The sequence below is a fragment of the Chlamydiota bacterium genome (assembly GCA_016178055.1).
Taxonomy (GTDB): Bacteria; Auribacterota; JACPWU01; order JACPWU01; family JACPWU01; genus JACOUC01.
The window spans coordinates 1-50000 of sequence record JACOUC010000020.1; the positions used below are offsets into that span (position 1 = coordinate 1).

46 protein-coding genes, 1 tRNA gene and 1 pseudogene are annotated in these 50000 nt (G+C 41.2%); 11 read left to right on the top strand and 37 right to left on the bottom strand.

Translation table 11 applies throughout. The features are described 5' to 3' along the window. Positions 1-343: 343 nt before the first annotated feature. Positions 344-1618 (bottom strand): putative DNA binding domain-containing protein, encoded by a 1275-nt coding sequence (locus HYS07_02630; GenBank protein ID MBI1870069.1) that lies wholly within the window; start codon positions 1616-1618, stop codon positions 344-346. A gap of 121 nt (positions 1619-1739) precedes the next feature. Continuing rightward, positions 1740-2663 (bottom strand): TerC family protein, encoded by a 924-nt coding sequence (locus HYS07_02635; GenBank protein ID MBI1870070.1) that lies wholly within the window; start codon positions 2661-2663, stop codon positions 1740-1742. A 236-nt stretch (positions 2664-2899) separates the two neighbouring features. Between HYS07_02635 and HYS07_02640 the strand changes: the two genes are divergently transcribed. After that, positions 2900-3691: a hypothetical protein gene (locus HYS07_02640; GenBank protein ID MBI1870071.1), complete on the top strand. Its 792-nt coding sequence runs from the start codon at positions 2900-2902 to the stop codon at positions 3689-3691. Between the two features lie 23 nt (positions 3692-3714). On the opposite strand, the gene HYS07_02645 is transcribed toward HYS07_02640, so the two are convergent. The 3 genes from HYS07_02645 to HYS07_02655 form a co-directional block, all read right to left on the bottom strand. Beyond that, positions 3715-4335, bottom strand: coding sequence for a urate hydroxylase PuuD (locus HYS07_02645; GenBank protein ID MBI1870072.1), 621 nt, complete (start codon positions 4333-4335; stop codon positions 3715-3717). Positions 4336-4459: 124 nt separating this feature from the next. Next, positions 4460-5776 carry a CCA tRNA nucleotidyltransferase gene (locus HYS07_02650; protein MBI1870073.1) on the bottom strand — a complete coding sequence of 439 codons (1317 nt, stop codon included), beginning with the start codon at positions 5774-5776 and terminating at the stop codon, positions 4460-4462. A gap of 204 nt (positions 5777-5980) precedes the next feature. Then, entirely contained in the window at positions 5981-7588 is a 1608-nt protein-coding gene (locus HYS07_02655) for an AAA family ATPase (protein MBI1870074.1), read from the bottom strand. Between the two features lie 99 nt (positions 7589-7687). Between HYS07_02655 and HYS07_02660 the strand changes: the two genes are divergently transcribed. After that, entirely contained in the window at positions 7688-8377 is a 690-nt protein-coding gene (locus HYS07_02660; GenBank protein MBI1870075.1) for a hypothetical protein, read from the top strand. Here the strand turns inward: HYS07_02660 and hpnH are convergent. Continuing rightward, positions 8348-9373, bottom strand: a complete 1026-nt coding sequence (hpnH, locus tag HYS07_02665) for an adenosyl-hopene transferase HpnH (protein ID MBI1870076.1) — start codon at positions 9371-9373, stop codon at positions 8348-8350. The genes HYS07_02660 and hpnH overlap by 30 nt on opposite strands. A 242-nt stretch (positions 9374-9615) precedes the next feature. On the opposite strand from hpnH, the gene HYS07_02670 reads away from it, so the two are divergent. The 3 genes from HYS07_02670 (at position 9616) to HYS07_02680 (ending at position 13316) form a co-directional block, all read left to right on the top strand. Next, positions 9616-10173 (top strand): dCTP deaminase, encoded by a 558-nt coding sequence (locus HYS07_02670; protein MBI1870077.1) that lies wholly within the window; start codon positions 9616-9618, stop codon positions 10171-10173. A gap of 14 nt (positions 10174-10187) precedes the next feature. Then, positions 10188-11738, top strand: coding sequence for a hypothetical protein (locus tag HYS07_02675; GenBank protein MBI1870078.1), 1551 nt, complete (start codon positions 10188-10190; stop codon positions 11736-11738). A gap of 84 nt (positions 11739-11822) precedes the next feature. After that, the gene (locus tag HYS07_02680) at positions 11823-13316 is read left to right on the top strand and encodes a glycosyltransferase (protein MBI1870079.1); all 1494 of its coding nucleotides are present in this window, start codon (positions 11823-11825) and stop codon (positions 13314-13316) included. Positions 13317-13400: 84 nt separating this feature from the next. On the opposite strand, the gene HYS07_02685 is transcribed toward HYS07_02680, so the two are convergent. The 3 genes from HYS07_02685 to HYS07_02695 form a co-directional block, all read right to left on the bottom strand. After that, the gene (locus HYS07_02685) at positions 13401-13802 is read right to left on the bottom strand and encodes a VOC family protein (GenBank protein ID MBI1870080.1); all 402 of its coding nucleotides are present in this window, start codon (positions 13800-13802) and stop codon (positions 13401-13403) included. 5 nt (positions 13803-13807) lie between these two features. Next, a complete protein-coding gene (locus HYS07_02690; GenBank protein MBI1870081.1) occupies positions 13808-14716 on the bottom strand; it encodes a glycosyltransferase family 2 protein in 909 nt (302 codons plus the stop codon). A gap of 252 nt (positions 14717-14968) precedes the next feature. Beyond that, positions 14969-15847: a decaprenyl-phosphate phosphoribosyltransferase gene (locus tag HYS07_02695; GenBank protein ID MBI1870082.1), complete on the bottom strand. Its 879-nt coding sequence runs from the start codon at positions 15845-15847 to the stop codon at positions 14969-14971. A 46-nt stretch (positions 15848-15893) separates the two neighbouring features. On the opposite strand from HYS07_02695, the gene HYS07_02700 reads away from it, so the two are divergent. Then, entirely contained in the window at positions 15894-16712 is an 819-nt protein-coding gene (locus HYS07_02700) for a class I SAM-dependent methyltransferase (GenBank protein MBI1870083.1), read from the top strand. Between the two features lie 27 nt (positions 16713-16739). Here HYS07_02700 and HYS07_02705 read toward each other — a convergent pair whose 3' ends face one another. From HYS07_02705 to HYS07_02725, 5 genes are all read right to left on the bottom strand, one after another. Then, positions 16740-17636 (bottom strand): cation transporter, encoded by an 897-nt coding sequence (locus tag HYS07_02705; protein MBI1870084.1) that lies wholly within the window; start codon positions 17634-17636, stop codon positions 16740-16742. Positions 17637-17736: 100 nt separating this feature from the next. Beyond that, on the bottom strand, positions 17737-18291 hold the full coding sequence (locus HYS07_02710; GenBank protein ID MBI1870085.1) for a DJ-1/PfpI family protein: 555 nt from the start codon (positions 18289-18291) through the stop codon (positions 17737-17739). A gap of 232 nt (positions 18292-18523) precedes the next feature. Next, complete coding sequence (locus HYS07_02715) at positions 18524-19111, bottom strand: thioredoxin family protein (GenBank protein ID MBI1870086.1); 588 nt, start codon at positions 19109-19111, stop codon at positions 18524-18526. A gap of 56 nt (positions 19112-19167) precedes the next feature. Further along, the gene (gene ychF, locus HYS07_02720) at positions 19168-20262 is read right to left on the bottom strand and encodes a redox-regulated ATPase YchF (GenBank protein MBI1870087.1); all 1095 of its coding nucleotides are present in this window, start codon (positions 20260-20262) and stop codon (positions 19168-19170) included. A 39-nt stretch (positions 20263-20301) separates the two neighbouring features. Then, complete coding sequence (locus tag HYS07_02725; protein MBI1870088.1) at positions 20302-21231, bottom strand: exo-alpha-sialidase; 930 nt, start codon at positions 21229-21231, stop codon at positions 20302-20304. 202 nt (positions 21232-21433) lie between these two features. Between HYS07_02725 and HYS07_02730 the strand changes: the two genes are divergently transcribed. After that, positions 21434-21769, top strand: a complete 336-nt coding sequence (locus HYS07_02730; protein ID MBI1870089.1) for a hypothetical protein — start codon at positions 21434-21436, stop codon at positions 21767-21769. Positions 21770-21777: 8 nt separating this feature from the next. On the opposite strand, the gene HYS07_02735 is transcribed toward HYS07_02730, so the two are convergent. Further along, positions 21778-22128 carry a DUF393 domain-containing protein gene (locus tag HYS07_02735; GenBank protein MBI1870090.1) on the bottom strand — a complete coding sequence of 117 codons (351 nt, stop codon included), beginning with the start codon at positions 22126-22128 and terminating at the stop codon, positions 21778-21780. A gap of 259 nt (positions 22129-22387) precedes the next feature. On the opposite strand from HYS07_02735, the gene HYS07_02740 reads away from it, so the two are divergent. Next, entirely contained in the window at positions 22388-24919 is a 2532-nt protein-coding gene (locus HYS07_02740; GenBank protein ID MBI1870091.1) for a PAS domain-containing protein, read from the top strand. Between the two features lie 6 nt (positions 24920-24925). After that, a complete protein-coding gene (locus HYS07_02745) occupies positions 24926-25294 on the top strand; it encodes a response regulator (protein MBI1870092.1) in 369 nt (122 codons plus the stop codon). Between the two features lie 55 nt (positions 25295-25349). Here HYS07_02745 and HYS07_02750 read toward each other — a convergent pair. The 9 genes from HYS07_02750 to HYS07_02790 form a co-directional block, all read right to left on the bottom strand. After that, positions 25350-25435, bottom strand: a tRNA-Leu gene (locus HYS07_02750). 55 nt (positions 25436-25490) lie between these two features. After that, complete coding sequence (locus HYS07_02755) at positions 25491-27020, bottom strand: PucC family protein (protein MBI1870093.1); 1530 nt, start codon at positions 27018-27020, stop codon at positions 25491-25493. A gap of 22 nt (positions 27021-27042) precedes the next feature. Further along, complete coding sequence (gene secG, locus HYS07_02760) at positions 27043-27609, bottom strand: preprotein translocase subunit SecG (protein ID MBI1870094.1); 567 nt, start codon at positions 27607-27609, stop codon at positions 27043-27045. A gap of 34 nt (positions 27610-27643) precedes the next feature. After that, positions 27644-28399, bottom strand: coding sequence for a triose-phosphate isomerase (locus HYS07_02765; GenBank protein ID MBI1870095.1), 756 nt, complete (start codon positions 28397-28399; stop codon positions 27644-27646). Between the two features lie 16 nt (positions 28400-28415). Then, complete coding sequence (locus HYS07_02770) at positions 28416-29618, bottom strand: phosphoglycerate kinase (GenBank protein MBI1870096.1); 1203 nt, start codon at positions 29616-29618, stop codon at positions 28416-28418. Between the two features lie 177 nt (positions 29619-29795). Next, positions 29796-30884 (bottom strand): type I glyceraldehyde-3-phosphate dehydrogenase, encoded by a 1089-nt coding sequence (gap, locus tag HYS07_02775; protein ID MBI1870097.1) that lies wholly within the window; start codon positions 30882-30884, stop codon positions 29796-29798. Positions 30885-30991: 107 nt separating this feature from the next. Next, positions 30992-31357: a DUF5615 family PIN-like protein gene (locus tag HYS07_02780; protein ID MBI1870098.1), complete on the bottom strand. Its 366-nt coding sequence runs from the start codon at positions 31355-31357 to the stop codon at positions 30992-30994. A gap of 4 nt (positions 31358-31361) precedes the next feature. Continuing rightward, complete coding sequence (locus tag HYS07_02785; protein ID MBI1870099.1) at positions 31362-31595, bottom strand: DUF433 domain-containing protein; 234 nt, start codon at positions 31593-31595, stop codon at positions 31362-31364. 100 nt (positions 31596-31695) lie between these two features. Continuing rightward, on the bottom strand, positions 31696-32448 hold the full coding sequence (locus tag HYS07_02790; GenBank protein MBI1870100.1) for a ComF family protein: 753 nt from the start codon (positions 32446-32448) through the stop codon (positions 31696-31698). A 183-nt stretch (positions 32449-32631) separates the two neighbouring features. On the opposite strand from HYS07_02790, the gene HYS07_02795 reads away from it, so the two are divergent. Together HYS07_02795 and HYS07_02800 are read left to right on the top strand one after the other, a co-directional pair. Beyond that, entirely contained in the window at positions 32632-33723 is a 1092-nt protein-coding gene (locus tag HYS07_02795) for an LptF/LptG family permease (protein ID MBI1870101.1), read from the top strand. A 142-nt stretch (positions 33724-33865) separates the two neighbouring features. After that, complete coding sequence (locus tag HYS07_02800; protein MBI1870102.1) at positions 33866-34954, top strand: LptF/LptG family permease; 1089 nt, start codon at positions 33866-33868, stop codon at positions 34952-34954. 113 nt (positions 34955-35067) lie between these two features. On the opposite strand, the gene HYS07_02805 is transcribed toward HYS07_02800, so the two are convergent. The 13 genes and pseudogenes from HYS07_02805 to HYS07_02865 all read right to left on the bottom strand — a co-directional run. Further along, positions 35068-36339, bottom strand: coding sequence for an adenosylhomocysteinase (locus HYS07_02805; GenBank protein ID MBI1870103.1), 1272 nt, complete (start codon positions 36337-36339; stop codon positions 35068-35070). Between the two features lie 8 nt (positions 36340-36347). Further along, entirely contained in the window at positions 36348-38297 is a 1950-nt protein-coding gene (locus HYS07_02810) for a methionine adenosyltransferase (protein ID MBI1870104.1), read from the bottom strand. A gap of 126 nt (positions 38298-38423) precedes the next feature. Next, a pseudogene (locus HYS07_02815) lies at positions 38424-38796 on the bottom strand (type II toxin-antitoxin system PemK/MazF family toxin). Beyond that, positions 38781-38966, bottom strand: a complete 186-nt coding sequence (locus HYS07_02820) for a DUF2281 domain-containing protein (GenBank protein ID MBI1870105.1) — start codon at positions 38964-38966, stop codon at positions 38781-38783. Before HYS07_02820 ends, HYS07_02815 begins: the two are co-directional and overlap by 16 nt. 97 nt (positions 38967-39063) lie before the next feature. Then, complete coding sequence (gene ptsP / locus HYS07_02825) at positions 39064-40848, bottom strand: phosphoenolpyruvate--protein phosphotransferase (GenBank protein ID MBI1870106.1); 1785 nt, start codon at positions 40846-40848, stop codon at positions 39064-39066. Between the two features lie 45 nt (positions 40849-40893). Further along, positions 40894-41193, bottom strand: coding sequence for an HPr family phosphocarrier protein (locus HYS07_02830; protein MBI1870107.1), 300 nt, complete (start codon positions 41191-41193; stop codon positions 40894-40896). Between the two features lie 41 nt (positions 41194-41234). After that, positions 41235-42185: an HPr(Ser) kinase/phosphatase gene (gene hprK, locus HYS07_02835; GenBank protein ID MBI1870108.1), complete on the bottom strand. Its 951-nt coding sequence runs from the start codon at positions 42183-42185 to the stop codon at positions 41235-41237. 102 nt (positions 42186-42287) lie between these two features. Then, entirely contained in the window at positions 42288-42836 is a 549-nt protein-coding gene (gene raiA, locus HYS07_02840; GenBank protein MBI1870109.1) for a ribosome-associated translation inhibitor RaiA, read from the bottom strand. A 111-nt stretch (positions 42837-42947) separates the two neighbouring features. Then, positions 42948-43967 carry a Holliday junction branch migration DNA helicase RuvB gene (gene ruvB / locus HYS07_02845; protein MBI1870110.1) on the bottom strand — a complete coding sequence of 340 codons (1020 nt, stop codon included), beginning with the start codon at positions 43965-43967 and terminating at the stop codon, positions 42948-42950. Between the two features lie 104 nt (positions 43968-44071). After that, on the bottom strand, positions 44072-44677 hold the full coding sequence (gene ruvA / locus HYS07_02850) for a Holliday junction branch migration protein RuvA (protein ID MBI1870111.1): 606 nt from the start codon (positions 44675-44677) through the stop codon (positions 44072-44074). Between the two features lie 72 nt (positions 44678-44749). Continuing rightward, positions 44750-45256, bottom strand: coding sequence for a crossover junction endodeoxyribonuclease RuvC (gene ruvC / locus HYS07_02855; protein MBI1870112.1), 507 nt, complete (start codon positions 45254-45256; stop codon positions 44750-44752). A 136-nt stretch (positions 45257-45392) separates the two neighbouring features. Further along, the gene (locus HYS07_02860) at positions 45393-46145 is read right to left on the bottom strand and encodes a YebC/PmpR family DNA-binding transcriptional regulator (protein MBI1870113.1); all 753 of its coding nucleotides are present in this window, start codon (positions 46143-46145) and stop codon (positions 45393-45395) included. A gap of 327 nt (positions 46146-46472) precedes the next feature. Continuing rightward, positions 46473-50000: hypothetical protein (locus HYS07_02865; protein MBI1870114.1), on the bottom strand; the 3528-nt coding region annotated here is incomplete at its 5' end.

A 50000-nucleotide genomic window follows, 5' to 3' on the forward strand; every position in this document is an offset into this window, starting at 1 on the left:
TGTCGAATGATAGGGCGAGTCCTCTATCGCCCAAATTCACTTTATAGCGCCATGAATCATTCCAGAGGTTCGCCCTGATATTCATCAGGGCGCCCTGTCGAATGATAGGGCGAGTCCTCTATCGCCCAAATTCACTTTATAGCACCATGAATCATTCCAGAGGTTCGCCATGATATTCATCAGGGCGCCCTGTCGAATGATAGGGCGAGTCCTCTATCGCCCAAATTCACTTTATAGCGCCATGAATCATTCCAGAGGTTCGCCATGATATTCATCAGGGCGCCCTGTCGAATGATAGGGCGAGTCCTCTATCGCCCAGGTTTCTGCTAAAAAGTTGGAAAAATCACTTTTTGACATATCGCACATAACGTCCTTCTCTTTGAGGAATGATGACCCCTGCTTCTATAAGGTTCTTGATGTCAAGGCGGGCCATTCTTTCACTGATAGAGAATTGTTTGGCATAGTCCAACGTCGAGAAAGGGAAAAAGGTGTTTGACAGTCCGATCAACTTTCTTTGCCGTTCTCCCAATTTCTGGGAAAGAAGATCAAAATTGGGTCTTGGAAGGGTTGCAATGAAAAAGGGTCCTTCTTCAGCAATCTTGAGTGAAGGAAGATTCAAATGTTCCAATGTTTTTTGGACCCTCAATAATCCTGTTCCTGCCCGTTCGATGTAATTCGCATGAAAAAAGACATCTGCAATCATGGGATTTCTCCGATAACTTTTTCCCCAGAGTTGATCGAGTGTGATTCTTTTGCTGATAGGTCCCGGATTTGAAAATTCGATCCATGTTGGGAAAATCTTAATAACCACATCTGAAGAGGTCTCAAAATAATCACGGTGAATAATGGCATTGACAAGGAGTTCTCTCAAAACAAATTCTGGAATTTCTAAAACATCCTTTCTCTCTAAGGATTGAATTTCCGGTTTTGATTTTAAATGATCCTTGAGAAACTGAAAGGCAATTTCTATTTGTTGAAAAAGAGTTCCTTTAAGAATCTTTTGTTCTCGAATGGTAGACAGATCTTCAAGAACAATCAATGTCACTGTGGCCTGAGGGAACATCTTTTGAGGATTGGCCCCAAAGAGTAAGATGCCCGCATGCGTTAAATAATGGTTTTGATTTTGTCTTTGGAGACACGAAATATTTTCAAGAAGTTGGAGATTATCCAAATCCATTTCTAGACGTGCCTTTTGCCGAAACCATTCTACCTGCCTTGTCGCGAGGATGCTCTCAGCTTTTTCCTTTACATACAATTGCCTATCAAACATGATTTTTGTTTCTTGAACGGCAAAAGCAAAAATCTCGTCCCGGGTCAATTTCTGAGAGCTGGCACCAATTCTGAGATAAAAACCATCAGACGCACGAACCGGTTTATTCAAACTTTCTGATACTTCAACAGCAACGATGTCTTCGATGGGGCGAATTGTAATGTCTATAGGAGGGTCACAATTTCTTGCAGTACTTTGCAGTTGTGATTTAAGACGATGGGTTAAGGATAGAGGATGAATTGTTCCCTTATCGGATATTCCAAGATAAATTGTTCCACCACTGGCATTGGCAAAGGCCGAGAGATCCTTCTCGAGATGATGGGATAAGCCCTCTTTAAATTCGACCAAATACCCTTCTCCCTCCAGAATACACTCTTGTCTTGAATTTTGTTCGATGTTTTCACAGAGGAAATCATACCGGCAATATCGGCAATTATCAATGAAATAATTACCGATGTTATTGCCTGTTTTAACGTCCCCTTTTCTCTTTAAAAATCAACGAGGCCAGGACAGAAACCGCCAGGACGAGCGCAATCAAAGCCAGTGTAACACCTGTTGGAATTTCAAAAATGCGAGAGATCATCAATTTGATTCCGACAAAGGTCAGAATGACACAAATCCCGATTTTCAAGAATCGGAAAAGATCCATCACCCCCACTAGCATGAAATAAAGTGCCCTTAAACCCAAAATGGCAAAAATATTAGAGCTATATACAATAAAAAGATCGCGAGAAATTCCAATCACGGCAGGAACGGAATCCAGGGCAAAGATTAAGTCACTGGTCTCAATTAAAATGAGAACGATAAAAAGAGGCGTTGCAAACCATTTTCCACTCTCTTTGATAAAAAACCTTTGACCCGAGGATTGAGTACTGACGGGCATAAAGAGGCGAAAGAAACGCACCACCCAATTTCGATCTGGCTCAAATTCGCTCTCTTCATCAAAGAGAATTTTAAGTGCTGCAAAAATCAAAAGACCCCCAAACACATAAATCATCCAATGAAAAAGATTAAACAGCGTAACCCCAGTTGCGACAAAAAAGGCCCTCATCACAATGGCCCCCAAAATTCCCCATTTTAAAACGCGAGGCTGATGAAGAGACCTTACGCGAAAATGAGAAAAAATCATCACGAAAACAAAAAGATTATCGACGGAAAGAGATTCTTCAACAACATAACCGGTTAGAAATTCAAGCGCCTTACCTGAACCTTTGAGGTAAAAAACAACCCCGTCAAAAACAAGGGCGAGAGCTACCCAGATCAATACCCAAAAACCTGCCTCTCGAATGGAGATCTCGCGGGCGCGGCGATTAGCAATGAATAAATCCACGGTCAAAGCCGCACACACAAGAGCCCCAAAAAGGACCCAAAGAAAAAGATCTACGTTAGGCACATCTTTACCCCTTTACGAAGCTTTCTGAATCGTCTTTTCAATACTACTTTCTAAATCCCCTGCACGACTCTCCCTTTCAAAAAAGAAGAGCGAGAAAAGTACTAATATCCTGATTATGATTCTTTTCACGACATCTTCCTTTTTGGAAACCAGCCCTCTCATTATATGAAATATCACATCCTAAACCCAGGAATTTCAATTGAATTTATGAGGGTATGATAGGATAATTTCCTCTTGTGAAAACATTAATAAAAACTATTTATATTTTTTTCATCCTCTCATCTTTGGTCCTCCAGGGATGCGGAAAAAAAGAAAATAAAAACACTTCTTCCTCACCCATACCTCCAAACAGCACACCTGCCCTTTCTGTGGATCCTCAAAAAACGGGGATGATAAAGGGAAAAGTCTTATTTAAGGGAGAAGCACCCACTCCTCAAGAACTGCCTATTAGAGGGAATCCAGAATGTAGCGTTTTTCACCCCGGTAAAGTCTACGCCCAAGAACTTCTCGTTCAAAATGGACGGATCGAGAACGTTTTTATTTATGTCAAAGAAGGATTAGAAAACTATTCATTTGAAACTCCAAAAACTTCTATAAAGATGGATCAATCCAAATGCCTTTATGTACCGCATGTCCTTGGGGTACAAGTCAATCAACCTGTTCTGTTGGTGAACAGTGATCCTACCCTTCATAATGTTCATTCTTATTCTAAAAATAATCCTTCTTGGAATTTAGGGATGCCGTTTGAAGGGATGGAAATCACAAAAACATTTTCGTCTCCTGAAGTGATGATCTCGCTTAAGTGTGATGTCCATCCCTGGATGACAGGTTATCTCGGAGTGGTTTCTCACCCCTATTTTGTAGTCACAGAAGCTGAAGGAACCTTTGAACTTAAAAATCTTCCACCCGGAAAATATGTGATCGAGGCCTGGCATGAAAAATTAGGAACTCAAGATCAATCCATTGAAATAACTCCCGATGAAGAAAAAGAGCTCGAATTTACATTCGAGCTCTTAGATAAAAAATAAAGCTATAAAACGGTTGTGTCTCGTTAGAAGTTAGACCCCGCTTTAGCCGATAACTTAACCAAATGCCAGGCAATGGCAAATCCAATCCCTAGAACAATCGGAACTCCCCAGAGACTGAAAGAAGGGAAATGGCTTGCTGCCCCCATTCCAAAAAGCATGGGAATGGATAAATAAGTATTTGTTCTAGAAGCCAGATAAGCCTTTTTGACAATCCCTGCCATTTCTGGAGGAGATTGACCGTCCTTGACCCATCGGATAATCTTCTTTTGAGCCGGCCAAATAATGAACCAAACATTAAACCACATGATTGTGCCCAAAAGTCCGCCAAATGAAATCCACTTTCCCCATGTTGAAGTGAAAAGACCCCCTGTCCCTGTAAGCCCCGCATCCGTAGCAATGAAAATTTTCCAGATAATATAAAGCACCCCCGAAATAAATGTAAACATGGCGCCCCACCTGAACCAAAAAAGAGCGCGTGGGGCCAATTGAGGGACAACTTTTTTCTTGGTCTCCCCATCCATTGTTTTAGTAAAAGGAACATTCACAAAATTAAAAAAATAAAGATGTCCAATCCAGGTAATTCCAGCAATAAAATGAATCCATCTTAAAAGAAGTAAAATATGGGTATGTGCTTCGGCCGGCATAGAACTTCTCCCCCTTTAGTCTGATTGGTTGAATATAAATCTAAATACAAAGACACGTTTTTCACAAAAATGATTTGTTAAAATTTTCTCACATCATGAGAAAAAATCAACAAGAATTTCCCAATCAAAAAATGGGAAGGGGATATTTTTCTTTGACCCATACCTTTGCTTCATCCGAAGTCCTTAAAGTTTTTTCCAAGCATGCATCTTCGACGGCGGTTAGAATTTCCTTAAAAAGAGGGCCTGGAGGATAACCCATTTGAATGAGATCATGCCCTGTAAGAATAGGTTGGGGACGAGGAACTTCTTTTTTTAATTCTTCATATTTTTCTTTGAGAAAGTGCCAATTTTCTAAAATTCCATGGCTGGCGAGACAATCAATGCGATGGAGTTCCAACTCAGCCACAAAGGTAGGACGGGACATGAAACGTTTGAGTTTGGCTTCCCTCATTTCCTTGACATCTTTAAAGGTCATATGATTTTGAACACAAGACGTAATATTCTCAATTTCCTGATTTGAAAACCTGAGTCGTTTGAGGATACATTCGGACATCTGAGCTCCTACATTTTGATGATTATTAAACCGGATCCGGTCCGACACCGTTTGGGTCGGAGGCTTTCCAATATCATGCAGAAGCGCCCCCAAAGCTAATATTTTATCTACCCCACTTAATTGATCGAGAAGCATTTTAGTGTGAACATAAACATCGCCTTCGGGATGAAATTCTGGAGGCTGTTCAACCCCTTTCATCGCCTCCACTTCTGGAAGAATCACTTTAAGAAACCCTGAGCGATCCAAAAGCTCGAGCCCCTTGCCCGGATGATCCCCCGTAAAAATTTTGACGAGTTCATCTCGAATTCTTTCTGGACTCACAACCTGAATTTCTGGAACGAGCTTGACCAAAGCTTGCCATGTTTCAGAATCAATTTCAAAATCAAGATGGGAAGCAAAACGAATCGCTCTGAGAAGCCTCAACTTATCCTCAGAAAATCGTTGGTAGGGGTTTCCAATGGTTCGAATCCTCTTTTTTTGAATGTCTTCAATCCCTTCCACATAGTCAATGGTCTTTTCTAAAAGAGGATCGTAAAGAAGACCATTCACCGTAAAATCACGCCGCAAAACATCCTCTCGGCTAGAAGTAAACTCAACCGAAGTGGGTCGGCGACCATCTTCATATCCCCCTTCTCTCCTAAAAGTCGCCACTTCAAACTGAAGGGTATCGCAAAGAACAAGAACCACACCAAATTGAATACCAACCGGAACAGTCCGTGGAAAGATTTTAATCACATCTTCAGGGAGGGCATTGGTCGCAATATCATAATCATGAGGAATTTTACCCATCACTTTATCGCGGACACATCCCCCCGCAAAAAGGGCTTCATAACCATGCTCATGAAGTATTCTAACAATTTCTATGGCAAAATTTTTTTTGGAATCCATATGTAATCAGCAAGGGACTAGGTCAAAGTCTTAATAGTTGTAATTAATTTAAAATCCAAAAATCAAAATGCAAAATGACATATCAAAATTCAAAATATTCTAGCCCCCTTGCAAGGGAAGTATTTTAAATTTTGGTTTGTCATTTTGATTTTTGCCGCCTGTGGCGAGCCACGCCCTTGAGCGGGATGTCTGATTTTTGGATTTTCACAGCTGTTTCTTGTTCTTTCTTTTTCTCACATCATACGAATCTCTAATCCATTGATCTAAAATCAGTTGAGATTGATTCAAGACCTCTCCTGTAATTTGAAACAAATCTCTCCCCGAATTTTGGCGGATGAGAGCTAAACCATATTCATAGTTTTTCAAACGGTCCCGGCAAAGCTGGGCCACTGAAAGAGAATTTCCTTCTGGGCTCGTTTCGGGTGCTCGAAAGATTTCTGCAATTCTATTTTGGGCCCCTTCATCAAAACGAATTTTGATACCGTTTTTCTCCTCAAAATCTTTTTCAAAGGCCTGTATCTGAAGAACAATGAATTCATGATCAATATAACTGGGATCTTGAATCATTCTCTGAAGCTCTTCCTGGGGATGATCAATCACAACTGGGGTAATCACAAACCGTCGGATCGAGGTCGAAGGAAGTTCATATTTATAATTTCGTAACGCCTTTTCACAAATCGTAAAAAGCCCCCGAGCCCCCGTTTTTTCTTGAGAAGCTTTGCGAGCCACCGCCCTTAAAGCCTCATCGGAGAAAATAGCCTCAATCCCATAAGACTTAAAATCGCTCACGTACTGCTTGATGACCGAATCTTCCGACCTCTTTAGAATTTGGTAAAGATCTTCTTCTAAGAGGTCCTCTAAAACAACACGGACTGGAAGTCTTGCAATAAATTCAGGGTCAAAACCAAATTTAATAAAATCATGGGTTTTGGCATGCTTCTGAAATTCTCCCTCAAAAAGAGGAGGTTTACCCTGATCTGAAAAACCAATGGAGCGTATTTCCAGACGTTTTTTCACAATTTCAGATAGGCCATCAAAGGCTCCACTCACAATGAATAGAATGTGTCGAGTGCCCAGCATCTTGCGTTCAATTTTCCCTTTGGATTGAAACTCCATCACAGCTTGAAGTTGACTGGTTAAATCGGTCGAGGATTTCAGAGAAACCTCTGTTTCCTCCATTAATTTCAAGAGCCCCCGTTGAACTCCCTGCCCACTCACATCACGACCGATTAAATTCGACGGAGCCGCAATTTTATCCACCTCATCCAAATAAACAATTCCATATTGGGCAAGTTCCAAATTCCCATCCGCCTTGTGAACCAAATCCCGAACCAAATCCTCAACATCACCTCCCACATAGCCTGTTTCACTAAACTTCGTTGCATCGGCTTTAATAAAAGGAACTCCGATCAATTGGGCAATCGTCTTAACCAAATAGGTTTTTCCAACACCGGTAGGCCCCATCAGTAATACATTCTGTTTTGCATAAGCCCCACAAGTGGATTTTCCAAGGCAACTGGCCACATGGTGATAATGATCACAAACTGCGATCGCCAGAACCTTTTTTGCTTCATCTTGCTGAATGACAAAACGATCCAAATAGGCCTTGACCTCTTTGGGTTTAAGATCAAATTTAATTTCGACAGGAGCCTTTTTTTCTTGGGGGACCTCCTCTTGAGTTTTTGCAGCCTCAGGCTGAGGGAAGACAAAACCCAAACCTTTTGTCCCTAGACGTTCCTTTAAAAGCTTAGAAAATTCCTTTTGAAACTCCTCAAAACTGTGTGTCTTTTCTGTATTTTCCTTTTCCTCCATGTTGGAACCTCTCCCTTCCATTTAATGACCATTATAACATCCGAACCTTTATTGAATAGTGAATTTTGATCCTTCTGGCCCCCATGTTATATTATAGATATGAGTACGGTTTCATCTATTTTAAAGGTACTACAGGGGAAGAGGTTAGGGCTTTTTTTTAGAAAAAATTTTTTATTGTTTTTGATCATCCTAGGAACTCTAGGAATGATTTATTTTGGTAAAAATTTTTTCAAAGAAAAAAATCTAGCACTCCCTAGAATTTTACAAGCTTCCCAAACATTAGAAACAAGCCAAATCCAAAATTTTAACATTGAAAACAGCCTCAAGCCCGCTCATCTTATCTCTGAGAGGGCTCAGTCCATTCAATCAAAATCTGAAAGACTTTCTTTTGAACCTTATAAAACATTTGAATCTTCATCCCTTCCTCCGCCCAACAATACCGCATTACGATTTCCTCGCATCAACGGAGATGACTCGAATGTTCCTTCCTTTGACTCCCCGGAATATCTTGCCTTTTTTAAACCTATCTCACAGCCCCCTTTTATGGGAGTAGAAACAAATGAAAATTCTTTCTCTTCGGCTTTGGGTGGATTTTCATCTACAGAAACTGAAAGAGGAAATTCACACTTCGAACAGGAAAAATTTTGGAAAATGACGATGATTTCAAATACTTCAGAATTGAACCTGTCTTATGGAGCCCTGGTGGGTGGGTGTAGTCTCTTGATCCTCACTCATTTCAAATCACAGAGATACGTATCTTTACCGAAGCCCCAAAACGCCCAAGAGTGATCGAATGGTTTTAGACACACGGGTCATCGAGTCATTGACAGCAGTTGCCTCATAACCCGAATGGACCATGCAATCAACACATTTAGGGTTGCCACTCTTACAGCCATAGCGGGACCACTGAGTCTCGTTCATCAACTCTTGAAAAGTTTGGACATGACCTTCCTCGGCCATCAAATAACAAGGGCGCTGCCATCCTAAAACACTGTAATTTGGATTTCCCCAAGGAGTACAGTCATAATCATGTTTCCCGGTCAAAAATTCCAAATAAAGAGGTGAATGATTAAACTTCCAGCTTCTTTTTCCCCTACCGTTTTCCCCCAAAATCTTAGAAAAAAGAACCTTCGTCTTATTTCGCTTTAAGAAATGTTCTTGATCCGGGGCCTTTTCATAAGCATACCCAGGAGAGACCATCATTCCATCCACACCCGATTCGGTTAATTTATCAAATAAGTTAATCATCTCTTGAGGGTCTGTTCCATCAAACACAGTCGTATTCGTCGTTAAACGAAAGCCCGCTTTTTTAGCCGCTTCAATAGCGTTCATGGCTTGTTTAAAAACACCTCGCCGGTCTACAGCCTTGTCGTGAAGCTCTTCAAGCCCATCCATATGAATACTCAGGGTCAAATAAGCAGAGGGTTTAAATTTATGTAAATTTCTTTCAAGGAGAATGGCATTGGTACAAAGGTAAACAAATTTTTTCCGAGCAATGAGACCGTTAATAATTTCATCAATTTGGGGATGAAGAAGGGGTTCTCCCCCCGCCACAGAAACGACAGGAACCTTACATTCTTCAACCGCCTTAAAACACTGTTCAGGGGTTAAGTTTTTTCTCAAAATCTCAGTTGGATATTGAATTTTTCCACATCCGGGACAAGCCAAATTACATCTAAAAAGGGGTTCAAGCATCAAAACCAAAGGATAACGCTTGCTCCCTTTTAAGCGCTGCCTGGTTACATAAGCCCCCACCTTAAAAATCTGTTTTAATGGAACACCCACAAGTCCTCCTCTATGAGCTAAATCATCGTATGACTTTAATGGAAGTAACATCCATTAGTCAATCCTAGAATTAATTTCACCAAAAATTAAAATTGTGATAGAGTGGCCTGGTTTGCTATAGAAAGTGCTGTTATCATCAAAATGACAAATTAAAATTCAAAGACTTATTCGCTTGAGAGGTTCTTTATCAATTTCTACCACAATTTTGATTTTTGACTTTTGAATTTTGATATTAAAAAATTATGTCTATTAAATCTGACCGCTGGATCAAAAAAATGGCTCTCGCTCACGGGATGATTGATCCCTTTGAGGAGGAACAAATCCGTCAAGGCGTTGTCTCTTATGGACTCTCGTCCTATGGATATGACCTTCGCATTTCTAATCATTTTAAGGTCTTTCACCCTCCCCTGGAGACAGTACTCGATCCTAAAAATGTACCGACTGAATATTTTAAGGAAATCATGGATGATGTTTGCGTGATTCCACCCAATAGCCTCGTTTTAGGACGCACCCTCGAGCGGTTTAAAATTCCTCGCAATATTTTGACACTATGTGTGGGAAAATCTACTTATGCCCGATGCGGAATCATGGTGAATGTCACCCCTTTTGAACCGGAATGGGAAGGGTATCCGACCCTTCAAATCACCAATATCAGCGGTCTTCCAGTTAAAATTTATGCGAATGAGGGAATTGCCCAAATTATTTTTTTTCAAAGCGATGAAGAATGTCTCGTTTCATATCAAGATAAAAAAGGAAAGTATCAAAACCAAGCAAAGGAAATTACCTTACCCAGAATTTAGGAGAAATCTAAAAAATGGAAACGCTCGCATCTCCCTTTACCAAAATTTTTAAGCGTGATGGCTCGATCGTCGATTTTAATCTTGACCGCATCGTCGACGCCATCTTTAATGCAGCTAAAGCCGTTGGAGGGAAAGACTACAATCTTGCCGTCGAATTGGCCCATCAAGTTCTTGGACAACTTCAAACACAGGGAGATTCACAAAGAGTCCCTACGGTTGAAGAAATTCAGGATAGGATTGAGAAAACCCTCATCGAAAGAGGACATGCCCAAACGGCCAAGGCCTTCATTCTCTATCGCCAAAAGAGGAAAGAAGTTCGAGAGATCCGCTCCTCTTTTCTAGCAATCGAACAAACGGTCGATCAATATCTTGAAGGCGAAGTTTCAACATCGCACCCCATGACTTTTAAAGGGTTGCAAGAATATTGTGCTCAAAACATTTTAAGCCATTATGCCCTCAATAAAATTTATCCCCCTCAAATCAGTGAAGCCCATCGGGATGGGATGATTTATATTCATGGACTCGGGAAGGCGTTAGCCGGAAACTCTATTCTCCTGAATCAATTGAAGGGGGATCTTGAACCTTTTTCTTCCCATATAAAAAGAATTCAACACCTTCAATCCGAATGGTCAGATCGGATCATCCTAGAAGATTTTGATGAAATGGAAGATTTCGATGAAATAATAGAAACGGAACCCGGGCTTCTTCATTTTGATCCAAGCGAAGAAAATTCTGTTAAAACTTTTCTCTTTCTCAAAAAAATAGACTTCATTTCAGAACTACTTAAGAAAAAAGACCCTTTTAAAAATTTAGGCATGATTTTTAAGGGGGAAAAAGCATTAGAAAAAAACACATCTTTTCCTCTGGTGATCACTCCCTTTAAGGACATCCATCAAACTTCTATCATGCTTGGAATCCTACCCGCTTCAACCATTCATGATTCTCTAAGAATGAATCTAGGAGTCGTGAGCCTTAATTTGAAACGCATCGCTCAAGAATCCCCCTTCAAAAATATTTTTTTAGATCAAGTCGACTATTATCTTACAGCTGCCAAAAATGCACTCCAAATCAAGAAGAAAATCTTTGACCAAAATTTTAATCATGGCCTATTTCCTCAAACCAAAAACGTAATTGAAGCAAGGTCCAAAGGATTTTTGAGTATAGGTTTAGGAGGCCTTTTTCAGGCCGCCCACATCCTTTCCCATGGACATACGACAGAATCTGTTTTGAACTTGGCTTGGGAAATTTATCATTTCACATTAGAAAAGCTAAAGTCTTTTGAAGAAGAGACGCTTCAACCCTTTGGACTCGACTTTATTTCGGGTCGATTTTGTCCATTCTATGAAGAAGAACCTGAAACCCTGCATGAAGAAGCACTCGAAAATACACAATTTCAAAGCTTACTACCCTGGATGACGTTCAAAGAATCTGATCAAGAAACGCTTCAGTCTCTTTCTAAAATTGAGGATTTCTTTTTTTGGGTGTTACCTGCAATGAAAATCCAAAAATCAAACATCAAAAATCAAAATGACAATGTAAAATTCAAAATATCTCCCTTGCAATAGCACTAGAAATTTTGGATTTTAATATGTCATTTTGCATTTTGATTTTTAATTTTTAAATTAAAGAGGCTTGTTTGAGGAAAAAATATGGATTTTGTAAAAGCTGCTTTTGTCATTCTTTATTTTGGAATTCTTTTCATTCTTTCCATTTACGGATGCCACCGTTACTATCTCGTCTATCTTTACTATCGATACAAAAAAAACATTCCTCGGCCTAAAGATCATTTTAAGACACTCCCCCTCGTAACGGTTCAGCTTCCCATTTATAATGAAATGTATGTTGTAGAGAGATTGTTTGAAGCCGTTTCTAAACTCGACTATCCGAAAGAGCTCCTGGAAATTCAGGTCTTAGATGACTCAACCGATGAAACACAAAGAATCGCACAGTCGTTCACTCAAACCCTTCAAAAAAATGGTTTAAATATCCAGTACCTGCACCGTCATCATCGTGAAGGGTTTAAAGCAGGGGCCCTTGAAAAAGGATTAGAAAAAGCCCATGGGGAATTTATTTACATTTTTGATGCAGATTTTATTCCTCCATCTAACTTTATTCAAAAAACAATCCATTTTTTTACGGATTCTAGCATTGGAATGGTACAGGCCCGATGGACTTATTTGAATCGAAACGATTCTCTCCTCACAGAAATTCAGTCTATACTTCTCGACGGGCATTTTGTCATCGAGCATACGGCTCGAAACCGCTCAGGAAAATTTTTTAATTTTAATGGAACGGCTGGAGGCTGGAGAAGGAAAGCCATCACCGATGGAGGAGGATGGCAACATGATACCCTCACGGAGGACTTAGACCTCTCTTATCGATCACAATTACAGGGATGGAAATTTGTTTATCTACAAGAACTGGGCACCCCTTCGGAACTCCCTGTTGACATGAACGCCTTTAAATCTCAACAACATCGCTGGGTCAAAGGTTCCGTTCAGTCAGGGAAAAAGCTCCTAAAAAAGATTTGGAAAAGCTCGTTCCCTTTAGGAATAAAATTAGAGGCTACTTTTCATCTTACCAACAATCTTTCTTATCCCCTCATGATTATTCTGTCGCTTTTACTCTTGCCAGCCATGTTGATCCAACTTGAAGAAGGATGGAAGTATAAAGTTTTAATTGATGCCCCACTTTTCATTGCTTCATTTTTATCCATCAGTATTTTCTACATCTCGTCCCAAAAAGAAATTGATGCTCAATGGTTCAAAAAATTGAAATATATTCCTCTCGTTAGTGCAGTAGGGATTGGACTTTCTATCAACAATGCCAAAGCAGTCTTAGAAGCCCTCTTTTCACATGAAAGCCCCTTTCAAAGAACCCCTAAATATGGAGCTCATACTTCTCAGGATTCTTTGAAAACAAAAAAATACAGAGGAAAGAAAAATAAATTTTCATGGGTTGAACTTATTTTAGGACTTTACTTTAGCCTTCTAGCCACTATCTCATTGGAAACGCATCGCTTTGCAATGACCCCATTCCTCATGCTTTTTCAAATAGGATATCTTTACACCTGGAGCTTAAGCATCTTTCAGGAACGCCAAAAACCTCTTCAACTTCTGCTGTCTAAACCTATAGAAGCTTGAGAATAGTCCACAGTCGACAGTCTATAGTCGACAGTTTTAAGGGAACCATTTATTTTCTATGGACTGTTGACCGTTGACTATGGACTAGTTTTTTATATTTGGATGATAAAGGATCTGAATCAAATTTCCATCTGGATCCTTAAAATAAATGGAGCGGGCGCCATCTCGATGGGTTTTGGGCTCTTGAGTTAAAGAAATCCCCATTTTTTTTAAGTGGACCGACCACTGGTCTACCTCCTCTGGATCTTTCACTAAAAGACCCAAATGATCCAAAGGACTTTCTAGGGATACATTTCCTAAAGAAACTGTCTCGTGAAGGGCAAGATTATCTCGGCCTGAAGTTAAATATAGATTATGCGCATCCGGCCGCCATTCCAGCTTAAATCCAAGCACCTGAGTGTAAAAGGCCTCCGAACTTTTAAGGTTTTTGACCTTGAGTGCAATGTGCCGAAGTCCTAAGAGGGGAGGAAAAGATTGAGGGGTCATCATTTTTACACTTCTTCTTTAATCACATAAATCGATTTTTTTTGAGATTCATGATAGGTCCGAATCTGAATCTCTGCCAAAAGACCCATGGTCACAAATTGAATTCCAATAAAAATGAGAAAAACTGATAAAAGAAGAAGGGGTCTTCCTCCAATCGCCTGATGCAAAATGAGTCGAATAAAAAATAAATACAGGGATAAGGCTAGTCCCATTCCCCCGGACAAAACCCCGACCAGACCAAAAATTTGAATAGGTTTAGTAGAATAACTTAGCAAAAATTTGACCGTGATAAGATCAAGAAAAACCCTGAGTGTCCGAGAAATCCCATATTTTGACTTTCCGCGTTTGCGTGCTTGATGATTAACCTTCACCTCAGTTACACTCACTCCCATCCAGCTTGCAATCGCTGGAATAAAACGATGCATTTCACCATAGAGGTCTAGATTTTTAGCGACTTCAGATCGAAAAGCTTTTAACGTACAACCGTAATCATGAAGTTTGACTTTCGTGGTTAGGGAGATCAATCCATTGGCCAACATTGAAGGAAGTCTGCGACTTAGAAATGGATCTTTCCTTGGAGAACGCCAGCCACTCACAATGTCATAACCTTCGTCCAAACTTGACAAGAGTTTTCCAATATCCTTAGGGTCATTTTGTAAATCTCCATCTAGAGTGACAATAATACTGCCGCGGGCTGCATCAAACCCTGCCTTTAAACCCGCCGTCTGCCCAAAATTCTTTCGCAAGCGGATCAGTCGAATCCGAGCATCTTTGCCGCGAGCCTCTTTCAAAATCTCCCACGTCCGATCCGTACTCCCATCATCCACGAGAATGATTTCAAAAGAGCGTCCCAATATCTCCATGGCCTCCACCACTCTAGGAATAAGTTCAGGAGTATTTTCCTCTTCATTCATTAAGGGAATCACAATAGAAATTTCTAATTTTGAAGACACGTGTTTATCCTTTCTGAAAACCAGATTTTAACATAGCTCTTTTAGGTTGTCACTGATCTGGAAATAAGCTACAAATCTAATTTAGAATTTAAAAGTCAAAATGAAAAATGACATACTAAAATCCAAAATTCCTAATGCTATTGTAAGGGAGACATTTTAAATTTTACATTGTCATTTTGATTTTGAATGTTTGATATTTGATTTTACTTACCCTCAATCATAAATAATCCAAAAACAAGCGACCAGCCACACCAAAACATTCATTTGAAGAGCAAAATCCTTCAGAAAAACACGGGCTGGATTGTCCCCGCCTCCTCGCTGATGAAGAAGATAAAGATAACGAAAAATACCATAAATCACAAAAGGCAATGTATAAATCAAATGCGTCGTCCCAAATTTTTGAACAACCTCAGGGGAAACGGTATAAAGGGCGTAGGAAACAACCGTAGCCCCGGTTACCACAGAAATCAGAGCATCTAAAAAAGGAAGTGGATAATGGGAAAGAACAGGACGAACTTTATCTCCTTGATGCTCTAAAATAAGGCCTTCCTCCCTTCGTTTTCCCAAGCCTAAAAAAAGAGTTAGCAAAAATGTGCATAGTAAAAGCCAGGGAGAGAGTTCTACATGAATCACCACAGCCCCTGCAACTGCCCTTAAGACAAAACCACACGCAATCGAAAGGACATCCAAAAGAACAACATGTTTCAGTCCCAAAGAATAAATGGTTTGAAGAAGAAAATAAGAAAAACAAACCCAAAACAAATCTTTGCTGAGTGCAAACGCTGCGGTTAAAGAAGAAAAAACTAAAACCGCTGCAAGGCCCAGAGCAAAACCCATGGGAACCCGTCCCGCAGCAAGAGGCCTTAAACACTTGGTAGGGTGAAGACGATCCTCACTTAAATCAAAAAAATCATTTAAAATATAAACGGAGCTTGAGAGCAAACAAAAAACAAAGAAAGCTTCAATCACTCTCAAAGTAAAAGAAAAATCCCAAAAGTGTTTCGAAAAAATAAGTGAGGCTAGAACCAAGAGATTCTTAACCCATTGTTCAGGCCGAAGAAGAGTCAAAATATTTTTATAGGATATTTTCATTTTTTAATACACTCTCGCCCCACATGTTGCTAGACTTTTTTCCAAAATGCAAAATAAAAATAGAAGACACTCAACTCCTGATCAAAAACCCTCTAAAATAGGTCAAAATACTCATTGGAATCAGGTTTCTAAATCGTATGACCGCCAGGTCGGAAAGGAAGGATCTGAATACCACCAAGAAATTTTAATTCCCGGCACACTCAACCTTCTAGAGCCCAAGAGAGGAGAAAAAATCCTCGATCTAGGATGCGGACAGGGGGTATTTTGTCGAGCCCTCTCACGATTGGCCCTGGAAATAGAAATGACTGGAATTGATGCTGCTCGGAATTTGATTGAACGAGCCAAAACCTACCCCCAAGAACACCATCGGATGGGCTACCATGTGATGGAGGCCTCACACCTTAAAGGTATTCCAAACGAAAAATTTGATGCGATTGTTTCCATCCTGGCCCTTCAAAATATGAATCCCATCGAATCGGTCATTCAAGAAATCACTCGCGTTGCCAAGAAGAAAGCCCGCATGGTCTTGATTCTAAACCATCCCTGCTTTCGAATTCCAAGGCAAAGCAGCTGGGGATTTGACGAGTCCAATAAAATTCAATACCGACGGATTGATCGTTATATGAGCCCCTTAGAAATCCCTATCAAAATGCATCCTGGATCTAACCCAGATTTGATCACTTTGTCTTTTCATCGTCCCCTCTCCTATTATATTCAAGCCCTCTATGCCTATCGTTGGGCACTCACCTATATGGAAGAATGGAGTTCACATAAAGAGAGTGAGCCGGGCGCTCGTTCTCGAGCTGAAAATAGAGCTCGCCAAGAAATTCCGCTCTTTCTTGCAATCCGAGCTGAAAGAATTTAATATCCTTGTCCTCAACAACCCACTTCACTATTTCCCATGTTCAGGATCTTCATGAATGGTCACATCTGCATTTCGAAACCGCCCTTGAATTTTTTGGACCAGGGACTCTGTAATTTCATGTACATTCTCAAAACTCTGATCCCGCTTCAAAACCAAATGAAAATCAACAAAGCTTTTCTCCCCCACCTTTCGAGTCCTCAATTCATGATACCCTAAAACATGTGGATCATGATGCCGTATCATTCGATCAAGTTCATCAACCATGCGTTTAGGGAGCGATCGATCCACCAGCTCATTGGCCGCCTGTAAAAGAATTTGAAAGGAAAGAAAAGCAATATACCCTGCAACTAAAATCCCCCCCAAAATATCCCACGCAAACCATCCCGTCCATTTGACCAGAAGAATGGAAACAAAGATCATAATATAGGAAAGAATATCCATCAGATAATGGGTTTTTTCAGCCTTCATGATCAGCGACCCTGTTTTTTTCTCAATACGACCCATGATAAAGGTAATCATCAAATTGACTGAGGCCGAAATTCCAATGATCGAGAGAGCAAAATTCGAATGGGTTAAAAAAATCCTCGATCGAACATGCTGAAAAGATTCCCAAAAAATAAAGAAAGAAAAGAAAAGAAAAAGGACTCCTTGAGTATAAGAAGCCAAACTCTCAATCTTCTCGTGTCCGTAGGCATGATCACTGTCCGGAGGCTGAGAGGCTAATTTCACGGATAAATAATTGACAGAAGAAATTCCCATATCCATGAGAGAATCAAGTGCGGAAGCAAGGAGAGATGCCGAAGCGCAGAAAAAACCTGCAAATCCCTTTAGAAAAACCAAAAAAATGGACAGGAAAATGGCCCACCCTAAACTTTGGGTTTTTTCTTTAACATTGGAAGGGGATTCAGAAATATTTTCGAGCATATTTATCCTTCACAGACAATGAATTGATAATTTAGGAATTTATTTATTTTACCTTTATTGTCAATTCTCAATTGTCAATTATCAATTTACTAATTATTAATTAGCATTTTACTAGCAAATCTTTTTTGAGATCATTCGCCTTATCCTTACCCACCAGTTGTTCAACCAAACAAAGTGAGAATTCTAGTGCCGAACCAGGACCCCGACTGGTCACAACCTTTCCATCCCTGACCACACGCTCTTCCAAAAACGTTACTGAAGAAGGGAATTTGTCTTCATATCCTGGATAGCACGTCGCTCTTTTCCCATTTAAAATACCTGTTGGAGCCACTGCAAGCGGAGGCGCAGCGCAAATCGCCCCCAGCCATTTTTTTTCTTGATCCACCTTTTTAATCATTTCAGCTACTTTTTTCGAGGACCCTAAATTTTGGGCCCCTGGCATTCCACCCGGCAAAATCAAAAGATCTGGAACTTCACTCACTTCATCCAAAGTCACATCTGCCTGAATTTTAATCCCATGAGACCCTGCAACCGTTTTCCCGGAAAGCCCTGCGACAATCACCTCTAAGCCCGCCCTGCGTAAAACATCCATCGGTGTCACCGCCTCAATTTCTTCAAAACCTTCTGCCAAGACAACCAGAACCTTTTTAGACATAGGAACCTCCTTAAAATCCAAAAATCAAATAGCAGTCATGAAAATGAGACGTTGTTACTGGCTATTCCCCTCCTTTGTACCCCAAAGGGGAGGAACTCAATTTTCATCCACTTGGGTGGACTGAAAGTTCATGATGACAAAGATCAAAATGACAATGTAAAACTTAAAATGTCTTCCTTGCAATAGCGCTAGAAATTTTTGAATTTTGATATGTCATTTTGCATTTTGATTTTTAATTTTTGATTTCACTTTTCGCATACGCCGCCATCTTCCACTTTATGTTACATCCCATACTCGGTTTTTGAATACTCGAAACTGGTTTCCCAGCCAAAACTGAATCCATGGCCGCTCGAAGATCATGTCCGTTAATCGGCTGACCATTTTCTGGGCGACTGTCATCCAGTTGCCCCCGATAAACGAGTTTTCTTTCGGCATCAAAAAGGAAAAAATCCGGTGTACATGCTGCTGAATAACCCCTGGCCACCTCTTGAGTCTCGTCATAGCAAAAAGGAAAAGAAAACTTAAGATCCATCGCCATTTTCTTCAAATACCCTGGGCCATCGTCTGGATACTTCAGTGCATCATTGGAACTAATGGCAACGATTCCAATATTCTTTTTCGCATAATCCTGTCCCAATTTTGCAAGTTCATATTTTACATGCTGAACATAAGGACAGTGATTGCAAATAAACATCACGAGAAGCGCCTTCTTCTCCTCAAAATTTTTAAGTGAAATGATTTTTCCTGAAGCAACCTCCGTCAAAGAAAAATCAGGGGCCTCGACCCCCAAGGGAATCATTCTTGATGGTGTTAAAGCCATATGCCTCCTTAAAAACAGTTTAAAGTTTAATGTTTAAAGTTTAAGGAAAAAAATGCTTACACATTAAATCTAAATAGCATCACATCCCCATCTGCTACCACATAGTCCTTCCCTTCCATGCGCACCAAACCTTTCTCCTTTGCACTGACGGTAGATCCCAGCCGTATCAAATCGTCGTATTTTACAACTTCAGCACAAATAAATCCTCTTTCAAAATCGGAGTGAATTACCCCAGCCGCTTGAGGTGCCTTAGCCCCCTTTAAAATCGTCCAGGCTCTAACCTCTTTTTCTCCTGCTGTAAAATAAGTAATGAGACTCAGCAATTGATAGGCCGTTCGAATCAAAGTATAAAGTCCAGGCTCTTCAAGATTAAGCGCCTTTAAAAACTCCTTTTGCTCCTCTTCGGCAAGATCATTCAGTTCGGATTCTACCTTTCCAGAAATGACGACGACCTCGGCCCCTTCTTTCTTAGCCCATTCTTTCAAGATTTTTGCATAAGGACCTCCCTCCGGTAAATCCCCTTCTGCAACATTCGCACAATAAAGAACCGACTTCAGGGTAACAAGTCCCAAATCTTTAAGGCCTTTTTTCTCATCCTCAGAGAAATCAAGTCGACGCAGGGGTTTGCCATCTTCTAACGCCTTTTTCACTTTTTCATAAATGGGCATGAGTTCGCGCGATAGCTTATCTCCCGATCGTGCCAACTTTTCTGTCTTATCATAACGTTTGGTCACCGTATCTAAATCCTTTAAACAAAGCTCAGTATCAATAATTTCAATATCTCTCAAAGGGTCCACAGAACCCGACACATGAATCACATCCGAATCATCAAAACATCGCACCACATGAAGAATCGCTTCCACCTCACGAATGTGACCTAAAAATTGATTACCCAAACCCTCCCCTTCAGAAGCCCCCTTAACCAGCCCGGCAATATCATAAAACTCAACCGTATTGGGAGTTGTTTTTTGAGGATGATAAAGTTTACTCAAGGCAACGAGCCTTGGATCTGGAACCGGAACAACCCCTACATTAGGATCAATGGTACAAAAAGGATAATTTAAGGCCGGAACCTTGGCCTTGGTTAAGGCATTAAAAATGGTCGACTTCCCAACATTAGGTAACCCTACAATCCCACACCGAATTCCCATAGAATTTCTTCCTTAGCATCAATGTTTGAAAAGGCTCTCTCAAATACAAAATAAAAATATTGATCGCAGCGGCGAAGATCTGACCCTTTTATAAAACATTTTATACGTCCCATCTGGAAGAAGAATCACAGAGGGATCGCCCATCACCTCACCCTCTTTAGAACTCAAGCAAACGCCCTCCTCCTGCCAATGCAAAAAATCCGTCGTAAACTGACTCTCAATTCCTCGACCCGACTTATAAGTCCGATAACCTCCATTCACCGCAATGGTTTTCGATACAGCTCCAGATCGACTGATCATTTTACCATCCCACACAAATTTAACTCCATCAGAGCTTGAAGCACTCAAAAGATCTCTTCCTTGGGAAAGAAACATCTTCCAACCATCCTCTATTTTAATCACATCCGGATCCGTAACGTTTGGAGCTGAAAGACACAGTTCTTCCCCTTTGAAATGAATCCCATCATCCGAAAGAGCACAACAGATTAAATGATCTTTCTCAACAGGCTTTCCCAAAATTTCAAAGCCCTCTCCAAGCCTATTCCCGAAAGGAGGCCCCATCGGACCTCGACCAAAATTCCCATAATAATAAAGTCTGATTTTTCCATCCTTGATTAAAACGGGGCAAGGATCTACAGCATCCATTCTCGCTTTATCCTCAATCATCACCTTCTCTTTCTTCCATGTCTTTCCAAAATCAGAGCTGATTGCTACAGCAAGATCATGGCCTTGCGATGCATCCATAAAATAAAGAAAAATGACCCCCTCTTTCGTAATCACAGCATCTGGGACAGAGGCATGATCAAAAAGAACTTTTCCATCGGGGGTCCAGTGAATAGAATCATAACTCGTCGCACTCAAGACTTGATGACGATAAATCCCCTTTCCTAGCTCTTGAGCAGAAGGACCTTCTCCCCAAGCTGAGCATAGACTAGAAAACAAAATCATAAATCCTATCTTCTGAAACATAAAACTCCTTTTTTTAAATCAAATTTTAAAGCTGAAAAATAAAAATTATGGTATAGAAATAACTGAACTATGGAAACAAGTCCATCGTCCACGGTTGACAGTCCATAGAAAAAATACTTCCTTCAAATCTGCCGACCGTTGACCGTCGACTGTGGAATCATTTTCATCCAATGGTGTGGGCAAACGTTTATGGTGACAACTCATGGAACCTAAAAAGCTTCAGCTCATCAAGTGCCCTGGATGCGGACAAAAAACCCCTCTGAAGATTGAAAAAATCTTTGATGACCATTTCAATCTCACAGGAGAAAAAAAATCCTGTTCGTTTTGCCACTTTGAATTTCAAGAAGGAGAACTTCCTGTCATTCAGCCAAAAACTCAAAAAATCTTTGATACAAATGCTGAAAGACACATCTGTAAAAACTGTAAAAACTATGTTGTCAATCCTTGGACCCAAAAATGCGCGATCTGGAACAAGGATGTTACGGGAACGGACAGCTGTGAGAAATTTGAACAAAAAAAGGAGCTCGGTCTCTCCTAGCTTATTCCTCAGTTCTTTCTCTTATCCCTCACATTCACGATCCATCGATAAAAAGATCTTAACAGAAATTTCTTTCCGGGGAAATGAAGCAAAATCCATTGAGGGAATCGCCCACCCGGTAAAGCCCCAATCACAAAAGGAATGGCTTCATCTCCGCTCAAAACTTCTTGGGTTGGAAGAACCAAATGAAAACGATCCTCAAAAGCCTCTGGTGCCATTCTCCGAGCGAAATCCTTTGCAAGAGGATCATCCATCGGAAGAAACACAATGGCATTCTTCCGATCCAATTGCTTAACAAATCTCATCAAGTTGACACAAAGCTCACAATTCCAATCGTAGATCAAATAATAAGGATCCACTCGCTTTTCCCCTCTTTCAAGTCCATCTTAAAAGTCTATCCTAATTTGAATCGTCTAAAAATCAAAAACCAAAATGCAAAAATCAAAATGACACATCATAATTCAAAAATTTTAGCCATTCTTAAACGCTTTCTAAATGTCACGTTTTGTTCTTCATTGTGAATTTTTAATCTTTTCTTTAAAAGCCCTACCCGCTACAATGGTCTTGTATACTATTTTCTAAATCTACGTTCGAAAAAGAGGAAGCGCTTGCCTTAATGTGAAAAACAAAAAATTGAAGCGCAAAAGCACAAAATTTTATCCTCTCAAAATTGATTTCAACACTGTCGTTACCAAGCTTACTGATGGTATTGTTATCCTTAATAAGAAGGGCATCGTTCAATTTGTTAATCCTGCCGCTCAATCTCTTTTGGGTAAAACTTCCAAAGAACTTCTCGATAAACCTTTTCCCTATAAGACTCAACTTGGAAAAATTTCTGAATTTGAAATCGTTCATTCTCGAAAGAAAAAACTCATTGAAATAAACATCAAAAAAATGGATTTTAAAGGCCGATCCTTTCTCCTGGCCTCCCTTCGAGACATTTCTCACCGACAATACTCACAAAAATTGCATACAGAAATAGAGGAGAGAAAAAAAACAGAAGAGGCTCTCAAAGAAAGCCAGGCCCTTTTCCAAAGCTTTATGAATCACAGCCCTACCATTTCAGCAATGAAAGATGAGAAAGGGCGTTATATTTATGTCAATGAACCCCTTGAAAAACTTTTTCAAACGACCTTCTCTCATCTAAAAGGGAAAACTGATTTTGACTGGCTTTCGGAACCGACGGCCCGTCGTCTTTGGGAAAATGATATGCGTGTCCTTTCTTCAGGGAAGATGCTTGAAGCCATTGAAATGGTTCCAACGCCTGATGGGGTTCCTCATTATTGGCTCGTTTTGAAATTTCCCTTTTTGCATCCGACTGGCAAGCACTTTGTGGGCGCTGTCGGCATTGATATTACAGAGAAGAAACACGCTGAGGAAGAAATTAAAATTTTGGCGAAATTCCCCAGCGAAGATCCCTATCCCATTTTTCGTATTTCTAAAGAAGGGACCATTCTTTACGCAAATAACTCTGCCCTTCCTCTTCTCCAAAGTTGGAAGCGCAAAATAGGAGAAAATGCCCCAGACCATTTAAGAAAATGGGTCGCGGAGACATTGGAGACTGGGCTCAAAAAACACGTTGAGGTTGATCATGAACATCAAATTTTTTCTTTTGTTTTTGCACCCATCATCGATGCAGGGTATGTGAATATCTACGCCCAGGATATTACTGAGCGTAAACGTCTAGAACACCTTAAAGAAGAATTTGTAAGTACGGTCTCGCATGAACTACGAACCCCCCTTGCCATTTTAAAAGAAGGGATCTCTCAAGTGTGGGAGGGTCTTCATGGAGATCTTTCACAGGAACAAAAAAAAATTTTAGCCATGGCCCTCAAAGGCGTTGATCGATTATCCAATATCATCAATGATCTTTTAGATATTTCAAAAATTGAAGCCGGCCGAGTCATTCTTAAAAAACGACTGATCGATCTAACCGATCTCGTCCGTGAAATCATTTCAATTTTTCAAGTCGAAATTAAGAATAGGAAACTTGCTTTAAAAAGTCAATTCCCTGAAAAACCCGTGTATGTTTATGCGGACCGAGGAAAAATTTTTCAAGTCCTCACCAACCTTGTCGGCAATGCCCTTAAATTTACAGAAAAAGGATTCATTGAAATTTGCGTAGAAAATAGTCAAGAAGCGGTCATCTGCTCCGTTTCAGATACAGGACGAAGCATTTCTCCAAAAGATCTTTCAAAAGTATTTGAAAAATTTCAGCAGTTCAGCCGTACCGCAGGTCCTGGGGAAAGAGGAACCGGCCTGGGGCTTTCAATCTGTAAAGGGCTTGTGGAGAGCCATGGAGGGAAAATCTGGGTTGAAAGTAAACTCGGGAGAGGATCTCGTTTCACCTTCACTCTTCCCCACCACACATCAAAAGCGATTTTTAGAGAATATATTTCAAATGGAATCAAAGAGGCTTTAAGAGAAAAAAGCTTTGTATCTATTATTATTTTTGAAATCAAAAATTTTGATGATTTAAAAGAAAAATTAGGAATTGATAAAGTTTCTTCTCTCTCCCAGGAACTTGGCGACCTCATTGAACAAAGTTTTTGGAGACGGGCTGACATCGCGATCCGTCAAACACGGACCATTCTTATTGTGCTCCCCGCGACAGGCAAACAAGACTCCTTTCTTACGGCTGCAAGAATTCAAAGACTCATTACGGATTCCTTAAACCAACAAGGGCTTCAAGACATCGTTGAAATTGCAGGTTCGGTTGCAAGTTTTCCAGAGGATGGAGAAACGGCCGAGGCCCTGATTGAATTTGCTGAAAAACGCCTCCAAAGAGTCAAAAAGGTACTCATTATCGATGATGATGATCAAATAGTGACACTTTTGACTCAACGCCTTAGTGCTCAAAACCAATTTGAATGTCTGATCGCACGCGATGGGATGGAGGCTCTTAAAAAAGCAACCGAATCGTTTCCTGATCTCATCATCTGTGATGTTAAACTTCCAAAAATGAATGGCTACGAAGTGATTGGTCGCTTAAAAGAAGACGTTAAAACACGTGATATTCCTATTATCATTTTAACGGCCTATCAATCAGAAATGAATAAAATCGACGCTGTTTTACCAGGAAGCATCCCCATCCTCAGCAAAACAGAAGGCTTTGATAAACTCATGCAAATCCTTCGCAAAATGATTTAGAAAACTATGGGAAAAAAAATTCTGATTGTTGATGACGAATTAGATTATGCCTTCATGGTTCAAGGAAGACTTGAACATAATGGATACGATGTCTTTATCGCAGAAGATGGCGAAGAAGCATTAAAGAAGGCCACTAGAGAAAAGCCGGACGTGATCCTTCTTGATATTCTGATGCCCATCATGGATGGTTATACCACACTTAAAAAGCTTAAATCACAAAATGAGACGAAAGACATCCCTGTCATCATGTTTTCTGCAAAAGGGCAACCTGAAGACCTAGCCCAAGCAAAAACTTTCAGGGCATTCGATTACATCATCAAACCCTTCGACCCTCCCGAACTCCTAGGGAAAATCGAAAAAGCGATGAAAAAGTAATTTCGAAAAACGGCCGTTTTCTTTTTAAATCCAAAATCCACAATCTAAAATGCATTGCTGGGAGGGGGATTTGAACCCCCATACCCTGTAACGGGCGCTAGCCCCTCAAGCTAGTGTGTCTGCCAGTTCCACCATCCCAGCAAAAAACAGTAGGGAGTAAGTAGTATAAAGTAGGTAGAAAACTTCTTACTGCTTTTCACAGGTGTACTTGAATTCCTTTACGCAAAAACTCCCGTCTCGTCAACCAAATAAATGGAGTCGCAATTATAGTAAAAAACGCACTCATATAAACAAAAATTTGCAAAATTAAAACCATGGAATTATGGGAGCGAGAAATATTCAAGGAAGAATATTCAAAAAACCTCATAAATCCCTGCATCCAGGACGCACTCAAGAGTTGATAGAGCGCCCCTCCTGTTATATCCTCAAGGGCATGGGTGAAGTTAGAAACAGACATCAGAAGGGCATAGGTAAATCCGGCGTTCGATCGAGAGGCTGCTTCCCCAGCCAAAGTGAGAGGGATTAAAAATGCGGGAATAGAGGCAAAGCCCAAAGTCGTATCGGTGAACAAAGCCCACCAATGATATCGATTCCAATTGGACGCCCCTTCTAAGAATTTATAGAAGAGGGCCCCTATGCTACTTCCTTTAAACTGAGACCCCCACGATAAAATCTTTTCCCAGGAGAAAGGGATGGTCAAAGAAAGCGGGTGATCCACCGGCAAATAAAAATAATAGCCCGAAAGCAAAGAAATCACCGCAATCACAACCATTCCATAGAGATATTGATCCCACCTCACTCGAGAAAAATGGCGGGCAAACCAGCGGTAGACAAAAATAGAAAGGAGCCAGACGAGACTACTCACCGCATTCAAAATTCCAAAGATCGTCGGAGTAAAATGAAGCTCTTTGGCCATGTAAGTTTTTCCAGCATAACTGATGGAAGGGCTAAAGTTCCAAGCGACAATAAAAAGGATTAGAAAAAGAAGATGCCGCTCTTTTTGGCGAAAATTTTTAAACGCCTGAGTCATTGAATGAAATCTGTTCGGCCATTGAAATAGATGATTTTTAAAGCTCTTCACTCCCCTTTTTAAAAAGGGTTTTGTCTTTCGAATACGTTCTTCATCCAGGTTGGTCATTCCAATGATTGCCGTGAAGAGAGGAAAACAAGCGGTACTTGCAAAAACAATCCAATAGGGCAAAATATTTTGTTCAACTTTTTCTTGAAACCAGCCGCTCGTAACAGCCACAAAGACACTGGCTAGGCTCAACATCAGCCATTGAAAATTGACAAAGGATCCAACCAATTTTAATTTTTGTCCGTGCTCAACCATCAACGCATCGACCACCACATCGACAAAGGCGTAGGACAATTGTGCCACATTGATTAAAATGATATAGGGAAGCACCCAGGTCCACTGAAGATAAGTTAAGAGCGCTATCCCTAACCAAGAAAAAAGAGCCAGGACGGCCATGACTCCAAAATAGGATTTTCTGCGATAACCTAGAATAGGAACTCGGTCAGAAATGAATCCCCAAAGAGGTTTGATATACCAGGCTAAATGATTTAATCCTTGAAAAAATTGACCTGCAACAGGTCCCAATTTCAGAATATTCATCATGTAATAAAAGATGGAAAGCTGAGGAAGGCCGTTCATTCCTTGGGCAAAATAGACAACACCAAAAACACGTTTAAGCCTCTTTACTTCAAGATCATTGGAGGACATTTAAGAGTTTTCCTAATGGACTTTAAGATGCACTAGAATCAACTTGAGATTTTTCTTGAATTTTTTTTTGGGAAGAAGATGGAAGTAGAGTCGATTCAGTCTTAGGTTCAACTGCACTTGGTGAAGCAGTTGAAGAAGATGCTGAAGCCGTCGAAGTTACTTCGGGTGATTTTTGCGGTGTAGATAGTGTACGAGAAATCTTGTTTAAAAGACCTTTTAATTCTTCCTTAGACTTTCCAACAACTCCTTCAAGGACTTTATTCTCACCTGAAGTGTTTTGACTTCCAGAAGGAGGCGGCAACCCTTTTTGAAGGGCTTCCATGGGGAGTTTCAGAGGTGACTTTTTAAGAACAGAGGAACTATGTCTGGCTGTTAAAAAGGCCAATGAAAGGCTCGTGAGCATAAAAATAACAGCCATGACTGAAGTCGCCTTTTTCAAAAAATCGCTGGCTTCAGCGCCTAAGGCTGTCTCAACAGCGGCCGCACCAAAAGTAGAAGCAAGACCCGCTCCTTTCCCCGCCTGCAAAAGGACCAAGGCGATAAGACCCAGGCAACAAATCACATGAATCATCATTACAAAAATCATCATGGCTAAAAAATTCCTCAAATTTCAATGGCGGTAATTATATCTTAAAATTAACAATTCTGGCAAAGGATGTTACATCAAGGCTCGCTCCACCAACCAAAGCCCCATCAATATTGGGCTCTCGCATCAACTCGTCGATATTTTTAAGTGTAACACTTCCGCCATACTGAATGCGAATTTTATCTGCAATATCGCTCCCAAAAAACTCTTTCACAATTTTTCGAATATGGGCATGGACCTCTTCGGCCTGTTGAGGCGTTGCATTTCGTCCTGTTCCAATGGCCCAAACAGGTTCGTAAGCCACCACACATTTTGAAATTTCTTGCTTTTCAAGACCTTTTAAACCTTGTGTCACCTGAGTACGGATCAAATCAAACGTGAGGTTCTTTTCCCGTTCTTCCAAAGTTTCTCCAACACAAACAATGGGCAAAAGTCCATCGCTCAAGGCTTTTTTCACCTTTCGATGAACCATCTCATCTGTTTCACCCAAAATCTTTCTGCGTTCTGAATGGCCAATAATACAATAAGAAGCCCCTGCATCCTTAATCATCGATCCTGAAATTTCGCCTGTAAAAGCGCCATTGGCCTCCCAAAAAATATTCTGAGAACCCAACTCAATGTTTGATCCCTTTAAAATTTCTCCGACAGAAGCTAACGCAGTAAAGGGAGGACAAATGAGGCATATACGGTCCGTCAATTTTGCCAATTCTTTTTTAAGCTTTTCTGAAAACTCAAGGGCTTCCCTTAAAGTTTTGTTCATCTTCCAGTTTCCAGCAATAATCGGAATACGCATCTTAACCCTTTAAACGTTAAACCTTTAAACTTTGAACTTCCGTCAAGGCAGCAATCCCAGGAAGCTCTTTGCCTTCTAAAAACTCCAAAGAAGCGCCTCCCCCTGTCGAAACATGAGTCATTTTATCTGCTAGACCCAATTGAGCCAAGGCGGCGACGGAATCCCCTCCTCCAACAATGGTCGTTGCACTACGATTGTCAGCCAAAGCTTGAGCAATCGCCTCTGTTCCGCGTGCAAATCGGCTCAATTCAAAAACCCCCATGGGACCATTCCAAAGAACAGTTTTTGCCCCTTGAATTTTTTTAGAATAAAGACTGATGGTCTCAGGACCAATATCCGCACCCAGCCAGCCTGGGGCAATTCCCCCTCGAACAACCAGGGTGTTCGATCCTTCCTCTAATCGATCCGTCACCACATGATCAGCGGGGATCAAAAGCTCTTTTTTCTTTGATTGAGCTTTTAATAAAAGCTGTTTTGCTAATCCAACCTTTTCTTTTTCAACCAGGGAGTTTCCAGTGGAGAGACCCTGGGCCAATAAAAAGGTATAGGCCATGGCCCCACCCACTAAAAGCGTATCGACTTTTTCCAAAAGATTTTCAATGACACTGATTTTGTCCGAAACCTTCGCCCCGCCTAAAATCGCCACAAACGGTTTTTGAGGGTGATTCACCGCATCTCCTAAATATTGAATTTCTTTTCTCAAGAGATACCCTGAAGCTGACTGAGCAATAAACTTCGTAATTCCATACATCGAGGCATGAGGACGATGAGCGGTACCAAAGGCATCATCAATATAAATTTCACCTAAGCGAGCCAGGGAACGAGCAAAATTTTCATCACCCTTTTCCTCTTCAGGATGAAATCTTAAGTTTTCAAGCAAAAGAACCTCACCCGATTTCATCCCTTGGACAAGCGTTTCAACATCGAGGCCGACACAGTCCGGAGCCATTTTTACTTCGCGTCCTAATAATTCAGCGAGACGGATTGCCGCCGGTTTCAAACTCATGGAGGGTTCCACCTTACCTTTGGGTCGGCCCAGATGGCTCATGAGGACTGCCTTCCCCTGATGATCGATCACATAGCGAATCGTGGGTAAGGCCTCCCGAATCCGGGTATCATCCGTAATGGAAAGAGCTTTATCTAAAGGAACATTAAAGTCTACGCGAATTAAAACACGCTTCTCCTTTAAATCCAAATCTTCAATAAAAAGTTTTGACATATCACTTCCTCAAAAACTACAATTTAATGGATAATTAGCAATTGAAAATGGATAACAGTCATATGCACTTGATTCCACTCGATGCAAGCACTACGGCAAAATTTGTAGTCGCCCCATTTATGGGGCCGTGCATGAGACTGCCCGATGAATCAGGCGACTACAAAAGCTTATTCTTTATTATCCCTTCATCGCCATCGCAGGCACATCATTCTTCGCCATATACTTCACAAGATCAACCACGCGATTCGAATAGCCCCATTCATTATCATACCAGGAAACAATTTTGAAGAAGCGCTTCTCTCCTTGAAGATTATTCTGAACCGTGGCCAATGAATCATAAATGGAAGAATGACTGTCATGAATGAAATCGGTTGAAACCAATTCTTCCTCTGTAACGGCTAGATATCCTTTTAAGTAGCTTTCAGAAGCCTTTTTCAGAAGGCGATCAATTTCTTCAATGGAGGTATCTTTCGAAGCCCGAAAGGTCAGATCCACGACAGAAACATCGATGGTTGGAACACGAAAAGCCATCCCTGTTAATTTTCCCTTGACCGCAGGCAACGCTTCACCGACCGCTTTAGCTGCACCCGTCGTCGATGGAATAATATTGATCGCTGCCGCACGACCGCCTCGCCAGTCCTTTTTAGAAGGGCCGTCCACAGTCTTTTGTGTTGCCGTATAAGAATGAATGGTCGTCATGAGTCCCGTTTCAATTCCAATCCCTTCCTTCAAAAGCACATAAACCAAAGGAGCGAGGCAATTGGTCGTACAAGAAGCGTTGGAAACGATATTGTGGTTTGCAGATTGATATTCCTTTTCATTTACTCCCATCACAAGGGTCTTCACATCGCCTTTAGCTGGAGCGGAAATAATGACTTTCTTCGCACCGGCCGTCAAATGTCCCTTGGCCTTTTCAGAATCGGTAAAAAGTCCTGTGGACTCAATCACATAATCAACCCCCAATGCCTTCCAGGGTAGTCCCGAAGGATCTTTGGTTGCCATCACACATTTTATTTTATGACCGTTCACGATCAAAATATCATTTTCCTCTTTAGAGGAATCACTCTTGGCTGTATCGACTGAATGCTTAAATTTGCCGTGCACAGAATCATATTTCATCTGATAGGCAAAATAATCTGCATCCGTCGATATATCCACCACCGCAACGACATCAATATCTTTTCCTAAAAGGCCCTGATCACAAATGGCCTGAAATACCATCCGCCCAATTCTTCCAAACCCATTAATTCCAATTCGTATAGCCATATTTTAAGCTCCTTTCTAAATCAGCGCATGATTTTACCCAATGAGGCGAGGGTGTCAAGGCTAAATTGGTCTTTATATTTCAATTCCCTTAGTGAATGGGGTATCGTTTAATGGAGAGGTAGTTTTCGTAAGCGCACTCGAATATCATCAACAATAACAATAGAATTTTGAAGATCTTCAACCTTAAGAGTTTTGAGTAACCTTGTCAGAAAAATATTTACTTTTTCTACGGTTGCATGTTCGATCCTAAGAAGGATAATGCTGGGGGTAATTGCTAAGGAATGAGCCAAGATGGAGCCAAAGTCAAAATCCGTGGAAATAACGATCTGGTTTTGCGATCGAGCCATCTGTACGATTTCCTCATCAGTTGCTCTTTCTTTGCCTATAGAGAGTAAATGAACTGCCTCATGACCCAGTGAATTCAGAAAATTTGCAGTCTTTGGAGAAAGGGGCATATCAACAAGAAATTTCATTCATTCAACCTGTCATAGAGGTCAAGGGAAAGGATTCATCTCTACTCAGCCAGGCAGCATATTCAAGAGATTGTTTAATATCCTCCATTTCGAGGTAGGGGTAGTCACTCAGTATCTCGGGAAAGGATTTACCAGCTCCAATGAGATCAAGAATCTGATAAACAGGCATCCGCATACCCCGAATACAGGGCTGTCCATGGAGAACCTTTGGATCCATTGTTATCCGGTTAAACATCATAACCACCTCTCTCTAAATGATTACCTTAGATTAAGGACGCTGTCAATAGAGAACCCCAAAAAACCGTCGCTCGTTAAAAAGAAAATTAATGAGCGAAGAATCAAATACTCCTCGCCAACACCCATACTGTGACTGAACTCGCTCCAGCCTCTTTTAGTACCCGAGAGCATTCTTCGATGGTGGCTCCTGTGGTCAAAACATCATCGACCAGAAGAACTCTCTTTCCCTCAATCCTTTTTATATTTTTACATTTAAAACTGCCTTGAATATTGAGAAGCCGATCCTTTCTATCTTGAAGTGTCTGTCCTCCTGAATATTTAGCACGAATCAAAACCCCTTTTAAAAGAGGCCTTTGAATCTTATCTCTAATGGCCTCCCCCAAAATACAAGCCTGATTAAATCCCCTTTCCCTCATTTTCAAAGGATGCAAGGGCACCGGAAGGATGATATCCACATTTTCTTTAGAAAAAGGTATTTTCTCCTTGGCAAGAAACATCCTTTGAAAAGTTGACACAAGATATTCTGCTTTAGCAAATTTTAACAAGCGCAAGAGCTCCTTCAAAAGCCCCTCATAAATGGCGATGGCATAACACGCCTCATAAGAAAAATGGGATCGAGAACAAGGAGAGCAAATTTTCCTCTCTAGCCCAGGAAAGGGTTTTGCGCAAATGTGACAGGCAGGCTCGGGAATCCATCCTATCAAATCAAAGCACCCATCACAAAGATAAGTTCGATTCTCATGCGACATCACTTCTAAGCAATGCTCACAATGCCGTGGAAATAAAAGATCTGCGAGAACCCAACCCAACATTCGTAGATTCATTTGAAATTGATGAATGGAAAATATCCGCATGCAAAATCCTACTATGGAAATCCAAAAATCAAATATCAAAAATCAAAATGACAAATCAAAATTTAAAATGTCTCCCTTGCGATAGTATTATAAATTTTGGATTTTAGGTTGTCATTTTGCATTTTGATTTTTGAATTTTAAATTGTATCATAAGTCAAAAATTTGGAAACATTTGGAAACATCATGAAAATACTTCATGCTTATATCATCAGGGAGTTTCTGGCCAATTTTTTCCTAGGAACTTCGATTTTTGTCTCTGTCCTCTTTATGGGACATGTCTTCAAGATTGCCAATCTGGTTCTTCAGGGGGTTCCCTTAAAGGAAATTGCCTACTTGTTCTTTTTACTAACTCCCTATTTTCTATCTGCCTGTATTCCCATGGCCCTCTTAAGCTCTCTCCTTCTTATTTTTGGACGCCTCTCTCAAGACAATGAACTCTTGGCGATAAAAGCTTCTGGAATTTCCATTTTTAGAGTCTCTTATCCCCTTTGGATCATTGGAATTCTTTTGACAGGAATTTGCTTCAAACTGCATAATGAAATCATCCCCTATTCCCATTTTGCGGCTCGAAAACTCATTGTGCAAATGGGCATTAAAAATCCAACGGCCTATCTGGAGGCAGGGCAATTTGTAGAAGCCTTTCCAAATTATATTATTTATATCCGAGAACGACACGACAACCTCCTTAAAAAAGTTGTCATCTATGAGACAACTGAAGAAGGTAAGATCAAAACCATTACAGCCCAAGAAGGAGGCATTTCCTACGCCCCGGAAACCAGCACCATTCTCCTTGAATTACATAACGGAACCATTCAACAACCCACTGGAAAGGATTTCAAAGATTTTTTTAATCTCCAATTTGGAAATTACGTCCTTAAACTTAATGCGGAAAATATTTTTAAAAACCCATCTGATCTGGACAAAAAACATAAAGACATGTCCATTTCTGAAATCGCAAAAAAAATCAAGGAATATAAGTCTAAGGGAATTAATCCCACCCCACTTCGAACCGAAATTCAAAAGAAAATTTCCATATCCTTTTCTTGCCTTGCTTTTACTTTGATTGGAATCCCCCTAGGAATTCGTGCTCATCGAAGTGAAAAAACGGTCGGAATAGCGTTGAGTCTCCTCCTCGTTTTTCTTTATTATTTATTCATTATTTTAGGCAAAGCTCTGGATGAAAAACCTGCCCTGCATCCGGAACTCTTAATGTGGGTTCCTAACGTTTTACTCAGTGCCATTGGAATTTATTCTTTTAAGAAAGCATCACGATGATCCCACCACCTCTGGTCGGCTCCTTTGGGAGCCGATAGAGATTATTACAACTTGGCTTTGAAGTAGAAATAGGAAGTGGTAATAAGATGTTAAAAATAAGAGAAGGGCAAGCCTGCCTTTGGCAGGCTCCAGAGGTGGTGGGATGAAAATCATCGATCGTTATATTTTACGCGAATTCATTCTTCCATTTTTTTATTGTTTCCTTGCATTCTTCATCCTTTATTTCATTGCTGATCTTTTCGAGCACATGGATGTTTTTCTAAAAACACATACCCCTTGGAAACAAATTCTGTTTTATTATATTTTTCTGACCCCAACCATTTACACGGAAATTTCTCCTTTTTGTCTCGCTCTTTCACTCATTTATGTCTTAGGAAATTTTGCTCGGCACCACGAAATTGTGGGAATGAGGGCGTCCGGAATTTCCTCAAAAAGAATAGCGTTCCCCTTTCTCCTCTTAGGTCTTTTCTTAAGCACAACTTTTTTCTACCTGAATGAATCCTGGCTCCCCAAGGCCCGTCTTCGAATGGAGACGTTTAAGAAAACATTTATTGATAAGGAGGATGCTTCACAAGACTCTAAAATTTACAATAATCTGACTTACGGAAACATGAAAGAAAATTACATTTTTTATATGCGAGAACTCGACTTAAAAACAAACACCGCTCTTGATTTACAAATCCACTATTTAAACCCCAGCAGCGGTTCCCTTGAAAAACTCATTCGGGCCCAAGAAGGACGTTGGCTTGACCAGGAATGGTGGCTCTTTAATGGAACGATTGTCCGATACGACGCATCCGGAGACATTAAGGAAGATCCTGAAATTTTTCTTAAGAGAAAGGCGAGTATTTTTGAATCTCCTCTTGAACTTATTCTAGAAGAAAAAGCAAATGAACAAATGAACTATTTTGAATTTAAAAATTACTTGCTCAAGAAATATGGGAAAAAAATCCCTCGCCCTCAAAAGACAGAACTTTACTCAAAAATTTCAAAACCATGGATTTATTTTGTTCTTGTTCTTTTAGTGGTCCCCATAGGACTCGAGATCACACGGGGAGGAGCCCTTACAGTACTAGGGAAAACCCTACTTTTTACATTTGCCTATTACAGCGTCCAATTCTTCTTACTAGCCCTTGGAAAACAAGGCTATTTAGATCCAGGCCTGGCCTGCGGCCTCACACCTGGATTTTTTGGGCTGTGGGGAGCGGTAAAAATAATAAGACTACGCTAAAAAATTTCGGATTGCGGAATTCGGATTGCGGATTTTAGGAATAAATTTAGTAAAAACAATGCTTTTTGTTTTTCACTCCGCAATCCCCAATCCGCAATCCGAATTTATCTTTGCTACGTTCCTTCTTGCCAGCTTGAAAGATATTTCTTTTGCTCTTCCGTCAGCTCATCAATTTTAAGCCCCATGGTCTGAAGCTTCAAACGGGAGACCCACTCATCAATCTCTTTAGGAACATCATAGACCTTCGTTTTAAGCTCCTTCGCATGTTTCACCGCATACTCACACGTCAGGGCTTGAACAGAAAAACTCATATCCATGACAGAGGCGGGATGCCCCTCTGCTGTAGAAAGATTCACTAATCTTCCTTGAGCTAATAAAAAAAGTCGCCGGCCACCTGGTAAAACATATTCATCAATAAAGTCGCGGATATCATGATTCACTTTAACGGACAATTTTTCAAGGGCAGGAATATCAATTTCCACATTAAAATGTCCCGAGTTACAGATAATCGCTCCATCTTTCATCTTCGCAAAATGTTCTTTTCTCAGAACATGAATATCTCCCGTCAAGGTACAAAAAATATCTCCGATTTGAGCGGCTTCTTCCATCGTCATGACCAAAAATCCATCCATCGCAGCCTCAAGAGCTCGAATGGGATTAACTTCAGTCACAATCACATTGGCTCCCATGCCTCGGGCTCTCATGGCAAACCCTTTTCCACACCATCCATAACCCGCTGTGACAACACTTCTTCCAGCTATAAGCACATTGGTAGCTCGAATAATTCCATCCAACGTAGACTGACCCGTTCCATAGCGATTATCAAAAAAATGTTTGGTATCTGCATCATTGACCGCCACCACAGGAATTTTAAGGGCTCCAGCTTTTTCCATCGCCCTTAAACGAATGACTCCCGTCGTTGTTTCTTCCATACTCGCCATGACCTGAGAAATGAGTTCCTGATGAGAGGAATGGATTTCAGAGACTAAATCAGCTCCATCATCCATTGTCACGACTGGACGATGACGCAGAGCATTTGTCATATGTTCATAATAGGTTTCTCGCGATTCACCTTTAATGGCATAGACAGGAATTTGATGATCTGAAACTAAACTTGCAGCAACATCATCTTGAGTACTCAAAGGATTTGAAGCACATAAAACTAAATCAGCCCCACCGGCCTGAAGCGTTCGAACCAGATTCGCTGTTTCTGCAGTCACATGAAGGCAAGCTGACATGCGTAATCCCTTTAAGGGCTTTTCCTTGAGAAAACGTTCTCGAATGAGCCTTAAAACAGGCATATCCTTTTCAGCCCAGTCAATACGCTTTTTCCCACGGGGTGCAAGCGCTAAATCTTTGACATCATAACGTGAAAGGTCTGTCATACTAAAACTCATCCCACCACCTCTAGCGTTTCTCGAGAAGCAATCCCGGATTCTTGACGTAAAATTTGAGCCTTATCTGTTTTCTCCCACGTGTAGCCTGGACCTGATCGGCCAAAATGCCCAAACCGAGCCGTTTCTTTATAAATCGGTCTCCTCAAATTGAGACTATCGATAATCCCTTTTGGGGTCAATTTAAAATGCTTGCGAATGAGTTTTACAATTTCGCTTTCTGAAATAGCCTCCGTCCCAAAGCAGTCTACGAAAATAGAAACGGGCTCTGCCACACCAATGGCATAGGCCAATTGGACTTCGCAGCGATCGGCAAGACCTGCAGCGACTACATTTTTTGCGACATAGCGAGCTGCATACTGGGCACTGCGATCCACTTTCGTTGGGTCCTTTCCAGAAAAACATCCACCTCCATGGCGCCCCATCCCTCCATAAGTATCCACAATGATCTTTCTTCCGGTAAGACCCGTATCACCCTGAGGCCCCCCCACCACAAAACGTCCTGTGGGATTCACATGAAAAATAGTTTTGGAATCTAATAGATGAGCTGGAACCGCTTCTTTAATCACTTTTTCAATGACATCTTTTTGAATGGTTTCATGAGTAATGTCAGGGTTGTGCTGAGTCGAAATAACAATGGTATGAACACGAAGAGGTTCCCCTCCTTCATATTCGACGGTCACCTGACTCTTCGCATCCGGCCTCAGATAAGGGAGAACATTTTTTTGGCGTAAAAGCGTTAGCCGCTCAATTAAGCGCCAGGAAAGCATCATGGGTAAAGGCATAAGCTCGGAAGTCTCACGACAGGCATAGCCAAACATCATGCCCTGATCTCCCGCCCCCATCTCTTTGTGGAGACCTTCTCCCTCATTCACCCCTTGGGCAATATCCGAAGACTGACGATCGATAAAAGCCAAGACTTCACAGGTTTTATAATCAAAACCAGCAGCCTCGTCCGAATAACCAATTTCTTTTACGGTTCGACGAACCACTTCCTCGACGGGAATACTTGCCTTGGCGGTGACTTGACCTGCAACAATAGCCCTTCCAGTTGCCAAAAGCGTTTCGACCGCTACACGAGCCATGGGATCTTTTTCTAAGTAGGCATCCAATATTGCGTCTGAAATTTGATCAGCCATTTTATCAGGATGCCCCATGGATACGGCTTCAGAGGTAAATAATTTTTTCTCACCCATTTTCTTTTTTCTCCTTAAAAGACGTTTTTGATAAAGTTTATTTGCTTTCTCGTAGCTTTCAAGATCCCCGATATCAAACCACAATCCCTGAATGACAAAACCAAAAATGGATTCATGCTTTAAAAACCATTCCATCAAATGGCCCGGCGCATCTTTATTTCCACCCTCTTGGATAAAACGGCGAATTTTGGTCAAATCGGACCGAGTATAACCGTAAACTCCTGTCGAAATCAAGGAATTAGGAGGATTTTTAGGTTTTTCCAAAAATTTCAAAATTCGCCCCTCTGGGTCAAGTTCAATCACCCCATATTGCGAAGCTAGCTTGATATCTCCTAAGTCATAGCAGGCAAGACTGGTCCCCTTTTCTTTAAAGAATGTGACAAAATCTTTGAGATTAAATTCAAAGAGATTATCTCCTGCCAAAATCAAAATATCATCATCTATCTTTTCAGAATCGATTACAAAGGAAATATCACCAATAGCCCCCAAGCGAGTCTCATTGGTTTCAGTGCCATCATTCAGTATTTTGCAAAAAGGCTCGAGACCTAAAGATTGAACCCATTCGCAAAATTGCGGATAAAATTTTGCATTGGTAACGACATACACTTGATCAATCTCAGAAACAGCTTGAATGGAGGACAAAATATAATCAATGATGGGTCGATCCCCAACAGGCAAAAGCGGTTTTGCTCGGTGGGCAGTCAAGGGATAAAGACGTTTGGCATATCCTGCAGCTAGGATAATGGCTTTCATCCCACTACCTGTCTATGGCCCAAAAGGGCCAATCCTTTTTAAGTTCGCTATCTGATTACTTTCCATATCCTATGATGTTCCCCCATAGAAAATCCTCCTTCGAAGGATAGACAGGTGGTGGGATCATTAGATGTGACATTCACCAAGTACTGTATCGGACACAATCAGTCTCGGATAATACTCACAATTTTTTTCCACAACAATCTTAAATATTTCCTGTTTTAATCGACCAATCTTGTATAACACGATGTGTTGATCTGCTGTAAACAAACGATTGGGACGAATATTACTGGACTGTTTCAACAACCCTTCTTCAAAGTGCTTATCTTCAATAGAAATAGCTAATTGATCTCGAAATAGTTTTACTTGTAATTTGACAAAGAATAAGATCATCCCCTTCCAGATCGCGAATGACCAAAGCAGGTCTACGTTTTGATCGTGTTAAATCCGAAAAAGGGAAGGGAATAACAACAACATCACCTCTTACAAATCTTGCCAAGCTTTATCCTCCTCAGGGCAAAGCCAATCTTTTTCTAGCGCAGATTCAGACATAACAAACGCTTCTGTCTTTTCTTTTAATCTCAAATAGTGAACAAAGTCCACCACTTCCCTTAAAAAAGGTTCCTTCAACCCTAAAATTTCATTGATTAAAATCTGACGCCTATCCATGGAGCTATGGTACTAAAAATCCTTACCTTCGTTCAATTCTTTTCGAATCAAGACTCATCCCAAATTCACACCCAATCAATCAACAGGGATGGGATCATTATCTTTTCCTTTTCAAGGTCTTACGCCGTTTCGCCCGCTCTTGATGAAGCATAATGAGTTCGGGGGCGACTTCATTCAGCAATTTCATCGCTCTTCGTTCAATTTCCTCAGCAGAATTCATCTCCAAAGCATCCTTGGCGAGTTGTTCCACCAAAGAAAAACGGACTGAACGAATGGTTTTTTTAATTTCTGGAACTGCAGAGGGGCTCGAACTAAATTCATCCAGACCCATTCCCAAAAGAATGAGGGCCATGGCGGGATCTCCTGCCATTTCTCCACACATCCCGACCCAAATCCCTTCAGCATGAGCCGCATCAATCACATTTTGAATTAACCTTAAAACCGCTGGATGAGCCGGTTGATAAAGATGCGCAATCTTTTCATTCACCCGATCTACAGCCAATGAATACTGAATCAGGTCATTGGTCCCAATGCTAAAAAAATCGGCATGTTTGGCCAAAATATCTGAGGTCAAAGCGGCTGAGGGAATCTCGATCATGGCCCCCACTTCCATATCTGCATTGAAAGGAATCCCCTCTTTCCTTAATTCATTTTTCACTTGTTCCAACACGTGATTGGCCTGTTTTAGCTCATCGACTCCTGAGATCATGGGATACATTAACTTTATATTCTTGCATACACTGGCCCGCAAAATGGCCCTTAACTGAACCTTAAATATATCCAGCCGTTCTAAGCAAAATCGAATCGCCCTCCAGCCCAAAAAGGGATTCATCTCTTTAGGAATCTCAAGATGAGAAAGAAATTTATCCCCTCCCAAATCTAGACTTCGAATAATCACATCATGCGGAGCCACTTTTCTTGCAACCTCTTGATAGGCTTTAAAATGTTCTTCTTCTGTTGGAAGATCTGTGCGATTCATATAAAAAAATTCTGTTCGATAGAGGCCCACTCCTTGGGCCCCATGTTCAACCACCGAATGAATATCCTCTGGCATTTCAATATTGGCCGCCAAAGCCACCTCATGGCCATCGACTGTCCGAGCGGGAAGATTTTTTAAAGCAGCGAGTTTAGATTCAAAGATAAAAACCTTCTCCTGCTCATGCTGATAAGTAACCAAGGTCGACCTAGATGGATGAACAATCACCGTTCCCCGATTCCCATCCAAAATAATCATTTCCCCTGTCGATAACCTTGAACTAATATCGTGAAGTCCGACCACGGCGGGGATCTCAAGCGAACGAGCCATAATCGCTGTGTGACTGGTCTTACTCCCAATGTCAGTCGCAAAACCAATAACGCGTTCCTGATGCATCAAGGCGGTATCGGAAGGGGATAAATCATAGGCCACGACAATCATTTCTTCGGGAAGATGAATCAAATCTTCACGTTTTTTCCCCGTCAGATTATGAAGAACCCGACGTCCTACATCACGAACATCACTGGATCTTTCTTTGAGATATTCATCATTGATCTGAGAAAAAATATCCGAATATTTTCGAATCACCTGTTGAAAAATATGTTCGACATTGAGCCGCTCCTTCTCCAAACGCTTGATCACTTCTTCAATCAAGGTTCGATCTTCGAGCACCATCAAATGGGCATCAAAAATCTGCGCATGCTCTACCCCCAACTTCTCTTCAATCTGCTTTTGAATATTAAGAATTTCTTTACGGGTAGCGCCTAAAGCCTCCTCAAATCGAGCTATTTCTTTTGACAATTCATGAGGCTCAAGAGAACGCTGCATGATCACTTCTTCGGAGCTGTCGAATATAAAAACCTTCCCAATCACAATGCCTGGGGAAACGGCAATTCCTCGATAGATTTTCTCTTTGGTTGTCTTCATGATTGTCTCTTTGCTTGACCCATTTTATGCTTCGCAAAATTTTTTACTAAAAAGATCCGCCAGGGCTCCTATCGCCGAACCTGCATCAGCCCCCTGTGCGATTAATTTTAATTTTGTCCCTTTAGAGGCCGCAAGCATCATCACCCCCATAATACTTTTCCCATTCACCCTCTCTCCATCTTTTTCTAAAAAAATCTCAGATTTAAAACCGTTAGCCACTTTAACAAACATCGCTGCCGGACGGGCATGGAGACCCAATTCATTTTGAACAATGAGATCTTTGATTGCCTCTTGTTTGACAGAATCCCCTTTTTGATTCACCATAGACCCTTACTTAGGGGTCAAATCTCTTGTTGCCTAATCCTTCAAGTCTTGACCCCACTCCCTTTTTTCATTTGCTCAATTAACTCTTGGTTCAAGTCACGGCTGGCGTGGTAGCCCATTCTTCTCAACCTCTGATTCAAAGCAGCCACTTCCACCAATAAAGACAAATCACGTCCCGGTCTTACCGGAATCAAAACATGAGGTAAATCAACATCAAAAAACCGATAAAAATTGTCATCCATTCCTAAACGATCATATTCTTTATCGGGTTTCCAATCTTCTAAACTGACCACCAGTTCAACCTCTTTTTCCTGCATAACACAACCTGCACCAAAAAGAGTTTGGATATTAATAATCCCAAGGCCTCTGACTTCCAGGTGATGTCTCAAAAGAGGATCACCCGTTCCAACCAAACGCCCCCCCGCCGTATAACGAACACGGACCACGTCGTCTGAAATCAGACGATGCCCTCTTTCAATCAGGCCCAATGCACACTCACTTTTTCCAACCCCACTCTCCCCTCGAATTAAAACACCAATCCCGTAGACTTCGACCAAATCTGCACTCACCGTTAAAACTGCGGCAAAGACATTTTCCAGAAAAAGAGTGGCTTGGTTAACAAGAACCATAGTGACCAGAGGGGACCTGAAAACAGGGATTTCCCTTTTTTCCGCCTCTTCTAATAATTCTTGAGGAGGAAGCATTCTCCGAGAAACGATACAACAGGGTACATTCTTCTCTAAAAGCTGGATGATTCTTGCCCGTCTTAATTTGGGGTCCATATTCTTTAAATAAATGAGCTCGACTTTCCCAAGAACTTGGACCCGCGAACGAGCAAAATAATCAAAGTAACCTGCTAAGGCAAGACCGGGTCGATTGACTTCAGCAACCTTAATGATCCGTTTGAGTCCTCGAGTCCCTGCCACCAAACGCAAGCGCAACAAATCCTTCGTCTTTTGAAAGAATTCTTCAACAGCTAACCCTTTCCCCAAAATGAACTCCTCTCAGACAAAAACACAAGTTCAAAGTTTAATGTTTAAAGTTCAAAGACTCAAGGAGTCAAAGATTCAGAGAAAACTGCTATTTTTAAACTTTTAAACCTTCTTTTTAGCAGTTTCAATCAAACCGAAATTGCCATCTTTCCTTTTATAAATAACATTGATTCCGTCTGTTTCAGGATTGAAAAATGTTAAAAATATATCCTCTGAGAGTTTTAACTGGTCCATCGCCTCATCAGGATACATGGGCTTAGGGGCAAATTTCTTCGTACGAACCAAACGAACGGATGTTTCTACTTCTTCCTCATTTTCTACAGGGGATTCCCCATCAGAGGAGGGAATATCTCTTTCTCTGGTTCGGTGATACTGAAGCTTTTCTTTATACTTTTTTAATTGTCTCTCGATTTTATCCAATACCTTATCAATAGAGGCCATCACATCTTCTGTTTTCTCTGCTGCTCTAATTCGCACACGATTGAGCAAAATCACCACCTCCACTTTATGCTGATAGCGCTCAAGATCAAAAATAACATGAACCCCGTTCACCTTCGGAATATTCTTGATGAAACGCTCAAGTTTTTCACTCAGATAGCTCTTAGCAGCTTCAGGAATTTCACGATGTCGACCGGTAAATGTAATTTCCAAGCTTCACCTCCCTTTCAGATTGATGCTATAGAAAAAAAATGAGGCCGTCAATAAATTCAATCTCATAAAGTTTTATATTTTTCCTTCTTACTCTTTCCTTTTTAATTGCTTTTAAAGCAGTTCTTCTTGTTCCATCCTTGGTTTCTTAATATTAAAATGTTCATACGCCAAAGAGGTTGCCTTTCTCCCACTGGGAGTTCTCTTAATATACCCCTGCTGAATTAAATAAGGCTCGTACACCTCTTCTAAAGTATCCACTTCTTCAGAAAGAGCCGCAGAGAGGGTATTGACTCCGACAGGTCCCCCCTCAAACTTGAGAGCGATGGTCTCGATGATACGCTTATCCATCTCGTCCAAACCCTTTTCGTCCACCTCCAGCATCTTTAAAGCCCGATCGGCCACCTCACGTGTCACCCTTCCATCCACCTTTACTTGAGCATAGTCCCTCACCCGCCGTAAAAGGCAATTGGCAATTCTGGGCGTTCCCCTCGATCGATTGGCAATTTCTAAGGCCCCTTCTTCCTCAATCAAAATTCGAAGAATCTTAGCTGACCTCAAAATAATGGCCTTCAATTCTTGAGGCGCATAATAATCTAAACGGGTGGTCATTCCAAATCTTGACCGAAGAGGAGAGGTTAGAAGACCGCTGCGTGTCGTTGCACCCACCAAAGTAAATTTTTTTAAATCAAGTCGGACTGATCTGGCATTGGGCCCTTTGTCGATCATAATATCCAAGGCAAAATCTTCCATGGCCGGATAAAGATATTCTTCCACCATATGGTTCAATCGATGAATCTCATCAATAAATAAAACATCCCCTTCTTCCAAATTGGTGAGAAGACCTGCCAAATCGCCTGGCCGCTCAATCACAGGCCCCGAGGTCGTTTTAATATTTGCACCCATTTCCTGAGCAATAATATTGGCCAAAGTCGTTTTTCCTAAACCTGGCGGTCCTGAAAAAAGAATATGTTCTAAGGGTTCTTTGCGACTGCAAGCAGCCTGAATAAAAACACGAAGCCTTTCCTTCAGCTTCTCTTGACCAACAAATTCATCCATCAAAGTCGGTCGAAGCGAAACATAAAACTGAGGATCTTCATTCAGACTTGTTGAAAAAATTCTCTCTTGGCTCATATTTCCTACCCTACCTACTTTTTATGTACTTTTGTAGGGGTCCGATTGATAGGACCCGTTCCTTTATGGCGGGTCGCATGAATGCGCCCCCTCCATAGCTGGGCCTAAGCACTATTTAATATTTTAATCGAATCCCGAATCAGTTCTTCAATCTTTTCTTTCGGGTCTTTCTTCATCACACTTTCAACCGCCTCCTTGACCCTCGGTCGCGTGAACCCAAGTGAAACCAGGGCCAACAGGGCATCCCTCATCAAATTGGCTCTTTCATCTGAAAGACCTTCTTTTCCCAACTCAAGAGGCAAACGCACATTTTGAACTTTATCTTTCAATTCTAAAATCAATCGACTCGCCGTTTTTTTTCCAATTCCAGGAATACTCGACAAAAGTTTTTCATCTTCATTCTGAATGCAATTTTTTAAATCCTTGAGGCCCATTCCCCCCATAATGGCCAGTGCCGATTTAGGGCCGATGCCATTGACCCCCAACAAAATTTTAAAAACCTCTTTCTCTTCTTCATATTGGAAACCATACAAAACTTGAAGATCTTCACGAACATGAAAATAAGTATAAAGCGTTAGAAACTCTTGAGAAGAGGGAAGAGAAATGAGTATTCTCGAAGGAACATGCACTTCATAACCCACGCCGTTCACATCGAGCACGACTGTTGAATCTACAATCTTAATCAATTTTCCAGATAAGTATGAGTACATAGGTAAAAATTCCAAATCTCAAATTCCAAATCTCAAACAAATTCAAAATTCTAAACTAAAAAATTCCGAACTTTATTGTTTGGAATTTGATGCTTGGTGCTTGGTCATTGCCTTTAAATGATGCGCATGGCAAATGGCCACGGCCAGAGCATCCGTGATATCCTCAGGCCCTTTAAAATCTTTGAGACGTAAAAGAGACAAGACCATTTTGCTCACTTGAGACTTATGGGCTGAACCAAACCCGACGACCGCCTGCTTCACCCGCCGAGGTTCATATTCATAAACCGGTAACTGATGTTGCGCCAAGGCAAGAATAGCAACGCCTCTGGCTTCTCCTAGTTTAAAAGCAGTTCGAGGATTTTTAAAGTAGAAAAGTGTTTCGACTGCAGCTTCATTGGGGGAAGAACGAACAATAACGACTTTAAGGCCTTCAAAAATTTTGGAAAAACGCAAAGGGAGAGGAGTTTTGGAAGAATTAGCAATGTATCCGCAATCAATGAGTTTAAAAACTCCACGATCAACCTCAATCACCCCAAATCCCGTTTTGAGACTCCCGGGATCAATCCCTAAAATGCGCATGGTGTTAAGTCCATGTTCGACAGTCTATGGTCCACAGTCTTTTAAAGGTATTTTTTATTATCATCAGCTGATGATTCACAATCGATTTTTGTCTATCGACTGTTGACTGAGGACTGTGGACTATAAGTATGATTTTCTACTCTTTCTCTATTTCCTCTAAAATTTCATCCGGAATGTCAAAATTGGCATAGACATTTTGAACATCATCATGATCTTCAAGATGACTCATCAAATCTAAAACTTTTCGAGCGTCGGATCCTGATACGGGAACGGTATTCTGAGGAAGAAAGGTTAATTCTGATTGACTGATTTTAATATGATGGGCGGCCAAAGCACTCTTCACCGCTTCAAGACTGGCTTGGGGGGTCACAATATCAAACGTTTCATCTTCGACCTTAAAATCTTCAGCTCCTGCATCGGTTGCGATTGTAAATAAAGCATCCTCTTGGGCCGAATTTTTTGGAACCGAGATCAGCCCCTTTTTATGAAACATCCAGGAAACCGACCCCGTTCCACCTAAATTTCCTCCACTTTTAGAGAAAACAGCACGAATCTCTGCTGCCGTCCGGTTCTTATTATCCGTTAAAGCTTCTACAATAATCGCAACTCCGCTTGCCCCATACCCTTCGTACATCTGCTCTTCATAATTGACCCCAGGCAATTCACCCGTCCCCTTTTTAATGGCTCGGTCAATATTATCTGCAGGCATGTTTGCTTCTTTTGCATTGGCAAGAACGGTCCTCAACCGAGGATTCGTATTAGGATCAGCCCCTCCTAGACGTGCCGCCACCGTAATTTCTTTCACGACCTTGCTAAAAACCTTGCCTCTTTTAGCATCGGCCGCCGCCTTCTTATGCTTAATCGTCGCCCATTTTGAATGTCCGCTCATAAATGATATTCCTCTGTCTGACACCAATCGTTATTCGCCGTTCTCCTATCACCATTCTAGAGAAGGAGGGTATTTGCTGCAGGACAACCTTGTCAGGTCGAATCTCTCGAACGATTTTCTTGGTGATATTTTCAATTGTTACGGTCTCCATGCACAATTTCATTTTGGATATGAGCACCGGCAAATCCAGGAACATACCCGACATAAAATCTGGTTTCAGGGCAATGCTCAATAACGGTCCTATAGGTTTTCATACGTAATCTCCTATGCCTCATCTTAACTCTTCTTTAGGAATCCGTCAATCCCACCAAGAATCCCTTGCCTTCCCTACATCGAACCCTGAGTGGCTTCTTCTTCCTGACGTAACCATTGCAAGCGTTCTAGAGGAGTTCGGGGAGCTTTCATGGGTTTTTTTAATTCATTTCGATCGACCTTCTTAAAAGCATTCAAAAGGTCTTGGTCCTTGACTGAATTTCCAGAAACAAGTTTCTCTAAAATCCAATCCATTTGTTGATCATCTAAGGCACCTCTCACCACAAGATAAACAAGATTTTCTCCTGAAAGAGGATCCGTCTTTAATAAATCGGCATAACGATCCTGATCTCCTTCTGCAATCACAAACCGAACACGCTCTTCTCTATTCCCACTTCGTTGTGCCCCCGCAAAAAATTCATGGATTACATCCCCTTTCACCTTTGCTCCTAGGGCGTGACTTCTAACCGCCTCATCATGAGCCTCATAGTAGCAAACAGTCATGTTATCTTTTAACTGATCACACCTATCTCCACAAACGGATTTAAAAATTTTCTCAGTCAGATCAGAAGGTAAATCACCTTTTGAGACCCCTTCAGGAAGAACAATAGAAATCACGATTTTAAATTTGTTCTTTTGAAGCAGCTGAATAGAATAGTTGTAGAAGAGTTCAAAGTTATCACGAGAGGCCTTCACCTCCCACTCTCCAGAACCCTTTTGAGCAAGTTCAATACCAAATGTTTTTTGGGTCATCACCAAAACTTTGAGTGGAGTTTCATCTCTCTTTTTACCTTTGATAGGCTCGCGATAATTTGCCAATCGATCTTGATATTGTTCACCGACCGTCTTAACACGGGCCTGAAGTAACCATCCATTCTTCAAAATTCCAACCTTGTCTCCTTCCAAATCTGAATCCTTCTTTGTATCATTCTCATCATGATATTTCACCACCCATCCTTTTTTCAGAGATTGAGGGTCACGTAAAAGAGTCAGCAATAATTTCTGGAAGCGATCGGGGTGAATGGCTCCCAAACTTGCAAGGTCAAGATAGAGATAACCGTTATTGAATAACGCTCTTCTAACACAAAAATCTCTCACTGCGAAACGAGTTGCTGGAGAAAGATCCACAGAAAGCCACTGTCCCTCGTTCAATACCTCTAAATTTCCAGTGGTAGAAAATCTCAAAATTTTGGACTGTGATTTTTGAATTAAAACTTTTAATTCATCCGACATATGAGTCTGCTGTCCTAAGTCTGCTAAGGCATTGATTGCTTTCTGATCGCGAAGGCGTTCCAATGCTGCAAAAAATCCAAAGACAGGCGTTAAGCCTGAGAGGAAAACTTGAGATAGAGGATTGTAACTTTGAATGGGTTCTACCTGGTGCCTCAATTCTTTTTGTCCGTATCTTAAAACAACATCCAAAGACTGGTGAGATAAAATTTCATGAGAAATCCCATAATATTCGTTTCCAGCAACATAGTTTTCGATAAGCAAACTTAAGCCTCCCGCATAAGTCCTCCCACTTCTTAAGTGATTTGCAATAAGAAGAAAAAGAACCGCTACATCCTGAACCATGGGAAGTCTTGCATCATCATTGATCGTTCTTTGAGCGCTTGTTTCCTGAGCCATACGCAAATTGACGACTCCTTCAATATGACGCATCAGGTCTCCAAAACTGGGCTGATCGGTAGCCAAAAACTTTAAGGTATTGTCAATGGCCTGAGTTAAGTCCTGATCTTCAGGATCGGCACTCAAGTGCTGTCTTAAGAGCGAAAGATAATCTTCTCTCTCAAGACTCTGAAGAAAATGGGGTGCTTTGTCTTGAATATTTTGAATGAGGTTAAATTTTGCTTCAAGAGATACGTTTTTCGCAAAAGTCTGGGCAAGCTCACCTCCATTTTTACTTAAAGCCTCTCCACTCACTTTTTCTTGAATGTCTCGAAGAGCCGCCTCTTCTCCTTGAGATAAACTCTCAAGACTCTTTGGATCTTGGGCACGTCGCCTGATCAACTCTCGAGCGACTCTTCCCTTGACCGTTCCATCGATCACCCTCTCACTCTCAGGAAGATCTAAGTCAAAGAGAGGTTCCATTAAGACCATTTCCGTATGAAGCGCACGGTTAAAGAGATCTATTTTCTCAGGAGTGGCAGAAACTCCGAGCGCCTCCATTCTCACTGGTAACTGAAGTCTACGCCATCCTTCGATAAATTCATGGGGAATGGCATCTTTAAAAAACCCCTCTGTCATAGCAATGCGAATGGTATGGTCCTTGACTTGTGTGACGGCTGGTTCTAAAACACCTAAATCTTTTGCCAAATAAATCTGAACCGTATAATTTTGTCTAACTTCGGAAAATGTTATAAAAGATCCCTTTTCAGATTGACCCCCCTCGGGAGGAGTTGCAAGAGCTCCAAGCACTTTCTTGAACAGATCTAATCTAATATCCTCAACCTTCAGACCTAATTTTCCAAATTCACCCTCAAGAAATTCAGGCGCATAACGATTAACCATCTCTAACATTTTTTTGGCTTGTTCTCTTTCTTCCTCTCTAACTCCCCGCGTCACAATTTGACCTCCATCAATTCGGGTAAAAACTCGATTGACCTCTTCTTGTGTCAGATTCGGAACACCCATCCGTTTTTGATGGGAACCGGAAGATGAATCATCTTCAGCTAAGGGAGTTTCCGAAGTATCACTCCATTGCAAATGACGAGCACTCCGCTGGCCTCCATTGATTTTAACAAAGTTGATTTTAAAACCATCCCGACAGGGCTTAGATTGAATTTGATACTGAAAAACAGTAGCCCCTGATTTTACTCTTACAAAAGCTTGTAGCCCTTCTTGCCCTATGCTCAGTTCCAACTCAAAGGCATCTCCACTGTCCCCGAGTCCGCTTAGAATAACCTCCTCTCCCTCCGAAAATCCCAATCGAAGGGTTCCCTTTGCCCCCAAGTTTCCATGAAGACGATCTGCATCTCGAACCTCCACGGCCAATGACTCGGAAACATTCCCGCTTCGTTCGGCCTCTAAAAACCGTTGGACAAGATGTCTAAACTGAAAGGTGTCAGGATCCCAATTAAAAAACTGAAGCAAGCGAATATCACTTTGAAGACCGATCATCTCTGGAGTATTCGCAGAAACTCCCCCCTGAACAAGTTCTCCATAGTATTTCTTCAGTTCATCGAATAAGTGCCCACCCTTTTTCTTATTCTGCGCCAACACCCCTTCCCCATTTCCACGAATTTTTTTAAGAAAATCTGGAACTGAAGATGCTCCTCGATGATACTTCCGAATAATCCCTTGAATCTCATTGAAAACTCTTTTTTGCGTCGTAGGGTCAATCTGTTGAGTCATTTCCTTCCTTCTTCGATTCCACCACCCAGCCGCTTTTCCAGAAACCTTCGCAGCGCTCCAAGCCGTTAAAGCGCTACGCAATTTTCCATCATTCACGTAACTCTCAAGTGTAATACCCTCCACCTTATCTACTTGTCTGGCAGAAGGGGGCTTCCCTCCTAAAGAAGGTGTGGAGTGAAGATATTCCGAGGGGTCTAAAAGAACCAATCCCTCCTCTCTTCCATCCTCTGTGAGTCGAACCAAAACAAA

Bases quoted from the DNA above. Each gene is read 5' to 3' on its own strand.
- HYS07_02645 (MBI1870072.1), bottom strand. From the start codon at position 4,335: ATGCCGGCCGAAGCACATACCCATATTTTACTTCTTTTAAGATGGATT.
- HYS07_02650 (MBI1870073.1), bottom strand. From the start codon at position 5,776: ATGGATTCCAAAAAAAATTTTGCCATAGAAATTGTTAGAATACTTCAT.
- HYS07_02655 (MBI1870074.1), bottom strand. From the start codon at position 7,588: ATGGAGGAAAAGGAAAATACAGAAAAGACACACAGTTTTGAGGAGTTT.
- HYS07_02660 (MBI1870075.1), top strand. From the start codon at position 7,688: ATGAGTACGGTTTCATCTATTTTAAAGGTACTACAGGGGAAGAGGTTA.
- HYS07_02670 (MBI1870077.1), top strand. From the start codon at position 9,616: ATGTCTATTAAATCTGACCGCTGGATCAAAAAAATGGCTCTCGCTCAC.
- HYS07_02675 (MBI1870078.1), top strand. From the start codon at position 10,188: ATGGAAACGCTCGCATCTCCCTTTACCAAAATTTTTAAGCGTGATGGC.
- HYS07_02680 (MBI1870079.1), top strand. From the start codon at position 11,823: ATGGATTTTGTAAAAGCTGCTTTTGTCATTCTTTATTTTGGAATTCTT.
- HYS07_02685 (MBI1870080.1), bottom strand. From the start codon at position 13,802: ATGACCCCTCAATCTTTTCCTCCCCTCTTAGGACTTCGGCACATTGCA.
- HYS07_02690 (MBI1870081.1), bottom strand. From the start codon at position 14,716: ATGAATGAAGAGGAAAATACTCCTGAACTTATTCCTAGAGTGGTGGAG.
- HYS07_02695 (MBI1870082.1), bottom strand. From the start codon at position 15,847: ATGAAAATATCCTATAAAAATATTTTGACTCTTCTTCGGCCTGAACAA.
- HYS07_02700 (MBI1870083.1), top strand. From the start codon at position 15,894: ATGCAAAATAAAAATAGAAGACACTCAACTCCTGATCAAAAACCCTCT.
- HYS07_02705 (MBI1870084.1), bottom strand. From the start codon at position 17,636: ATGCTCGAAAATATTTCTGAATCCCCTTCCAATGTTAAAGAAAAAACC.
- HYS07_02710 (MBI1870085.1), bottom strand. From the start codon at position 18,291: ATGTCTAAAAAGGTTCTGGTTGTCTTGGCAGAAGGTTTTGAAGAAATT.
- HYS07_02715 (MBI1870086.1), bottom strand. From the start codon at position 19,111: ATGGCTTTAACACCATCAAGAATGATTCCCTTGGGGGTCGAGGCCCCT.
- ychF (MBI1870087.1), bottom strand. From the start codon at position 20,262: ATGGGAATTCGGTGTGGGATTGTAGGGTTACCTAATGTTGGGAAGTCG.
- HYS07_02725 (MBI1870088.1), bottom strand. From the start codon at position 21,231: ATGTTTCAGAAGATAGGATTTATGATTTTGTTTTCTAGTCTATGCTCA.
- HYS07_02730 (MBI1870089.1), top strand. From the start codon at position 21,434: ATGGAACCTAAAAAGCTTCAGCTCATCAAGTGCCCTGGATGCGGACAA.
- HYS07_02745 (MBI1870092.1), top strand. From the start codon at position 24,926: ATGGGAAAAAAAATTCTGATTGTTGATGACGAATTAGATTATGCCTTC.
- HYS07_02755 (MBI1870093.1), bottom strand. From the start codon at position 27,020: ATGTCCTCCAATGATCTTGAAGTAAAGAGGCTTAAACGTGTTTTTGGT.
- secG (MBI1870094.1), bottom strand. From the start codon at position 27,609: ATGATGATTTTTGTAATGATGATTCATGTGATTTGTTGCCTGGGTCTT.
- HYS07_02765 (MBI1870095.1), bottom strand. From the start codon at position 28,399: ATGCGTATTCCGATTATTGCTGGAAACTGGAAGATGAACAAAACTTTA.
- HYS07_02770 (MBI1870096.1), bottom strand. From the start codon at position 29,618: ATGTCAAAACTTTTTATTGAAGATTTGGATTTAAAGGAGAAGCGTGTT.
- gap (MBI1870097.1), bottom strand. From the start codon at position 30,884: ATGGCTATACGAATTGGAATTAATGGGTTTGGAAGAATTGGGCGGATG.
- HYS07_02780 (MBI1870098.1), bottom strand. From the start codon at position 31,357: ATGAAATTTCTTGTTGATATGCCCCTTTCTCCAAAGACTGCAAATTTT.
- HYS07_02785 (MBI1870099.1), bottom strand. From the start codon at position 31,595: ATGATGTTTAACCGGATAACAATGGATCCAAAGGTTCTCCATGGACAG.
- HYS07_02790 (MBI1870100.1), bottom strand. From the start codon at position 32,448: ATGCGGATATTTTCCATTCATCAATTTCAAATGAATCTACGAATGTTG.
- HYS07_02795 (MBI1870101.1), top strand. From the start codon at position 32,632: ATGAAAATACTTCATGCTTATATCATCAGGGAGTTTCTGGCCAATTTT.
- HYS07_02800 (MBI1870102.1), top strand. From the start codon at position 33,866: ATGAAAATCATCGATCGTTATATTTTACGCGAATTCATTCTTCCATTT.
- HYS07_02805 (MBI1870103.1), bottom strand. From the start codon at position 36,339: ATGACAGACCTTTCACGTTATGATGTCAAAGATTTAGCGCTTGCACCC.
- HYS07_02810 (MBI1870104.1), bottom strand. From the start codon at position 38,297: ATGAAAGCCATTATCCTAGCTGCAGGATATGCCAAACGTCTTTATCCC.
- HYS07_02820 (MBI1870105.1), bottom strand. From the start codon at position 38,966: ATGGATAGGCGTCAGATTTTAATCAATGAAATTTTAGGGTTGAAGGAA.
- HYS07_02830 (MBI1870107.1), bottom strand. From the start codon at position 41,193: ATGGTGAATCAAAAAGGGGATTCTGTCAAACAAGAGGCAATCAAAGAT.
- ruvB (MBI1870110.1), bottom strand. From the start codon at position 43,967: ATGAGCCAAGAGAGAATTTTTTCAACAAGTCTGAATGAAGATCCTCAG.
- ruvA (MBI1870111.1), bottom strand. From the start codon at position 44,677: ATGTACTCATACTTATCTGGAAAATTGATTAAGATTGTAGATTCAACA.
- ruvC (MBI1870112.1), bottom strand. From the start codon at position 45,256: ATGCGCATTTTAGGGATTGATCCCGGGAGTCTCAAAACGGGATTTGGG.
- HYS07_02860 (MBI1870113.1), bottom strand. From the start codon at position 46,145: ATGAGCGGACATTCAAAATGGGCGACGATTAAGCATAAGAAGGCGGCG.